Here is a 46056-nt window from a genome sequence, read left to right on the forward strand (position 1 = left end):
TCCGGTGTGTGGCCGACGGGGGCGCAGTACGTCGACGCCGGCGCTTCGTAGGAGCGGTGCCGGCCACGCACCACCACCCCGCCTCGGCATCGAGCCCCGTTACTCTGCCCATGTGAACGGTACGGATGAGGCACGGGGCCTTCCCGACTGGCGGGTGCTCATCGTCGGGGGCGCGTCGGGGATGGGGAAGACCGGTGTCGGCCGGGCCTTGGCACGACGGTACGGCGTCCCTGTCGTGGAGGTCGACGACATCGTGGAGGCCCTCCTCGCGGTGACACTGCCCGAACACCTGCCGGAGGTCCACTTCTGGCGCACTCACCCGGAGGCTGCACGTCACGCGCCCGAGTCGGTGGTCGAGCGGCAGATCGCGATCGCCGAGGCGCTGGCTCCGGCGATCGAGGCGGTGGTGGCCAACCATGTCGACACCGACACCCCGGTGATCCTGGAAGGGGACTACGTCCTGCCAGGATCGGCGACGCCCGGAGGTGCGATCCGTGCCGTCTTCCTCCACGAGGACGACGAGGCGCAGGTGACGGCCAACTACCTGCACCGGGAGCCGGAGGCCGGACCGCAGCGCCATCGCGCACGCGTCAGCGTGCTGTACGGCCGATGGCTCGCCGCGCAGGCGCGGGCGGCCGGCGTACCGGTCGTCGCTCCGCGTCCGTGGGAGGACCTGGCGGGCCGTGTCGCCGAAGCGGTGGGAGAGCTGCCGTCTTTCGCTGCGTGACTGAGGCGGGGGCCGGGGCTTCCGTGGTCGCCCGCGTACAAGGTCGACCAGCTCAGCGTAGGTACGGCCGGTCGCTTCAGCTCGACCCGGCGAGATGCCGCAGGACACGCAAAGGGGCCGGGCCCGCTGTCCTTCGGGCTCCTGCGGCAGTGATCGACCGATGGCGCCCTACCAGCAGCAGAAATCGGGCGGTCTGCTCCTGCCGCCCGCGTCCCAGTACGACGGAGGCCCCAAGTACCTCGATCCGGACTCACCCGAATCAGACTCCGCAGGTTGGTGGTTCGAATCCACGCATCGATGTGGGCGAAGCAAGTCACCAAGCTCGTCGGCGATGACGTCGACGGCATCGAGCTGAACGGATACGAGCCGGTGCGCGAGGTGATGGGCGTTGCAGACACCTGGTGGAGAGGCCCTGACTCTCTGGTGGCGGTGTACTCCGGGGAGGCAGAGGCGTTCGGCTTCTCCGGAGGCCGCACTGCGTTGATCTACTCGGGGCTCGATGAGTGGGGGCGGCGAGGAGGCGACGAGGCAGGCGAGAGCTGAGATCGCGGGGGAACGACCAAGTTCCCCCGGTGCACGGAGGAGTACAGGGTCGGCGCCCTTGGGCAGCAACGACACCCAATTTGTCGCCCCGCCGGCCCCGGTGCGAGATGGCGAGCCCGGTGTAGGTCTGCTGAGGGGGGTCTACGAGCCCGCGGGAGTCCCTGGTTCGGCCGAGACGACATCGTGCTGGGGACAGATGCAGCGGTGGAGGAGCACGACCCCCTCGCGGCGCTCACCCACCTTCGGGAGGCGGCGACGCGGAGGCGGTCGTCCAGGGGTCCGTGCATGCATCGCCGCTACCTCTTGCCGGCACGGCCAGGTCCAGCACGCGCGGAATCGCCATCTCCCGCGCGGGCCTCGCTGTCAAAGCCGGCTTGCACCTGCGTTGGCGGGCTGCTCAGGTAGCAGGCAGACAGGCAGGGTCAGAAGTCGAAGACGGGCCCGGTCGCGAGGGCGAGTTCGCAGTCGTTCGCATACGTACGCTCCCAGTGGACTTCGCGACCCCCGTACGTTCCGCGCGCGGTTACGGTGACCGTGGCGGAGTCGTTCGAGCAGAGTGCGGTGCTCTGGCCCGGCAAGCGGTCGAAGTCTCCGCCTGCCGTGTGAAGGTCCCGGCAGGCCTCGCGTGCGAGCGGGTGGTTGTGGCCCTCGGCGCCGGGACAGTCGAGCCAGGCGAACCCGATGACCTCAGTCTCACCCTGCAGACGAGCGACGGTGAGCTGAACGTGCGCGTCCCGGGCCGGCTCGACGGGTCCTGTGGCCGTCGCGTCGGGAGCAAGCCCGGCGGCGAGGAGGCCGGCACCAAGCAGGGTCGTGATGATTTTGTTCATGATCGAGCCAACGGGTACATAGAGATTTCGGTTACTTCGCCCAATGGAGCTACGCGGCCGCTGCCGCAGATATCGACGTTGCCGCGCGGCCCGGCCGACGCCTACCTCCACCCGGCCGTCAGGAAGGGGCAGCGAGGTGTTTCCCCGCTCTCTCCACCAAGGTCACCCACAGTGTCGCCAGGCTGCCAAGGCTGCCAAGGCGTCCGGGGCGGCCGTGATCCGCTGAGCCCACGCCGAACGGGGTGTACCGCAGTGGACTCCACCCTGACGGGGAGCTGAGGTGCACGAGCACGCATGAGGCCCGGATCCACAGGATCCGGGCCTCATGTCTCTTCAGTAGCGGGGACAGGATTTGAACCTGCGACCTCTGGGTTATGAGCCCAGCGAGCTACCGAGCTGCTCCACCCCGCGTCGGTAGGTCCAACAGTACGCTACTCACGGCACCCCCAAGACCAAGCTCGCCCCCGGGGGCGTTCCTGGCCAGGCTCGTGCTTCCGGTACGCCAGGCGGAGGCGCCTGCGGACTGGGCGCGGAGGGTGAAGGAGCGGTAGGCGTGACGGCCGCCCCCTCCGCACGGGTCATGACCGGAAGATCATGCTTTCTCTGAGGGGCCGGCGCTCCTGGGGTGCGTTCCGGTTCGGGCAGTCTCCGCGTGGGAGGGATTCCAGAGCTGGTCGGCCTCGCCGCGTGCGAGGTGATCCTCGTAGATCCGCACCTTGTGGCGCATCACATCCAAGGTCTCGTGCAGTTCCTGGATCTGGGCTTCCACGTGGTTCTCGTGCCGGCGCAGCAACTCGAGTCGCTCGTGCTCGTTGCCCGGGCCTTGGCGGGCCAGGTCGATGTACTGCCGGATCGTCGCCAGTGACATGCCGGAGGAGCGCAGCTTCGTGCAGATCGCCAGCCACTCCAGATCTTCCTCGTGATAGATCCGACGGCCGTTGGACAGGCGGCGAACAGGGTTGGCGAACAGACCCTCCCGCTCGTAGAACCGCAGTGCGTGAACGCTGAGCCCGCTGCGTTTCGCTACTTCACCGATGCTCAGGTCCATGACCGCCCCGTAACGCCGCTCTTGATCTAGACCCGACTCTAGCTTCTAGTGTCGAGCCGTCAGCAAGTCGGCCGGTCAGGCGACCGGAACAAGGGGAGAACATGAGCGTTTGGTTTGTCACCGGAGCCTCGCGTGGGCTCGGCGCGGAGATCACCCGCGAGGCGCTGGATCGCGGGCACAGCGTGATCGCGACGGCGCGGGACGGGGCGGCGGTGCGCCAGGCGTACCAGGGGAAGACGAACGGCTTGCTGGTGGTGGACGCGGACGTGACCCAACCCGGGCAGTTGACGGCCGCGGTGGAGGCCGGCCTGGCGGAGTTCGGACGGATCGACGTCGTGGTCAACAACGCCGGCTATGGGCTCGTGGGCGCGATCGAGGAAACGTCCGACAGAGCCGCCCGCGCTCTCTTCGACGTCAATGTGTTCGGCGTACTCAACACACTGCGGGCAACCCTGCCGACGTTGCGCGCCCAGCGATCCGGACATGTCCTGAACATCGGCTCCGTGGGCGGCTTCGCCACGGCGCCGGCGGCGGGCCTGTACGGGGCGTCGAAGTTCGCCCTGGAGGGCATCTCCGAGGCACTGCACGGCGAGCTGGCCCCGCTGGGCGTACACGTCACGATCGTGGAGCCGGGCGGCTTTCGCACGGACTTCCTCAGCAGCTCGAGCATGCAGGTCGAACCGGCCTCCATCGCGGACTACGTCGCCGGCGCGGGGCCGGTGCGAGAGGCACTGGCCAACAACGACGGCCGTCAGCCAGGAGATCCGGCGAAGGCGGCGAAGGCCATAGTCGACATCGCTGAGGTTGCCGAGCCGCCGCTGCGCCTGCAGTTGGGCGCGGATGCGATCGAGCGTGTGGAGGCGAAGCTGGACCGGGTGCGGCGTGAACTGGACGAATGGCGCCACGTGGCACTCTCTACGGGCATCTGAGGAGCCACGCGTTCACGGGGCTGTCGGTTCGAAGCCACGGCGCTCGACCGGCTGGTTGCGCTCGTGTGGTGAAGTGCTCTGTCCGTCATGGTGGCTCTCGCGGTGTAGCTGCTGGTGGGACGCTGGATAGGGGTCCGCCTCCGGGTCTAGGACCTGCGCCCCATGCGCACCGTGAACCTGCTGGCTAAGGTCAGCGTCCATGCAAGATAGGAAGATCATTCGCCGTAACGCGGCGGAGCGCAGGCGGGACACCCTGGAACGGCTCGGTTCAGAGCGCGACATGTGGGTGTCGACGGCCCACCCCGACCACGGCCCGCATCAGGTGCCGCTCTGGTTTCTGTGGGACTGGCAAGCGGTGTGGATGTGTACCGGCGCGGACTCCGCGACCGCGCGCAATGCTCGCGAGGAACCGCGCGTACGGCTCGCACTGCCGGATACCGTCGATGTGGTGCTGCTACAGGGGGAGGCGGTGTGCTACTCCGCGCAGGATGTGCCGAAGGATGCCGCCGATGCGTTCACGGGCAAGTTCGGCTGGGATCCGCGTAAGGAAGAGACCCCCTACCTGTACCTGCGCGTGGCGCCGCGGACAGTGCGCGCCTGGCGCGGAGAACCGGAACTCCGTGGCAGGGTGGTCATGCGCGATGGCGAGTGGATGGGGTAGCACCGGGCCCTGAGAATACTTCGAACGCGCTGGTCACTGCCACTTGTTGATGGCTGCCAAGAGGACCGTCGCCTCGTGGCGGAGCGCGAGTCTGTTGGAGCGGGCAGCCACCGCGCGGTGCTCTTTGAGGCGAACAGGGCCGCACTCGACAGCATGTCGAGCCCGGTGGCCCTCGGCATCGACTCTGGTCGGTCGACGGCCGCGAGAGATCAGTTTCTCGCGGGAGACGTACGCCTTGTCGCCGTGGACCCGGTCGGACCGGTCGGACCGATCGCGCCGGGTCCCCGTTACGGTTCCGATGAAGGGACCGGCCTGGGCGCCGCCTGACGCCTGGGCGATCGGTCATCCCTGTGATCGGCCTCGACCGCGGAGGCTGCACGAGCTCGACTTATCCACGCCAGAGGTTGGCGAAGGCCGCGTTCTCGATGGTCCGCCTCTGACGTACGGCCTCCAGTTCCATCACCGCGTCGTGGACCGTGGCCACGACGTTCGTCACTGCCTCGTCAGCGAGGTCGGGCTCGTCGTCGGACCGGCCGTCGCCGATGCCCACGACCGAGGCGAGGGCGGCCAGGACGGGTTCCTCTTCGTCCCAACGGTCGGCTGCTCGGCGGCTGCTGGGCGTATCGACCGTTTCCATGCTTCCTGATCCGAAGGACAGACGGCTGCTTCGCTTCCGCGTCAGGTCACCGGCCTCCTCCAGCGTGGTCTGGTACACGGTCGAAAGGTCTCGGCCCCGGCGCCAAAGCCAGTCCTCGATCCGCTCGTAGGGCGCCTGCCGAGTGAGTTGTGCCGCGGCCTCGCCGAGGAGCGGATCGTCGAGCGTCGGCGGCCCGCCCGGCACGATGTGATCGCCGTCCAGGGTGATGGCACCCGCGCTGATGAGATCGATCAACTCGGCTCCCGCGAGTGCGAGCGACAGGTCACCCTGTCCCACGACATGATCCGGCCTCGGGCGGCCGATGGCGATGATGAACAGGTCTTTCGCCGTGGTCATGAACGGCTCCCCTCGGAGACAGTGACAGAGGTGCATCCCCAGCGGCCCGGTCCGCCGCGGCGCGCATCCGGAGCTGGTTCGGCGACGGGGCGACTACCAGAGCAGTATCGCCCCCGCCGGGCGGCCGAAGCCCTGCCGAACCTGGAGTGCGCCCGAAGCGGGGCGGAAGCCTGGGAATGCGAGGGAAGCGTGGCGCACTGCGTCCGGTGACGGACTACGAGGACGCGGACCGGGTCTGCTGCCTCAGGTGCATCCGCGATCCGGCCGACTCACGGCTGACGCACCGCGCGCAGCAGCTCGGGGCCCGTCCAGGAACGGCGGTCGCTCGCATGTTCGGCCTCGTGAACCAGAGCCATGAGCCGGGCGTTCGCCGGTGCGGTCAGGCCGTGGCGTTCCGCCATGGCGACGACCTCGCCCTGGAGGCTGCCGATCTCCGTCGCCCGCCCGTGCTCCAGGTCGTCCCACATCGAGGACCGCGCGTGCGCGTCCACCTGGAGGCCGGCCGCGGCGATGCGGCGGAACAGGGCGTCGGGCAGGCGCAGAATCCGTGGCATGAGCCGGGCCGGGGCGGGACCGAGCCGGGCCGGTCGGACTCCTGCCGCGGCGAACGCCGCCAGTGCCTCCTCCTGGCACAGCGCGAGGCACGTCCGGTACGGGCGCGCGCCCAGTTCTTCCCGCAGCGGCAGGCCGGACAACGCGTTCACCGCGTTGTTGAGGTTCATCAGCAGCTTGGCGTGCTGCACCTGCACCATGTCGTCGCGCGGCTCGACCGGCAGCCCAGCGGCCGTCAGCGCCGCCACGAGCGGTGCCGAGGCTCTGCCGCCGTCGAGCATCAGCGCCCCGCCCGTGCCCTGGTGGAAGGTGTCAGGTGCGGTGCGCGCGACGTTGTACGGCACCATCCCCGCGAGCACGGTGATGCCGGGGAGTTCGTTCCGCAGCAGGCGGGCGTTGTGCAATCCGTTCTGAAAGCTGACGACGACAGCGCCTGGGCGGAGGCGTCCGGCCAGTTCCCGTCCGGCCGACACCGTGGCGGCGGATTTGACGGTGACGAGTACGCAGTCGGCGTCGGCGACCGCGTCCGGCTCCGTCGTGAGCGTCAGCCGATCCCGGGGGACGTGAACCGCGGGACGGCCTCCGCCGCTGAGCTTCACCCCGTCGCGCAGCCCGTCCAGTACCGAGGGCCGCCCGATCAGGGTGACGTCCGCGTGCTGGGCGAGGTGGCCGCCGAGGTAGCAGCCGATGCTGCCCGCGCCGAACACCGCGATCCGCAGCCGCTGGTCGCCAGTGGGGTGAGGCACGTCGGCATCGCTCCTGGTCCGTAGTGGTTACCCGAGCGTAGGGGGGAGTCGTCCGGGGGATCAAGAGGCGCGGCGCGTCCCTCGGTGGCAACGCGCCGCAGAAGTAGCAGGTGTCACCTGCCGTTCCGGAATCCGGCATCAGGTGGCCGGCGTCAGGTGGCCAGGCTCAGGCGGCCGGGGTCAGGGAGGACTGGAGGCGCGGCATGAGGTCGAGGAGATCCTGGTACCAGCAGCCGGCTTCATGGCCGCCGCCCTTGCAGTACTCGCCCCAGTCGGCGCCGTTGCCGTAGTTCTCGTAGTGGACGGGGATGTTCAGGGAGTCGAGCGCGGCCTTCATATGGACGGAGCCGCTTTCCAGCCACCACTCCCGTACATCGTGGTTCCCGCCATCACCGTTGCCGATGTAGATGTGGATGCCCATACCCCTGAGCTTGGCGGCGTTGGCGACCGGATCGGCTTCGTTCCAGCGCCAGTCGGCGTTGAACACCGGGTAGGGGGTGCCGAAGAGGGCGTCGCTGTCCACGCCGGGGGCGTAGGCGTCACCGTCGCAGCCGACCGTCCCGGAGGTGGAGGCGCACAGCGCACCGGTCGCGTTGGTCAGGGAGGCGACCACCACCAGGCGCATGGCCATCTGGTTGGCGCCCAGCTCCAGGTCGCCGGACAGGGAGCCGACCTGGCTGAAGAGCTCGGGGTGCCGCTGGGCGTAGTGGAACGCGCCGAAGCCGCCCATCGAGATGCCGGCGATGGCGCGGGCCTGCTTGGTGGCGATGGTGCGCAGGTTCGCGTCGATGAACGGAATCACCTGGTTGATGTGGAAGTTCTCCCAGTTCGCGGCTCCGGCGGCGGTGTTCTGATTGAGCCAGTTGGCGTACCAGCCGCGGTTGCCGCCGTCCGGCACGACGGTGATCATGCCGGACGCCCCGGTGAGCGCCGCGTTGCCATAGAAGGGCATGGAAGGGTCGTCCGGCGAACCGTGCAGGAAGTAGAGGACCGGGTACCGCTTGCCGGGGTGGGTCGCGTAGTCCTCGGGCAGGATGATCCGGATGTTCTGCTCGCCTCGGACCTCGGCGGACTTCACCGTGATCACGAAGTTGGTGTCGGTGTTGGTCGGAGCCGAGCCGGCGGCGCTCGTGACCTGAGTCAGTCCGAACCCGTCGGTCAGCGCCGGCCGCGATAAGGCGTGCGCAGCGTCTGCGGCTGGGGTGGCGTGTGCGGCGGGGGCGGTAATCGACAGAAGGACGGCCGCGACCAGCGCGCTCACGACGCGCTTCACAGAAGGCGTCATGGTCAGGCTCCGGGGGTGATGGACTGGGCCGTTTCGAAGGCGGCCTTCTCCTGGTCGCCGAAGTTCGTCCCGGCCATGTAGGGACTGGGTGCACGGCCCTCGGCTTCGGCGATCGCGTCGAGTCCGCCGGTGCTGGACTGGGCGAGGTGAGAGGTGACGCCGACCAGGACGCCCTCCCCTGTGGTCTGGTTGAAGTCCTTGAACCAGGGGCCGCCGCTGGACCCGGGGCTGAGCTGGGTCTTCATCAGGTCGCTGTTGGTGTCCCACCACCACTCACGGTTGATCCAGGACGGGCCCTGGCTGAACAGCAGGGAGCGTCCGTCGTAGATGCGCTGCTGTGCGGCGGGGACGTCGTTGACGTTGGGGGAGCCGTTGATCACGGCCGCGCCGGTGCTGGAGAAGTTGGGGCCGCTGTAGCTCTTGAAGTTCACGGTCGGGTAGCCGAAGTTGGTGCGCGGCGTCTGGCGGGCCGGGTTGAAGCCGATCGACTGACCGCCGCCCACGACGTCCTCGATCGGACGTTCGTCGGCCGGGTTGTCGACGACCATCGCGACCATGTCGTTGTTGTTGAGGTGGTTGGCCTGGGCCGCCCAGCCTTCGGTCCACCAGGCCCGCGTCACCGCCCACACTCCGTACGGTGCGACGTCGGGGCCGATCGCGGGGCCCTGCTCCAGGTCGGTGCCCGGAGCGACGCGCGGCAGGTTCTCGCCCCGGAAGTCGGGGATGAACAGTACGTTCGTGGCGACCTGGTTCAGGTCCAGCGGAGCGTTCAGGCCCCAGTTGATGCGCAGACAGTGCGCCGCGGTGACCACGACACTCTTGTTCCGGCTCTGGACCACCGTGGCGGTGCAGGCCGAGAGGGCGTCGGTCGTGCTCGCTCCGTCGGCGTTGCGCATCACCAGCTTGCCGACCGTCTTGGTGATCTTCCCGCCGCCGGCCCAGGGCCGGGCGGTGTCGTCCCATCCGGCTGCCGGAGCGACGGCCTCGGACCCGTCGCCGTTGAGCGATGCGGCGGACAGCCGGTTCAGATTCCAGTACCCGACCTGCTGCTGGAGCCCGGCCTCGTAGCCGGAACCGAGCGGTACGAGGCGAAGCTCGACGGGTCCGGCGGCATGCGCAGCCGGGGCGGTGCCCACGGTGGTCGCGGTGACCGCGGCCAACGCAACGGCCAGCACGGACATCCGGAGGTGGCCTAACTGACGTGTCTTCATGCCGTACTCCTCGGGTAGAAAGAGTGTCCGAACGAAGCTACCCGCCGGTATGACTCTTGATCCCAGTTCTCAGATCCCAGAGTCGTTCAACCGGTTCGCCCGATGGATCGGCTTCGGCAACCGCGGGGTCCTCGCCGACGCCGTCCCGGCAGACCACCGAGCAGCATCGTGCGGACGGCGACCAACGGTCGGGGGAGTTGTCCGCAGGGTGCAAAGGGTGGGACGTATGAGACATCCGCTGCGGACTCTCCTTCTACGAGACGGAACAGGGCGGCACTTTGGCTGCGAACTGAACCGCTGTCTTCGCGGAGCGCGGGCCCCTGCCGACTCGGCAGGGGCCCGCGGTGGAGAAGCTGAGGAGAGCCGGGCCCTGTCCTCGAAGAGCAGCATCCCGACCGGTACTGCTCCTACCTACCGCCTGTTGCCGGCCGGGCGGCCCGGCCTCACTTCAAGTGCCGGCCGAAGAACCGGTTCCCGTCCTCCACCTCGAACCACGGCGTGCCGGTGTGTCCGCCCAGATTGGCGTGGAGCGTCTTCTCCTTGGTGCCGAAGGCGTCGAACAGGTCCAGGGCCCGCTGCCGGGGGTTCCCGTCGTCGTCCCACTGCAGCAGGAACAGCAGCGGAATGGTGACCTGCCGGGCCTCCTCGCGCTGGGCGCGGGGCACGTAACCCCCGGCGAAGAAGCCGGCGGCCGCGATGCGCGGCTCGACCGCCGCGAGACGGATGCCGACGGCGGTCCACCCCGAGTACCCGACCGGGCCGCCGATCTCGGGCAGTGCAAGGAGGGCGTCCAGAGTGGTCCGCCATTCCGGGACGGCCTTCTCGACCAGCGGGCCGACGAGGGACTCGAAGATCTCGTCGACAGGCTCGCCTGCCTGCATCGCCCGGCGGAGGTCGGCGCGAACTTGCTCGTCGGCGGCGGAACGGGGCCGGTCACCGCACCCGGCGGTGTCGATGGTGGCCACCGCGTACCCGCACGCCGCGGAGTGACGGGCCCGGGCCACCAGCCGGGCTGCCGCCTTGGGCAGGCCGTTGTTGTGGGCCATCAGAATCAGCGGAACGGGTGCCGCGGATTCAGGCGTCCACAGCGTGCCGGGGATGTCACCGAGGGTGAACTCACGCTCGAGGACACCGTCGTCGAGGCGCTGTTCGGAAGTGAAATGCATGGTCATGCCTTTCGGGAGTGCTCTCAAACGGCGCTCCCGGACGACCTGCCTACCGTCCGACCGTGACCCCGGAGGGGAGCACCCATGTCGATACTGCGTTCACGGGTACCACCTCCTCGTTCTCTTGCACGGCCTCCGGAAACGTAACAGCGGTCGCCGTGATCCGCCAAGCAGGTTTTACAGAGGCGCTGCGCCGGGCCGTCGTGGGAAGCACTACGCAGGGCTACTCGGGCCCTCACCGAGGCTTCCCGAGGTGAGGCCCTGCGACGGCTGCGCGCACTGGGGGCGCCGTCGCTTCTCACGAGCATCGACCGGTGCGTCGATCCCCGCGTGCGGCTCCGCGGGTGACAGCGGCCGCCCCGCCGGGTCATCGGGGCCGATGGCGGTCCGGTACGGGCGAATGAGGTCTGACACGGGCGGCGCTCGGAAGGTGGTTCGAAGCCCTCAAGGTCAGAGGAGTGGCATCAGATCGCTCTCGCTGATGGTGTACGTCAGCAGGGGGTAAGTGAAGTCCTGTTCATCGTTCTCGCGGCGACGCAATTGGTAGAACTCGCGCCTCTGCTCATCGTCGGCCAACGTGAGGCGCGCACCCTGCGGGAGGTAGGCATGTCCGTCGCGAAAATGAACGATTGTCTTGGAGGTTCGAAAGGTCACGCCCAGCCATTGGTTGTCCGCCGTGGGAGCCGGCGCGTCCAAGATGATTTTATGCCTGAGTCGCCGATTCGAGTCGACCGGAAACGCGACGACACTGTTGTGGTTGAGGGGGACTTCGAACCTCTCGCCACCAGACCCCTTTGATTCAAAGGCCAGCTTCCTCGGTGGGCTCGCTTCGGGGTATTGGTAGCAGGAGAAGACGGCGATAAGCGACTCGTCGGCCAAATCGAGAGCTTGGTCGGAATGGCTGCCCATAGTTCTGTAAGCGTTCGTGTAGCTCTCGACGAGAGCGTTGTTGAATCCGACCGTAAGCGCCGCACGTTCTTGAATCTGTTGCGCCAGCCATTCGTGAACCGCCTGGAAGCGCTGCGCCGGGCTGTCATATCGAGTGGTAGTACGTACGAGAGGCACACCACCCGCCTCGTCGATCCTGGCGAGCACCGCGCCTCGCCGGCCTTTCCCTACGTCTTCGAAGCGAGCCGACGCGGAAAGTTCCGCAAAGAGATTCCCCTCGGTTGGCAAAACGGACGAGAGGATCTGATCCGAGATCCTAGGCTCGGGGGGCAAGGTAGTCTCCCGTGTTCATACTGAAGAGAAATTTGTCGCCGTAATCAATGAAGGACGAGGTTCTGTTCTCCTCGGCGTACAGCCTGCGCAGCTCGTCCAAACCGGCCGGCGTGGGTGGCCCAAGCTTCACCAATTCTCCGGCCACATTGAGGAATGTGTGACCGTTCTTGTGAACGGCTTCGGCACTCGCACAGCGCACCACGTATCCCAGGCGGGTCGGGAGCAACTCGGCGCCTAATGTTGAGGGCCGGATTTCGTGCGTATACAGACGGTTGGTGGAAAGTGGCATGAAGAACACCGATCCGGGATAGAGGGTCACGGTGAACTGCGGCGGGAGCACGACCCCGTCGTGTTCTTCGGTCTTCTTCTTGAGGCGGAAGTGGAGTGTGGTGAGCCCGCTGACCCCCTTCACGCCGTAGTCGAAGGGGTCTTCGGCAAGGGGCCGCAGCTCGTCGAGCCGGTCATAGAAGGTGCAGAAAGCCATGACGCCATTGCCGGGCATGTCCTTGGTCTTGTCGGCATGGGACGAAATCTTGGCCTTGGACTGCTTGCGCTCGGCTGTGGCAGGGGTGTTGTGGTAAATCTGAGCGAGAACGTGATTGAGCGGTGCGTGGTTCCGGAAGACGGCGGTAGCCTCGTGGTTCAGAGCCTCGACGATGCTCGTGTCGGTCGGGCGAAAGTTCTCAGTCGGCCCCGAGAGATTCGTGGAGCACCGGAGAAGGCGGAAATGCACTTCGTCACCGTGTCGTGTGACGGGCGTCAGGTAGATCCCGCTGCGATGGGCTGTTCCAGGCTTGGTGGACTCCGTCAGGGACTGGAACGCGTGCTCCGCGCGGATCCGTCCGAAGTGATCGGCGCCGAGTCCGAAGAAGCGGCGGTAGTGCACGCCGACGCCGTGGACGCGGACGGGAACTCGGCCGAGGTCGACGAGGGGCCAAGGCCGGTCGACGTCCTCGTGGTAGCCGTGCGATAGCTCCCGAACAACGAACACCCGTGCAGCCGCTTCCACGTGGCGGCCGTTGATCCCGGATACATCGCCGCACAGGTACACGGTCTTCTGCGCGAGGTCGGGCGAACCGGAAGCAAGGTCCTCTGGCGTGATGATGGACCCGAAGAAGTCCTTGATCACGTCATGGTCGTGCAACATCGACGGCGCAACCAAGATGTTGCTCGCATCGTCGATGCGGGCTTCTGCGAGATCTGTTGCGTACATCAAGCGGTACCTGTCATTAGCAGATCTTGGCGGCTTGCTCACAGCCGTGGACATGGCGATGGCCCGCACTCTTTCGTCCGTGTTGCGAAGGGAAGCGAAAGGAGACGGACCGTTGAATCTTGATGCTCTCACGGGGCTCGACAGCGGGCAACGGGCTCTGCTGTAAGGGCGGTTGCAGGGCTGCTCGGCGATGTCGCGAGGGGCAGGGTGGACGGCCTGCGGAGCGGCCCCGGCGACGGTCGGTCTACGCGTCGGGCTGATAGCCCCCGCTACCTCACAACGGGAGCATGGCTCCACCTTCCGTCGACCCGCGCCCGTTGAGCACCAGCGAGCGCGCAGTGTTTCAACATGTCCTGTCAGCGGGCCACGCTCTCAGCCCTGGAGTTCGCCTGGGTCACCGACGAGATGCCTACGTCTCTACCGGCCATCGTGGACGGCCGCCTCAACTGGCCAGCCTGACAGGTTGGCCGTCCTCACCCCGAGCGTCTACGGCCGTGCGATCGGACGGCAGGTGTTGCCCGGCCTTGGTTCCGGAGGGAGAGGCCGGGTAACAGAAGGTCTCAGACTGCGACGGAGATCAGGTCCACCACGAAGACGAGCGTCGAGCCCGCCGGGATCAACGGCGAGGGGGACTGCTTGCCGTAGCCGAGGCGCGGGGGAACGATGATCTCTCGTCGGCCGCCGACCTTCATGCCTCTGACTCCGCGGTCCCAGCCCTTGATGACCTTGCCGCCGCCCACGGCGAACTTGAACGTCTGGCCCCGGTCCCAGGAGGCGTCGAATTCCTTTCCGGACTCGAAGGTGACCCCGACGTAGTGAACCTGGACAACCCTGCCCGGCTTCGCCTCAAGCCCGTCCCCGACGACGAGGTCGCGGATGGTCAGCTCGGTAGGAGCGTCACCCTCCGGAAGGTCGATCTCGGGCTTGGTCAGTTCACTCATTGCAGCCTCATTCGCTCTCCGCCGGAAGCCCTCGTACGGACCAGCCAGGCGCATGGTCACTCTATGCAGTAGATCATCGTGCTGCCGCGAACGCCGATCTCATGGAGTGCACCGAACCCCCAACGGAGCGCGATGCGCAGCGTGGCTGGGCGTGCTGCGTCCTCGGTATGCCGCGCCCGTACTCGGTGACGGGTGGTCCGACCACACCGGCGTGGAGATGCCGGAACGAGCCGTGGGTCAGGTGGCCGCCGGGCCGGCACTCCCTATACGTGGCGTGGCGCGGCTCGGCGGGTCTAGGTCTGTCTCTTCGATCACGAGCGGAGCCAGATGGTGATGGCTGCGAACGTCACGGTGCCGAGGAAGACATGGCCGCGCTTGTCGTATCGCGTTGCCACACCTCGAAAGCCCTTGAGCTTGTTGATCGCTCGCTCCACGACGTTGCGCTTCTTGTACCGCTCCTTGTCGAAGCCGGGAGGCCGACCGCCGTGCGAGCCGCGCTTGACGCGGTTCGTCGCCTGGTCGGCCTTCTCCGGGATCACGTGCCGGATACCCCGCTTGCGCAGGTAGGCCCGGGTCCGGCGGTTGCTGTACGCCTTATCGGCACTGACGCTGTCCGGCCGCCTGCGGGGCCGCCCGGAGCCGGTCCTCGGAACGCGGATCTTCTCCATGACCGGCTCGAACTGCGTGCAGTCCGCCCGCTGCCCGGACGTGACCAGTAGGGACAGCGGCCGACACCGGCCATCGGCACTCAGGTGGACTTTGGTGGTGAACCCGCCCCGCGAGCGGCCCAGGCCCTCACCTGCCGCACCACCTCCGCCAGGTGGCCAGCCAGGCCCTTCCACGCCGGATCGATCTGGTGTTCCACCACCGCTGCCCCCCTTTAAGGACACGGCCGGAGGCGCTGTGCGAGCCCCGGCGGCGTGCTGGTGGGGGCGCATCACCGTGGAATCGACCGAGATGTCCCAGTCGATGGCGCCCTCGGCGTCCGCGACGGCCTGAACCTGCTGGAGAAGCCGCTCCCGGGTCCGTCGGCCGACCACTGCACATGCCTCTTGTGCACGGTCTTCCACGGACCGAACCGCTCAGGCAGATCACGCCACTGCACGCCGGTCCGCACCCGATGCAGGACCCCGTTGATCACCTGCCGGTGGTCCCGCCATCTGCCACAGCGCCCGTTGCTCACCGGCAGGAGCGGCGCCAGCCGCTCCCACTCACTGTCGGTCAGATCCCCGCGGCCAGTCATATCGAGCCAACGAGTCAGATGATCGGAGAGGCATGGTTCGGGGCAGGGCCAGTGGCACCCCAAAACGACAGGGGCTGCGCAGAAAAGGAGTTCTTGATAAACAATCTGCGACCGCGGCGACCACGCCGTGCGCGACCTGCCCGCACCCGGATGCGTCAGTGGCGTTCGCCGGTCTGGGATGCCCGGTTGCGTAGGGTGACCGCAGCGCCGGGCAGGCAAGTGAGCCAGACCCTGGCCCCGGACGTGGGAAGGGTCGTGTGGTGGGCGAGGCTGAGCACGGGGACGTTCCGAACGGCCGGAAGCCGGACGCGGCAGCGGCTCCGGCCAAGCAGTCGGGCGCCCATCGGTGGCTGCACATTCTCGGCGCTGTCGTAGTGGGGATCGTGCTGCCGGTCGCGGTGGCCGGGATCGTCGCCGGGCAGCTGGGTGCCCGGGCCGTGTTCCTCGGCCTGCTCCTCGGCGTCGTCGGGGCGAAGCTCGGCGGAACCCGCCGCATGCTGTACCTCGCCCCCGCGGCGGGGGTTGCGGTCGGCCTGGGCGCCCTCACCGCCTACGACTGGTGGTGGGTGGCGCTCCTCGCGGTGACCGGCGCCGTGGTGGGGGCCGGGATCGGCTTCGGCTGGCTCCCGCCGCTGCTGACGCTCGCCTTCGCCGCCACGTTCGCGGCACCGACACCGTCCGGCACCGACGCGCTGATCTCCGGGATCATGGCGGCCCTCGGTGTGGGCTACGGCATCGTGATCGCCCACCGCTTCGGCACCGCCCCTGTCATCGAAGGCGACCGCCTGCCCGTCAAGGTGGCCGCCGTGGTGGCGCTCGTGTCCGGCGCCGCCCTCGGTGCCGCGGCCGCACTCGGGGTGGCGCTCGGGTGGACCGAGCCCTACTGGGTGCCGGAGCCGATCATCATCCTCGCGCTGTACATCGTCACTGGAAAACGCGAGCGGATCCGGGGCAAGGCCATCGGCACTGCCGCCGGCGCCGCTGCCGCCCTGCCCGTGGCGATCCTCGCCCCGTCCGTCTGGGTCACCCAGGCCATCGCCACCGTCGCGTTCATCGCCGCTCTCACCCAGGCCAACAGGTACTGGCTCATGTACGGCCTCTACACCTTCGCCATCGTCCTCGCCCTCGCCTCCCCCGGCCAGGTCGCCGTCGAAGCCGAACACCGCGGCTTCGAAATCCTCGCAGGCATCGCCATCCTCGTCATCGGCCTCGCCGTCGTCCACGCCATCGGCGACCGCCTCCTGCGGCACAGCCCACAACCCGAACTCGCCACCAGCAATCACAGCAACTAACGGCTGCCCACACCTCGCTCGCCCCTCCTGGGCAGCAGTCACCCTCGCAGTCGGCACCATCTGGAGCAGCTCATGATCGGGGAGACACGGCCTAGGGGACCTGGGACCGCAGCCGCAGCCGCAGCCGCAGCATCCAGCGGATCTGGTCAACGGCGGTGGCGACGGAATTCTCAGCGAGGGTTCGGCACTCGGACCCGGCGGCGTCATGTCGCTAGATTCGCGTTGCCTCGTGAAGCGTCGTCCTTGGAGGACGGCTCCGGGACACTCTGCCCACCCGTGCGCTCCATCTCCTGCCATTCCCGCCGCAGTCCAGCCAGATTCGTGGTGAGGAAGTACGCGATGCCGCAGGCCAGCAGCACCGGCGCGAGTCCGACAGCGGTCACCGCTGCCCCGGCGATCAGCCCGCCGAGAGGGATACCCGCCCAGGACAGTGAGTCGCCGAGCGCGTTGACCCGGCCCAGCATCGGGCGGGGGATCCGCTCGACGAAGACGGCCCCCAGCACTGGGTTGACGAATCCGGCGCCGAACCCGCTGACCGCGAAGACCGCCAGTACCACCCCCAGCGGGGCGTCGAAGGAGAGGATCAGGAACCTGGGTGCCCCGGCCAGCAGGAACCCGGTGAGAACCACCAACCGACGCCGCAGCCGCTGCGCAACCACTGCGGCGATCAGGCTCCCGCCGACGCCTGCGGCCCCCATCACACTGCCCATCAGGCCGATCGCGGTCGCCCCGTTGCCGGACTGCCTGGCCCAGACGGGTACGAGCACCGAGGTGATCGCCGCGTCCAGCAGGTTGGTGATGCCGACCATGACGATGACAGTGAGCAGCAGCGGCTCGCCGCGCAGGAAGGTGAAGCCCTCGCCGAATTGCCGCCAGTAGCCCGGTTCCGTCTTCCTGGCCGGCGAGGAGGCTTCCTCGGCCGTGTGTCCCATGCTGCGAGGCAGAGCGAGTTTGATGATCACCGATCCGAGGGCGAAGCAGCCCGCGTTGACGGCGAGGGCGGTCAGGGGGCCGAGCAGCGCCACCAGGGAACCGCCGATCGCCAGGCCGATGGTGGAGGCGAGCCGCTCGATCACGCCGGACAGACCCATGGCGCGCTCCAGCGGCACTCGGCCGCGCTCAGCTGCTTCCGGGACGATCACCTCCTTGGCCAGGTCGCCGGGTCCCCGGGCCGCGCCGATCAGCGCGACCAGAACCAGAAGAAGGGGGAGGGAGAGCAAGTCCAGGGCGTGGAGCAGGGGAACCGCGGCGGCGGCGGTCGCGCTGGCCAGGTCGGTGGTCCAGGAAACGGCCCGCGGGCCGATCCGGTCCACCAGCGGTCCGGTGAACGCCTTGACCACCACGTAGGGAGCCATCTCGCAGAAGGCGACCAGTCCGGTCTGGGTGGCGCTGCCGGTGGTGACGAGGACGAACCAGGGCAGAGCCACAACGGAGATCCGTGTGCCGGTCAGCGACACGGCCATGGCCGCCAGCACCCCGCCCAACGGCCGTAAGGACCTCTTGCCGGGTATGTCGCCGACCTTCGAGTCGTCGTTGGTCATGCCGTCGGACTTCCTTCCTCTTCCCGCGGGACGGAAGGGAGCGACGGCGCGGCAGGCGCATCCAGTTCGGGCAGGATCTGCGTGATCACGGCGACCCGCTCGGCCCCCTCGGGGGCACTTGCCATCGTCTCCGGCGCGTCTCGCCGGTAGCGCCCGATGACTTCCGCCAACTCCCGGTACAGGGCGGTTGCCTCCTCGGGCGTCAGCCGCAGGGCCCAGTCACTCATGTCGAAGGTGTTCCGCCACACGCTGGGCATCGTCTGAAGCTCGTTCAGGGTCTGCTGCGTGCGCAGGGTGTAGATGGAGGCGACGGACTGCTGGTAGGCCAGTGCGGCCTCGGGCTCTTGCTCGGCAAGCTCCGGATCGTTGAACCAGGTCGTCCGGTGCACCGAACGCCACCAGCGCTCGCGCGCGTTGCCGCGTTCGGTGTCCTCCTCGACGAAACCGGCCGCGCCGAGCTGCCGGAGGTGGTAGCTGGCCGTTCCGGAATTCACACCCAGCCGCTCCGCGAGGCGGGTGGCCGTCGATGGGCCGTACTTCCGCAGCAGCCCGACCAACTGCACGCGCAAGCCGAGGCCGGGTGGTGGTGGCTACGGGTGCTCGGTGCCGGGTTCGGCAGGGAGGAAGCCGGCGGCCTTCTCCTGTAGCAGGCGGGCGAAGAAGGTATCGGCGTCGGGGCGCATCCGGGCCAGAGCGACCAGACAGGCGATCGCCGCATCCGCGATCTCGTTGTGCACGTCCTGCCACGTGTGGGTCGGCAGCTTCCTCGGGTTGGTGACACGGGCGCCGATGACGGCCTGGGCCGCTTCTCCTACTTCCTCGGTCATCTTGAGGACCTGGAGGGTCCACTGCTCCTCATCCGGGATGTCGTGTTCGGCGTCGAACTCGTTGAAAAGGCGTGCGAGGTCGTTGATCGTGTCCCACGGGTCTGTGTCCATCAGGTGGTCCCTCCGATGAGTTGGTGCAGGTCAGATGGCGGGCGGGCGCCCGTCGGCGGTCGGTGGACGGATGAGATTCGCCCAGTGCACGTCAGCGCGGCCGGTGGTGTAGTCGCTGATCTGGACGGGGTCGACACCGAGGTAGCGAAGGAAGTTGCCGTCGATACCGGCAAGCAGGCGCCGTCGGGGGATGGGCTTGGCGTCATGACGATGTCTCGGGAAAGGCGAGGACGATGCGCGAGTGCGCCTTGTCGACGAAGCATCGGGCGGGATCCTGCTCATCGCGCATCGTGGCCGGTAGGACGGTCAGCAGGGGTGTCGCGTGGCGGCGGACTTCATGGTCCCAGGCGTGAACGGCGCCTGCCACGGTGTCGGCGACGGCTTTGGCGTCAGGGCCGAAGCCCTGCGCTCCGAACTCCCACCGCGACACCCCGGTGGTCTCGTCGTGCTCCATGCGGCGGACGGCCATGCAGCCCAGCGACCGGCCCGACACCATGGCCGCGGCGTCCTGGTACTTCGGCATCCGGACAGGGCCCTGCTCAGGGCCGCCCGTCAGCCGGCAGAAGCCCGGGAGAGCGACGGTCATCCAGAGCTGAAGCGTCTCGTACGACTCGTCCCCTGCCACCGATACTCCCGTCCACAGCTCCACCGGATCGCCCGCGAGCGCGCGCTCGAGTCCGTCGACCGGGGCGGGCGGCGTGTCCTCCCAACGGATCCCGTAACCGGACTTCCCGATGGGGACCGGGGTGTCGTCCCAGCGGCCGATGCCCTGCATCGACACGAACCCGCACGGGCTCACGTGCGTCGAGCGCAGGAGCGGGCCCTTCTTCTCGAAGGCGACGCAGCGGGTATAGCCGCCGAGCCGCAGCGGAACCACGAGACTGCCGCCGTCGGCCAGCTGCGCCGTCCAGGCCGGGGGGATGTCCATTGAGGCGACCGTGACCAGGATCGCGTCGAACCCGCCCGGCGGGACCAGACGCTCAGGAGCACCGTGCACGCCATCACCGAGAACCACGCGCACACGGTCCGCGTAGCCGGTCTCCTGCAGGAACCGGACCGTGCGCCGGTACACGTACGGATCGAACTCGACACAGGTCAACGTGCCGGTGAGGCCGACGAGCTCGGCCATGAGGGCCGCGTTGTAGCCGCCGCCCCCGATCTCCAGACCGTGCCCGCCTTCACGCAGACGGCTGCGGTCGAGCATGACGGCCTGCATCTCGGGCTGGGACACGGAACTCAACGACGTGCCGTCGTCGGTGGTCACGGTTGCGACGGCCTCGTTGGCGTACGCGCGGTCCAGGGACTGCTCGGGCATGAAGGCGTGTCGCGGCACGACCTGGAACGCGGCACGCAGAGCAGGTGAGGTCGTCCAGCCGGCCTCGGTCAGATCCTCGGCGAGCCGAAGACGCTGCCGCACTGCCGCCGCGGGTTCCCCGAACCGCAACCGCAACCGCGACCGCGACCGCTCACCGCCGGCCGCGGCAGGCCGCGGAGTGAAGTGCGCGGGCGGGAGACCGGGCAGCAGACCGGGCCATGCCGTGTTCAGCGCCTGCGCGGACGCGGTGAACAGCGGTTGAGGCAGGGCGCCGAGGAGGCTGGGTGTGTGCCACTCCCATCGGGCGATCAACTCGGGCTCAAGGCACTGCGGTTCGCCTGCGCATTCGGTGAGTCGGGCGACCTCCGTGACCCGAGTCATTCCATGGGTGTCGTCGCACAGGGTTCCCAGCAGCACCACACTTTCCGCGTCGGCGCGCAGGCTCGTCTCCTCAGCCAGTTCGCGGACAGCGGTCGCTTCGAAGGCCTCCCCGGGCTCGACCCTCCCGGCCGGCAGCTCCCACACTCTCCGAGACGGGTTCCAGCCCAGCAGCACCTGCCCGTACGAGTTCGTCACGACGACCGCGACGCCGGCCATCGCCACCGCATTCGGTCGCCCCTTCTCCTGATACGCGGCCGATGCCCGCACACCGGACCCACGCAGGAGGACGACCGTGCAGTCCTCCGCCTCGACGCGCTCGACGTGCTCCCAGCCGTCGGTGAGCAGAGTGATCTCGGAGTCGTCCAAAGCGATGCCGCGGAGGCTCTGCGGGAACCGGTCGGCATGCGGGGTGATCACGCACAGAGTTCCACCGGGACGCAGCAGGCCGGCGAGCTCGGCAACGATCCTCGTACGGTCGCCCAGATGTGCCAGCGACCGCCGGATGGTGATCAGATCGAATCCGTCAGCGGGCGCGATCACCCCGACGTCGCCCGAGGTCACGTCGACGCAGTGGTACGTGACCTCCGGCCCGGCCTCGTCGGATGCGCGGTCGATAGCGCCCTGGGCGTAGTCGACCGCGTCGACGCTGTAGCCGAGGCCGGCGAGCAGTCGGGCGAGCTCGCCCGTCCCACAGCACACATCCAGCGCCCGCGGCGCCTCCAGGCCGATGCCCGGAACGAGCCGCTCGCGCACCATGGCCTTCTCGACGACGGACAGCGGCATGATGCTGCGGCCCGACGCGTAGTGCTCGCTCCAGTCCTTCGCCGATGATGTTGCGTTCACCGTGCTGTCTCCCCAGTGCTCGTACTCGTACTCGTATCCGTGTCCCAGTCCCAGTCGCCGACGTAGGCCGCCACCCCGGTTCGGCGGGCCTCCAGGAAGGCACCGAGCCGCGCGAAGTTCCGCACCGGCATCAGCGCTCGCCACTCCTCCAACGGGAGGACCCGATTCCTCCTCGGTCTCCCGCCACGCGGTCTCCCACGGCCGCTCACCGGCCTCCGCCGTCCACCCCGGGCAGCTGCCAGGGATGCTCGGCGCTGTAGACGGCGTGCAGCTGCACGGGCCAGTCGTTCATGTCGGTGAAGAAGAGCGCGCCGAACACGGTCGCTTTCGGCAATGAGGCTGCGTACACCTCGGGCGGGAGCCACCCCTCGGTCATCGCGCGTTACCATTCCGGCTCTGCGGGAACCTGATCATCCGCATGAGCGCGGGATCGCCGGCGAAGCCGAACTCCTCGTACAGCGGCGCCGCCTCCGCGCTGGCGTGCAGTTCGTAGAGCGTGACCCCATCCCGCTCCAGGTGCTCCAGCAGAGCTGCCAGCACCGCCCGGGCGTGGCCGCGGCGTCGGTGGGCAGGAACGGTGGCCGCGTGGATCCGACCTGCCAGCCCCTTGGGGTACTTCGGCGCCGGCAGAACGGGGTGGATCAGTCCGAGCGCGCACGAGACCAGCCGGCCGGACGGCCCGCCGACAACGTAGGCGCGGGCATCGCCCCCAGGCTCCAGCCGCGACGCGAGGTGATCGCGGCAACGACCGACCCACTCCTCGTCGAGAGGCTCCGACAGGACGAAGTCCGAACGCAGCCGGACGATCTCGCCGGCATCGTCCGGGGTGGCCAACCGAGGGGTGGGCACCGCTGCGGCGGGGGCATCTTCGCTGCGAGTCATGAATCTCCCAAGGTCTGTCTCATGAGGTTCCGCCGTCCATCGAGTCCTCCCGTGATCTCGTGGTGGGTGCCGGTCCCGGGCCAGGTACTGCCGACGGGGAGGTGGCAAGCGTTCGGGGGACGACGCCGCCTGGGCCGTCCGGCACGGGGGCCGGGCCGGGCATCTGCCGCAGAGTGCGCAGCGGGGAACGGGAGAGGACCGTGAGTGGTACGACGAGGAGACAGGCCCCGACGGCCAGGGCGGGTCGCACTCCGGCCCAGGTCCCGATCCCGCCGGCCAGCAGTGCGCCCACCGGCCGGGCGCCGGAGGTCAGCCATGTGCTCACGGCCTGCATCCGGGCCTGCATGCGGGGCTCCGTGATGATCTGACGGATCGACCGCTGGGTGGTGCCCGCCGCGCCGGCGCAGGCCAATTGCAGGAACAGTGCGCTGCCGATTCCGATCTCCCAGCCGAGGCCGGGGGAGGCCAGCAGCAGGGGGATCTGGGTGAGCGGCGTGAGGGCGAGCGCACCCGTCATCATCGGCCCGGGCCCGTACCGCCCGGCGACGGCCGGGGCGGACCACGCGCCGACGGCCGCGCCCAGGGCGCCGAGCCCGAGCACCACGCCGAAGGCCGTCGCACTCATCTCCAGGACCCGCAGCAGGTACAGCGCCCACAGTGTGTTGAGCATGGCCAGGGCCAGCGAGGTGGTCGCGTTGACCCAGGTGAGCACGCTCAGCCGGTGGTCGCCGTGTACGTACCTCAGACCTTCGGCGATCTCCGTGCGCAGTCTTCGTCTCCCTGCCGGTGCCGGCGGGGTCTCGCGGACCTGGATGCGGGTGGTGCACCAGGCGCTGAGGAGGTACGAGGCGACGTCCCCGAGCAGGGCGCGGGCCGGGCCGAGCAGCGCGGTCAGCGCGGCGCCGAGGCTACTGCCCTCGGTCGCGACGAGCGCGAACAGCGCACCCACGCGGCTGTTGCTCCGCTGGATCAACGACCGGTCGACCAGCTGCGGCAGCAGGCTGATCCCCGCCGCGTCGTGCAGCACCCCGGCGGCACCCTGAACCGCGGCGACGACCATGAGCTGAGTCAGGGTCAGCATTCCCAGGGCCGCGACCACCGGCACGGTCGCCAGGGCCACAGCGCTGACCAGATCGCCGGCGATCATCTGCCTCCGCTTGGAGTACCGGTCGGCGAGCGCCCCGGCGTGCAGAGCGAGCAGCGCGGGCGGGAGCTGCCCCATGCACGCCAGCCAGGCAACCTGACCGGCGGTGGCGTCGAGCGTGAGCACGGCCAGCACGGGGATCGCTGTCGAGCTGATCGAACTCCCGGCCACGCCGGCTGTCTGCCCGGTCAAGTACCTCCGGAAGTCGCGGTGTCGCCACAACGAGATCGGCCCGGTGGCCGAGTCATTGCCGGCAGCAGCCATGAAGCACCTCCTTGACTTCGTCCCGGTTCACAGTTCGCTGTCCGACTGGTGCGGGGGCGCGGTGGAGGCGGCTTGGCGGGGGAGAGCTGCCAGCGGTGGCAGCGCCCATTCCAGCGCGGAGGGACCGTCGCCGGAGGTGACGTGCTGAGGCCCTCCGCCGCCGGGAATGTCGACCCGATAGGTGTCCGGGCGGCCGGCCCGCTCCCAGCGGTCGTGGAGGGCTTCCAATTCGGCCCACACATCCCGCGGCCCGTGCACACGGACCGTTCCTTCCTCGGGGCCGGGCACGGCCCAGGAGTCGTCGTCGGGGGCGACGATCCGCATCGTCTCGTCGGGGATGTCCCACATCAGGCCGGGCGCGAGGTGCGAGGCCGCGAGCCAGAAACCGTGCGACGTCCGATCCGGCGGCGCCAGCCGAGTGGCGCGCGGTCGGCCGGGATCGGCGTCGATGCGGGAGCGGTGGTGGACGGCGGTGAGCCACTGGTAGCCGAGCAGGGGCCGGGTGCCGCGCACGCCGCCCCTCAGAACGGCCTCGATCCGGTCTTGCGGTGTGAGGGTGATGAGCAGTTGCCCGGGCCAGCTGGGCGTCGCGGTGGTGAGCGTCGTCAACAGACGTCCACCAGGGGCGAGCTGCTCGACCCACGCCGGCGGGACGCAGGGGACCCCGAAGCCGGAGTGAACGCGGTCGTACGGAGCCGAGGCCGGGTGCCCGTCGAGCGCGTCACCGGTCACGACCTGGACGCCGAACGCGAGCCGATCCAGGTTCCGCTGGGTGAAGGCGGCCATGTGCGGGTCCCGTTCGACGCCGGTGGCGCAGCCGGGTCCGGTGATCGTCGCGGCGAGCGCGAGCGAGATCCCCGACCCGGTGCCGAGGTCCAGGAAACTTTGCGCGGCTGCGAGTTGCAGTGTCTGCAGCCCTTCGACGGTAAGCGGGAGCCCGCTCGACATCGACGTCATGTGGCCACCGGTCACCGGCCCGCGCCCGAGGGCGTCGAGGGGTTCTCCGTCACGCTGCAGGAGGACGGAGTCGCCTTCGTGGACGAGGTCGAGCCACTCCTCCCGGTCGTCGGGGTGGGAGCCATCGAGAAGCCGCCAGTCGATCGGATCCGCCGCCGGGCCGCTGACCCGGAGATACGCGTGCGGCAGGAGAACCTCCCTGCGGACCCGCAGCAGGGCTTCACGCACGCGCGGGTCGGTGAGCACCCCTTCGGTTTCGAGGCGTTCAACCAGGGCGGCACGCCGGCTGCTGGACTCGGCGGTGAGGCTGGACAGATCAGCGGTCATGACGATCGTCCTCCTTGGAACAAGGTGGGATGGCGCGCGGACGGAACTCCGTGGGCCCTTCCGAGTCCGACGCGTCCTCCTCGACGGCCGGCTGGGGGCGCGCTGTGCCGGTCATGGCTCCCACGTCGTATCCGACGCACTGTGACTGTGCGATCCGGCCAACGGCGCCCCCGACGACTGCAACGTGAAGGGCCTCGACTGCTCGGGCCTGGTCCGGTACGTGTACCAGCTGGCCGTGGGCGCCGACGTCCTCAACGGCACCTCGCGCACCCAGTGGACCAGCAGCCGCGCGGTGGCCCGCTTCTACCGGGCCGACGGCACGGCCCCCCTGCTCCCCGGTGACGTGGTGTTCTTCGGCGGGACGGCTTCCACGATCCACCACGTCGCCCTCTACCTCGGCCAGGGCTACATCGTGGAAGCGCCCTACTCCGGGGGCTACGTGCGCGTGGTCGCCCTCTCCTCGCACAGCGACTACTACGGTGCGATCCGGCTGTACGCGGGCGGCGGCTCGACCACTCCGCCGGCGCCCGAGCCCGATCCCGAGCCGACCCCCGACCCGACCCCGGGACTGCCCTGGGTCGACACCTTCGCCAACGCGTCGGTGTACGCCTCGCCCTCCAGCGCCGCGGCGACGGGGACCCTGTATCAGGGGACGAATTACGTGTACTGCAAGACCTGGGGTCGTGAGGTGCGCAGTGGTGACTCCTTCAATCACTGGTGGCTGAAGACCGACCCCGATGTCGGGCCGGGTGGTCAGTGGGTGTCCGCGTTCTATCTCTCGCGGTGGGGCAACGATCAGGCCAGGGACAACAACGGCACGGTGATCCCCGACTGCTGAGTGTCCGGCACCACCTGGACGGTTCCCTTTGTGTGGCTCGCCCACATGCCCCGTGGGTGAGCGCCCGCCTACCGTGTGCGGACCCGGTGCCGGGACGGCCATCGGGAGGACGCGCCACGAGCGCACGAGCGGGAAAGGCCGGAACATGGCCGACAGACGGAGTCCTGGGAGCCGGTGGCGACTGCGCGCCGCCCGCGTGATCGCTGTGGTGGGAGTCGTCGCGGCGGCCGTGGTGGCACCACCCGCCGCCGCGAGCGGCGCGACGACCGCCACCCCGCCCCCGTACCTCACCCTCGAGGCGAGCTACGGGGCCGGGACCGTCACCAACGGCTGGGAGCGTGTCGAGCGCTACCTCGACACGACCACCGGATTCCGCACCGAGGGCTTCCCCGCGGACGGCCGCGGCGACCAGGACGGCAAGCGCGTCACGTACTTCGGTGGAGTCTCCCGGCCGTCCTCGGGCCGGTTCCTGCTCTACTCGGCCCCCGGCTGGAACACCGGCAGCGTCACCACACCCGTGCTCCTCGTGCACGGCGCCAACGACACCGCGGACCGGGCCTGGGCCAACCCCGGTGAATCGGGCGGGTACGGCTGCGGTGCCGTCTCCTGCCCGTCCACCGGGCTCATGCAGTACCTCTCCCAGCGCGGCCACCGCGTGTTCGCCGTCGGCTTCGCGCACAAGCAGGGCGACAACCTGATGCAGGCGCAGATCGTCGGCGACGCGATCGCCGCGATCAAGGCGAAGCTGGGCGTCGCCACGGTGGACCTCGTCGGCTGGAGCAAGGGCGAGATGTCGACCCGCGCGTACGTGTCGTCGCTCAAGCCGAGCTGGGGACGCGCGTACGCCGGTGACGTGCGCCGGCTCGTCACCATCGGCGGCCCGAACGGTGGCTACGACTACCCGTACGCCCACGGCTGGGCCCACGACTTCTCCATCTGGCCCGAGTGCGGAGGCAAGGTCAACGCGCCCTCGCCGCATTCCCACATGACCTGCTACGGCCTGTACACCGCACACCCCGAGTTCTCGATGACCCCGTCCGGCGGACAGGACAACTACCCCGGCCAGCGCCAGATGCTCGCCCGCTGGGACGGGACGTACGGAGTCGACGGCGCCGCCCAGGACTGGTACACGACCTACTACGGCGGCCAGGGCTTCTACACCGCCGGCACCGGCATCCAGGCCGCCATCGACGCCGGATCCCTGATCGCCCCGCTGCATGCCGCCGGGGTGCCTGCCTCCGTCACCACGTACCTGCTGGCCGGCGGATCCGCCGACATCGTCGGCATCTTCAACGAGAACCGCGGACCCAGCGACGGCGTCGTCTTCATCTCCAGCGCGCTCGACACCACGGGCATCCCCACCGTCGGCGGCAAGGCTACCGTCGCCACCGCCAACCACCTCGAACTCGGCTGGCACAGCTCGGCCGCCGCCCAGGTCGCCACCTGGCTCTCCTGAACGACCGGCGACCAGAACCGGCGACCAGAGCCCGCGACCAGAACCAGCGACCAGCCCCCGCGACCAGAACCCGCGAGAAGGACCCGTACATGACCACGCTCCACACCCGCCGTGTCGCCACCGGCAGACTGACCCAGCAGATCACCGAGACCCGCGCCGAGGGCGAACCGGTCGTCTTCGTCCACGGCAACGTCTCGTCCTCCCCGTTCTGGCACACCGCCCTGGCCGCGCTGCCGGACTCCTACCGCGCCATCGCCGTCGACCTGCGCGGCTTCGGCGGCACCGACCCGCTCCCCGTCGACGCCACGCGCGGCCTGCGGGACTACGCCGACGACCTCGCCGAGCTGCTCACCGCCCTCGACATCGACCGCGCCCACCTGGTCGGCTGGTCCATGGGCGGCGGGGTGGTCACACAGTTCCTGCGCGACCACCCGGCCGCGGTGCGCTCCCTGACCCTGGTCAACCCGGTCTCTCCGTACGGCTTCGGCGGCACGCACGGAGCGGACGGCACCCTCAACTCCGAGGACGGGGCGGGATCGGGCGGCGGCACGGCCAACCCGGACTTCGTCCGGCTGCTCGCCGAGGGCGACCGAGGCGAGGACTCACCGCTCTCGCCGCGCTCCGTCCTGGCGGCCTGCTACGTCAGGCCGCCGCTCCGCTTCGAGCCCGAGCACGAGGACGCCTACGTCGAGTCCATGCTCACCACCCGCCTCGGCGACGACCACTACCCGGGCGACAGCACGACGTCCACCGCCTGGCCCGGGATCGCCCCTGGCACCCGAGGCGTGCTCAACTGCCTCGCCCCGACCCACTTCCGTGTCGACGACCTGCACCTGATCGACCCGAAGCCGCCGGTCCTGTGGATCCGGGGCGAGGACGACGTCATCGTCTCGGACACCTCGATGTTCGACCTGGCGCACCTGGGCGCGGTCGGCGCCGTGCCCGGCTGGGACGGCACCCCGGCCCAGCCGATGGTGGCGCAGACGCGTCACCTCCTCGACCGCTACGCGGCGGCGGGCGGCGCGGTGCGGGAGGTCGCCGTGGCCGACGCCGGACACGCCGTCCACCTCGAACGCCCCGAGGAGTTCGGCAAGGCACTCGTCGAGGTCCTGTCGGCATGACGGTCTGCCGCACGCGGCAGGGGGAGGTCCGCGGCCGGACCTCCCCCGACGGGGTGACCTCCTTCCTCGGCATCCCGTACGCCGCTCCGCCTTTCGGCGCCCTGCGCTTCCGGGCGCCGGCCCCGCCCGACCCCTGGACCGGCGTACGCGACGCCACGACCCACGGGCCGACGGCGCCGCACGCCCCCTACGCCCCGCCCTTCGACGCCCTCATCCCGGAGAACCACATCCCGGGCGAGGACTGTCTGAACCTCGACATCCGGACCCCCGCCCCGGAGCCGGGAGCCGCCCTCCCCGTGATGGTCTGGCTGCACGGAGGCGCGTTCACCAACGGCTCGGGCTCGGCGTCCGGGTACGACGGGAGCGCCTTCGCACGCGACGGCGTCGTCTGCGTCAACGTCAACTACCGCCTGGGATCGGACGGTTTCCTGCACCTGCCCGACCGCCCCGACAACCGGGGCCTGCTCGACCAGATCGCCGCACTCCGGTGGATCCGCGAGAACATCGCCTCCTTCGGCGGCGACCCGGACAGGGTGACCGTCTTCGGCGAGTCGGCGGGTGCGATGAGCATCGGCACGCTGCTGACCACGGAAGCCGCCCGAGGCCTGTTCCGGCGGGCCGTCCTCCAGAGCGGAGCCTGCCACCACTACCTGCGCCCGGCATCGGCCCGGCTGATCGCGGCCCGCCTGGCGGAGCGACTGGGCATCGAGCCGACCCCGGCGGCTTTCGAGGCCGTTCCGCTGCCGGAACTCCTCGCCGCCCAAGGGGAGTTGCGTACCGCGGTGAGTGCCGACCCCGACCCGGCGCGGTGGGGCGAGGCGGTGCTCAACATGATGCCCTTCGAGCCGGTCCGGCCAGGCCTCACCCTCCCCGGCCCGGACTGCGACGTCGACCTCCTCATCGGCAGCAACCGCGAGGAGTACCGCCTCTTCCTCGTCCCGACGCGGCGCCTCCAGGCCTTCCCGGAATCCTCGCTCCGCGCCATGACCGCGGCCTACGGCCTCGACCCCGGCGAGGCCCTCCCCGTCTACCGGGACGCCCGCCCCGACGCCACCCCGGGCGAACTCCTCGACGCGGTCGCGACCGACTGGTTCTACCGGATCCCCGCCATCCGCCTGGCCGAGGCCGTACCCGGGTCCCACCTCTACGAATTCGCCTGGCGCTCCCCCCGGTTCGACGGCACCCTCGGCGCCTGCCACGCCCTCGAACTGCCCTTCGTCTTCGACCGCCTCCACGACCCGTCGTACGCGCCGCTGCTCGGCGACCGCCCACCCCAGGCCCTCGCGGACGCCATGCACGGCGCCTGGATCTCCTTCGCCAAGACGGGCGACCCCGGCTGGGAGGCGTACGACAAGACGACCCGCACGACGATGACCTTCACCACGACCCCCACCGCCGTCCCCGACCCGCGCGCACGGGAACGGCTCCTCTGGGAGGGCGTCCGCTGAGGGATGCTCCGGGCGGAGGGGCCACGGGGCCGTGTGAGGAGAAGACCGCCGGCCGCCAAGCGGAGTCGGCGCGTGTGCTTCCGGGCGAGCGTGCCGATGGGCGATCGCAGTGAAACCCGCTCGCCCTGGGCTCCTCCTTGGAGGGACCCTATGCGCATGGAATTCCTCTGTTACCACCGAGACCGGCCCGGATCCTTGTCGCTGCGCTACGAGCTGGTGGAAGAGCACTGGTCCTACATGGACCGGTACGCGAAGGAGATGATCGCCCGAGGCCCGACCTTCGGCGACGACGGCGACACGCTCACCGGCAGCGTGCACATCCTCGACCTGCCCGATCCCGCCGCCGCCCGTGCGTTCGCCTTCGACGAGCCCGGCTATCAGGCCGGCATCTACCGGGACGTGCTGATACGGCGGTGGCGCAACCTGCTGGGGCGCACCATGTGGGACTTCCCTGGTGGCCGGACCGGCGGCAACCGCTACCTGGTGATCGGTCTCGGTCTCGATGCGGAGCAGGCCGCCGACCTCACGGTGCCGTCAGACCGGGACGAGCTGATCGCCTACGGGCCGCTGCTGTCCGACAGCGGCGCCACCTGGCTGGGCACGGCGGCACTGGTCCGGGCGCCGGACCCGCACGCGGCACGCGCGATCCTGACGCCGGACCGGTACGCCGACATCGAGGTGCACAACTGGCAGTTCGGGGGGCGGCCGTCATGACCTGAGGACGCTTGGCTCCGTACTCAGGGGTACGCGCCGGACGAGGTCCGCGGGTCCCGGGCATGGCGGACACCGCTGTTCGTGTGACTGTCGGCCAGTGATCCTCGTTGGTCCACCGACCACCCATGCGAGTTCGGAGGGCACACATGACGCTGGGGCAGGGCATCTTCGCGGCGGTCGTCACAGCTGTGGTGGGCGTGCCCTTCGCGGGCCTGATCGCCGGCTGGGGGGTCGGGGACACGAGACCGGAAGCGAGCCCGCCCCGGGGCGGCGGATCCGCCACGGACGTCAAGCGCGTCACTCTGGACAAGGACACGGCGGACACGCGCGACGGCTGGGACGGCGAGGCGACCCTGGGCTGCTGCGTCGCCCTCGCCGTCGTCGTGGCCATGGTGCTGGTGGAACTGGCGGTGGCCGACCCGGGGCCGAACGATGGCCATGTCCGGGCGGTCGCCACCCTTCCGGTGCTGATGGCGGCGGCGGTACCGGTTTTGCGGTACCGCAAGGGCGCACGCGGTCTGCTGCTGGCGGTGCACGCGTCGGGCGCGCTGACGCTGGCAGCGGCGTGTCTGAGCGTCGCCGCCTTCGTCACCGGACCGCCGCCGTACGCGACGGGGTGGATCCTGCTCGCCGTCGCCGCGGCAGGTGTGGCCACCACGTCCGTCCTGGCCCTGGTCCGGGCACAGGTGACGCTCACGGTGGTGCCGGTCGCCGTCGCCGTACTGGTCGCCGTGTTCGGCGCGATCGCACACTCCGTGTACGACTCGCCGGGCTACGCCATGCGCTTCGGGCAACCCGTGCGCATGCCGTTGCCCTCCCACTGCGTGGCGGGCGAGGGGATGGGGTGCGTCATCACGTGGAACGAGGCGCAGCACGGGTCGTCCCCCGCCTTCGCCCAGGATCAGGTCGTCACCGTCCACTTCAGCCCGGAGGGCAGGGACCGTTACGGGCATTACTACCGGCTCGGCGGTTTCTACAAGCCCGGAGACGACAACGACCCGACTCTGGCCTTCCTGGACACCCAGGCCGTCGGGGACGACGCGTACGTGACCCTCGGCTATCGGGCCGACTCTTTCACGCCGTTGGGGCGGTTGCGTCTGCCGGGGCTGATGTGGGCGGCGCTTCCTCTCCTCCTGTGCCCGCTGGCGCTGCATCTGTTCCTCGTCAGGGACAGGGCGGCGCAGCCGCTGCGGCGGCGCCGGACGGCTGGTGCCGGAGGGGCGCCGGCGGTGACTCGGCACGGCGAGCGGGTGTGAGTGGTGAGCCCGGAACAGGCCGCCGTCATGAGGACACGTGGCTCCGGCCCCCGCGCCCGGGCACTCCTGTCCGGTGCCGCCCTGCTGACAGCGGGCGTCCTGGCCGCCGGCCTGCTGACGCCCTCCGCGCAGGCGTCGAGTTCGGCGGCCACGAGGCTGCCCGCCGCCGCGTCGTCGGCCGACCCGGGACGCGAACACGCGGAGATCGCCCGGAAGGTCATGGCGGACCCACTCGGCCGGGCGGGCATGGAGGCCCACGAGGCGCTCCACGTGGAGGACGGCGGCCGCAACCTCGCGATCATCTGGTTCGACGTGACCGACTTCCCCCGCCACGTCTACCGGAGGATCACCAAGCAGTTCGACAACCTCGACTTCGGTATCGGTCTTCCTGGCAGCAGCGGGAAGACCGACCGGCGCCGCTACGAAGGGCGCGGAAGAGTGCTGCGTCACGCGGGCAAGGAAGCGCTGTTCGAGCGCCTGGGGATGTCGCCGGACCGAACCGTCCTGGAACTCATCGCGGTCAACGTTCCGGTGAGCCGTACGGAGGGGGCGTACGACGCGGCCGGAGTGCATTCGGAGGCCCTGATCTACGAGAAGATCCTGCGGCCGTTCCTGCGGCAACTCGGTCTGTCCGCCGAAGAGGCCGACACGCTCCTGGGCAAGGCCGTCGGGGGATTCTCCGACCGTGCGCGCTGTCCCGCGTGTCACTGCGGCGAGGATCACCGGCGCCGTTCGGCCGGGTCCAGGGTTGCCCAGGGACCCGGCCGCGTGCTGGTCGGCTCGGACGGTCGTGGAGTCGACCGACACCAGCCCCTCGATGTCACCGGTCGCGTCGGCCTCGGCCTGGGCGGCTCTGAGCATGCCCTCGAAGGTGTCGTCCTTGGCCCACCGGCGGAAGCGGGTGTGGAGCGTGGCCCAGGAGCCGAACCGATCGGCACGTCCCGCCAGACCACCCCGGTCCGGAACTGCCACACGATCCCGTGGCGACGTATCACCCGGCCGTGATCCCCAACCGAAGACCCGACCGGCGTCACTGCCGGCTTGTCGCGTGAGGCGCGGAAGCGGTGTTGGCTCACTGCTCCTCGTCGGTGAGCCGATGCATAAGGCTGAGTCGGCAGGCAGGTCAGTGGTGTGGTGTGTCGTCGGAGGCGGAGCGGCGGCCTCCGATGGAGGTGATCAAGGCGTCTGCCACGATCGCGGCGTCTGCCTCGGCGATTTCTGCCGGGTATTCCGGGAGGAGGTCGTCCCAGACGGGCATCCACGATCCGTAGAGCTGGGTCTGTCCTTCGGGCCGGGCGAAGAACCAGATGTGCAGGTGCGCGCCTCCGTCTCCGATGCGGTAGACGTGGGCCCGCGAGATGTGTGGCAGGGCCTGTACGTGGCGGACGATGTGGGTGGACAGGACCCCGAGCTCGGCCGCGAGCTCATCGGGGAGGTCGGCCATGTCGTAGTGCTCGATCGGGTGCAGCATGAGCACCAGGGGCACACCGACTCCCGTGATCCGGGTGAGGCGCCAATTGTCGTTGAACCAGATCCCGTCGCCGCGTGCGCGGCATGACTCGCAGTTCGACGGGTCCTCGCCGTGTCGCGGAGGCTCGGGCAGGACCGGAGGGCGCAGTGGTGCGACGCGCAGTCCGTCGGGTTCGAACGGGCTGATGTCCCAGCCTGTCATGCGGGCGAGAGGGAGCCGGCGCTCGCCATCCGCGGCGGTGCGTGCGTGGTCGTAGAACTCGTCAGGTCGCAAAGCCATGGTGCGAAGGTTAGTTCGGCATCGGTATGCGGTGAGGGCCGGGGTGCTGTGGCCGTCAGGAGAAACGCATCGGGGGGCGACGGCGATGAGGGGCATGGCGCAGAATGGTCGGCCGATGCCACAGCCTGCGGAGATGAGGGCCCGACGTGCGTGTGTCGTTGTCGACGTATCGGGGACTCGGTGACGTCGAATCAGTGGTGGGACCGGCGGTGCGGTTCGCGGGTGCCCGGTGCGGAGGTGCGGGGTGCGCGCCGCACGACTGGGGACGAGCGGGCAGGCGACTCGTCGGAGGGAAGACGACCAGGGATGGTGCGATGGAGTGGGAGACGTCGGTGAACCGATCGGCCACTGCAGTACGACGGAGCACGGCTGCCTCGGAGGGATCACGATGACCGATCAGTACGTGTGGGATCTCCAGGAGGTCGACGAGACGCAGGTCGCGCTCGTCGGCGGCAAGGGCGCGCACCTGGGCGAGCTGTCGAAGATCGACGGCATCCGCGTGCCGGGTGGGTTCTGCGTGACGACGGACGCCTTCCGGCGGATCATGGCGGAAGCGCCGTCGATCGACGAATTGCTCGATCGGTTGTCGCGCGAGAACCCGGAGGACCGGGAGGCGATCCGCGCGCTCAGCGCGCAGATTCGTCTGACCATCGAGGGGACTGTCATCCCGGGCGATCTCGTGTCGGCGATCACCCGCGAGCTCGCCCGGCTCGGCGAGCAGGCCGCCTGCGCCGTCCGATCCAGCGCGACGGCGGAGGACCTGCCGACGGCCTCCTTCGCCGGCCAGCAGGACACGTACCTGAACATCGTGGGGCCGACGGCGATCCTCCAGCACGTCAGCCGCTGCTGGGCATCGCTGTTCACCGAGCGGGCCGTGACCTACCGCCGGCGGAACGGCATCGATCACCGTACGGTCCACATGGCCGTGGTCGTGCAGCGGATGGTCTTCCCGCACGCGGCCGGCGTCCTGTTCACAGCCGACCCCGTCACGGGCAACCGCAAGGTCGCCACCGTGGACGCGGGCTTCGGCCTCGGCGAGGCCCTGGTCTCCGGCCTGGTGAACCCGGACCACTTCAAGGTGCGGGACGGCCAGGTCGTCGCCAAGGCGATCTCCGTCAAACAGCGTGCCGTTCACGCCCTGCCGACCGGCGGTACGCGGGAAGTGGCGATCGACTCGCAGCGGCAGGAGGAGCCGGCCCTCACGGACTCCCAGGCCGTGCGGCTCGTGCAGCTCGGGCGACGGATCGAGGCGCACTTCGGACGCCCGCAGGACATCGAATGGTGCCTGGTCGACGACGACTTCCAGATCGTTCAGAGTCGGCCGATCACCACGCTGTTCCCCGTCCCCGCACCCGCCCCCGAGACCGGCGGGCAGGAGAATCACGTCTACGTCTCCGTCGGCCATCAGCAGATGATGACCGACCCCATGAGGCCCCTGGGGTTCTCCATGTGGCAGCTGACGGCCATGGTGCCGATGCACGAGGCGGGCGGGAGGCTGTTCGTGGATGTCACCCGGCGCCTGGCCTCGCCCGCGAGCCGTGCCGGCCTCCTGGACGTCATAGGGAGGGGAGATCCGCTGGTCAGGGATGCTCTGGAGACCGTCCTCGACCGCGACGACTTCGTCCCGTCCCTCCCGGACGCGGGTCCCGGCGGGCCACCGGCCGGCGGTGCGCCCGCCCCGATCGAGACCGATCCGGCCGTCGTCACCGCGCTGATCGAGCGCAGCCGGGTGTCCATCGCCACCTTGGAGCGGGACATCCGGACGAAGAGCGGACCGGCGCTGTTCGACTTCCTGCTGGAGGCCTTCGAGGAGCACAAGCGGGTCCTCGGCGATCCGCTGAGCTTTCAGGCGATCATGGCGGGGATGGAGGCCACGTGGTGGCTCAACGACAAGCTGCGGGAGTGGCTCGGCGAGAAGAACGCGGCTGACACCCTGACGCTGTCCGCCCCCGACAACATCACGTCGGAGATGGGACTGGCGCTGCTCGACGTAGCCGACGTGATCCGTCCGCGGCCGGAGGTGGTGGCGTTCCTGCAGGGCGGCGTCGAGGACGAAGGCTTCCTGGACGAGCTGGCGAAGCTCGACGGCGGGACCGAAGCGCGCGACGCCATTGAGGCCTACCTCGATCGGTACGGCATGCGCTGTGTCGGCGAGATCGACATCACGAGGCCCCGTTGGCGCGAGCACCCCGCCACGATCGTGCCCGTCATCCTCGACAACGTCAGGAACTTCGAGCCGGGTGCCGCCGGGCGGCGCTTCGAGCAAGGCCGGCAGAAGGCGCGGAAGAAGGAACAGGACGTGCTGTCCCGCTTGCGGGCCCTGCCGGACGGTGACCGGAAGGCCGACGAGGCCAAGCGGATGATCGACCGGGTGAGAACCTTCATCGGGTACCGGGAGTACCCGAAGTACGGCATCGTCAGCCGCTACTTCGTCTACAAGCAGGCCCTGCTGGAGGAGGCCGAGCGCCTTGTGCAGGCCGACGTGATTCCTGAGAAGGAGGACATCTTCTACCTCACGTTCCAGGAGCTCCACGACGTCGTGCGCTCGCACCAGGTGGACGGCCGGCTCATCCAGCAGCGCAAGGACGCGTTCCGGTCGTACCACGCGCTCACACCTCCGCGGGTGCTCACATCGGATGGCGAGGCCGTCACCGGGGCGTACCGGCGCGACGACGTGCCGGCCGGCGCTCTGGCCGGCCTACCGGTCTCCGCCGGGACCGTCGAGGGAAGGGCCCGCGTCGTCCTTGACATGGCCGATGCCGATCTCGAAGCGGGCGACATCCTGGTCACGACCTTCACGGACCCCAGCTGGTCGCCGCTGTTCGTCGGCATCGCGGGCCTGGTGACGGAAGTGGGCGGCCTGATGACGCATGGCGCGGTGATCGCCCGGGAGTACGGCCTGCCGGCCGTCGTGGGCGTGGAACAGGCCACCCGGCTGATCCGGGACGGGCAGCGGATCCGCGTGCACGGAACCGACGGGTACGTCGAGATCCTGCCCTGACGAGAGCAGAAAGACTGTGGGCCATGGCGGTCAACGTCCCCGGCCGTTCGGGGGAACCACGTTCCGGCCGGGCCGTCCTCCCACCCGGCGCGGGCATCGTCGACGAAACGAAAGAGAGACACGATGCCGCTCTATCTGTCGAGGTTCAGCTACACGCCGGAGACGTGGGCGAGGCTGATCGGCCACCCTGAGGACCGAGCACAGGCCGCTGAGGCGTACATCGAGTCCGTCGGCGGGAAGCTGCACGGCTTCTGGTACGCCTTCGGCACGCACGACGGCTACAACCTCTGGGAAGCGCCGGACAACGTGTCGATGGCCGCGGTCGCGCTGGCGATCAGCGGAGGCGGCGCGCTCAGCTCGTTCGAGACGACCGTTCTCCTGAGCGTCGATGAAACGCTGGATGCTCTGCGCAGAGCAGAGCACATCCGGTATCGGGCTCCGGGCGCGTAACAGCCCGCGAGCCGGCCTGCCGACGCGGGCGGCCAACAGCGGAAGCGCACTCTGATCAGCAGGCAGTCGCCGGGCAGACCGAGCAGATAGGCGTCGGCGAACCCGAAGTACCCCTTGCCGTGGTTCTCGGACTGCTCCTGCCAGACATCCGTGGACACGTCCAGCCACCGCCCGTCCACGGTGAGAAGCGCATCAGTCGTGTTCACCTGCGTGCTCGCCCGCCGGACATGGCCGTCCTCGGACCCTGAGAAACGCGCGACCGGGTCGTACATGTCCGTGGTCAGGGCCAGGACGCGAGGGTCCCCGGGAACGGCCCGGATGACGTCCTGTTCCTCGAAGAGTCCGCGGAAGCGGGCATCGGGGCCCGTTCCGTGGAGCTCGTTGAACTCCTGCCGGAAGTCGTCCATGGTGCGGGCGGGAGGGAAGGCGCTCGCGTACTCGTGCCAGGTCCGCCATTCCTCACGCGCCCGCGCCGCCACGGCGTCGCGTGCCGTGTCGAGGTCCAGGAGCCCCCGCGGCCCCCCGTCGCAGAGCGACGGGGGGAGCGGCGGGGTCGCGGACGGTCCGGGGAGGTGTTCCCCCCGGATCAGCCGCGGGTCGTACTCGGCCCCGGGCCGAACCGCGAAAGGAGACCGGCCGCCGATGCCCCAGCTGTCCCACTCGCCCTGCCGGGAGCCGGCGGCACCGTTCATGTCGAACGGGGCCATGGCGCGGTCGACCGCGGCATGGACTGCCGGTACGTCCGTGGGCGGGAGGCAGACCGTGAGCATCTCGATGGCCATGGGAACTCTTCTCTCGGGCGGGCGGGGCCTGTGTCAGGCAGGGCCCGTCAGGCAGGCCCTGCCTGACAGGACTGTCAGGCGGGTCCGGGGTCGGGCGCGAACGGATAGGAGTCGAAGCGGAACCCGAACGGATCCACCGTGTCCAGAGCCATCTCGATCGCCCCATTCTTCCAGCCGTAGCTACGGACGTAGAGCGGGCTCTGCAGCGCTGTGAGGAACACGAACGGGCCACCTCGTACGCGGGGACCGCTGAGCGACCGGCTGACGACCTTTCCGCCCTGTGACTTGCCGGTGCCGGTGACGGGAGCGGGTTCGACCGGCGCCTTGTACACGCGCTGGTTGTCGAAGCCGCTCGACGGATGGATCACGCGCACTCTGGGGTCGTTCTTGAACATCTCCGCCATCTCGGCGGCCCGTTCCGCCGAGGGGGCGACGTAGACGACCTTCTCCGTCTGGACCTTCTTGCTGTGCATCTTGTTCTGGATGCTGTCGGCGGTCTGCAGCGCCGTCGAGTTGAGGTTGGTCGAGAGGGCGTCGTGCGACTCCAGGGAGACGATCTTCCCGTTGACGAAGGTCGCCTTCACGTAGTCCGAGGTCGATCCCACGACCACGTGCTTGCCGGTGGCGGCGTCGTCGGTGTATCCCTTCGGCGATCCGCTGCCGTCGTCCAGTTGGTGGAAGTAGACCTCGCCGTTCTGGAAGTTGGCGTCGACGTGCTTCCCGGCGGCCTTGAGGTCGTCGTTGAGGGCCTTCCAGGCGACGTCTCCGGACCCGTCGCCTCCCTTCGCCTCCGGCCTGTACCCCAGCGTGTGCGTCATGCCGCGCTGGTCGGTGATCGTTCCGGTGGTCACTCCGTCGGCGTGGAGCACCAGGTTTCTGGAACACCTTCCTCACCATCGGCTAGCGCCGCGACACACCCAGGCATCCGTGCAGCGAGACCGCAGCTCCAGAACCGCGGACTCGCTGCACGGGCGCCCGCGCCGTGCATCCGGCTCCTGCTTTCGGCCAGCGGGAGCACGCATGAGGCCCGGATCCACAGGATCCGGGCCTCATGTCACTTCAGTAGCGGGGACAGGATTTGAACCTGCGACCTCTGGGTTATGAGCCCAGCGAGCTACCGAGCTGCTCCACCCCGCGTCGGTAGGCTCAACACTACGCCACCCACGGCGCCCCCAGGACCAGTCCTCGTCGTCACCCTCGCTACATGCCCCCGGCGACGCGCAGAACCGCGCCGGTCGTGTAGGCGGCGTCAGTGGACAGGAGCCAGGAGACGGCGCCGGCGACCTCCTCGGGCTGCCCGGCCCGGCCCATGGGGATGTTGGCGGCGACCTTGGCGGGCCGTTCGGGGTCCGCGTGGAAGTCCGTGACCATTTGATCGATGATCGATCATGCTACTCATCGGTCCGGGAAGACCTCCCGCCCATCCTCGGCGACACGGGCACCGGGCCTTGCCATCGGGACCGTTCATCTCGCTACTGGTGGGATGACGAGAAGAAGACGACCAGCCCGTACGGTGCCCCTGTTGAGAGCCGCAGCCGCTGCCCTGGCGTCGGCGCTGCTGATCACCGCGACGACGACCGCCGCGACGGCCGACAGCGGCAGCCCGGAGGCACAGAGGTGGAAGCCGACGTTACGGCCGCACGCCACGATCGCCCCAGGACAGATGCGGTCCGACAGCGACCGGTTGCCCAAGGGGTTCAGCAAGGCGCAGGCCGACAAGGCGGAGACGATGGAGGCCCGCGCCACGGACGGGTGCCAGGTGTACTGGCCTGCCCCCTACGAAGTCTGTGGCGCGATCCGCGACAAGTACAACGAGCTCGGCGGCCCGAGCAGCTTCCTGTCGTTCCCGAACTCCAACGAGCTGACGAACCCCGACGGGGTCGGCAAACGCACCGAGTTCATCAACGGGCCGATCTACTGGTCCCCGCAGGGCGGCGCGCACCCGGTCGTCAACCACTTCTTCGCGGCGTGGGCCCGTAACGGCTGGGAGGCCGGACCGATCGGCTACCCCACATCGGACGAGATCGTGAACCCCGACGGTGTCGGACGCCGGCAGCACTTCGCATCCGGTGACATCTACTGGAAGCTGAACGAGGCGTACGCCGTGCGCGGCGCGATCCGCGACAAGTGGGCCGAAGCCGGATGGGAGGCCGGCTACCTTGGCTACCCCACATCCGACGAGTTCGCCACGCCGGACGGGATCGGCAGCGGCGCCAGGTTCGAGCGCGGAATGATCTACTGGACTGCCGCGTACGGAGCGCACCCGGTCAGCGGCGGGCTGCTGACCAAGTGGGAGCTGTCCGGCTACGAGAAGGGCCCGTACGGGTATCCGGTCGCGGACCAGCAGCCGCGTGGATCATCGTGGGATCAGGACTTCCAGTTCGGGACGATGGGGTTTCCGACCGATCCGGTCGCGGCCGTCGACCCCGACGACGGGGACGCGGACCCGATCGTGGGCGACGAGGTCCCGGTGACGTGGGGGGACTTCGCCGTCGACGCCAACACCGAAGGTGTCGGCGGGCCGGTGATCCAGGAGGGGCCCGGCTCGCTGGAGCCCTGCGTCGCGGGCGAGTCCTGCATGCACACGACGCCGGTCTCCGACGAGGACCCGCCGGACGATCCGATCATCGACGGCCCCGATACGCAGGGGACGTTCATCTCCCCGCTGTGCCTCGACAAGCCGTGGGACGGGCAGTGGCGTATGGAGCGTAAGCACGCGTGCATGATCTGGAAGGACCTGGCCGTCGATGTCATGACCAGGGGCACCGAGACCGGGTCGATCCCCTTCACCGTGAAGACCGGTGTCCTGACGTCACACAAGTCGGGCGAGTTCCAGCAGGAGTTCCGCGTCGACTTCCACGGCCTGACGGGGAAGACGGGCAAGCCCACGTTCCGGTACAAGCTCACGTACAACAACACGCCTGCCGGGTCGTACAGCGTCGACGGAGCCGACGACGGGTCGCTGATCAAATCGGGCCAGTCGAAAGTCATCGTCGTGAAGTGGAAGCAACAGGCGATGGCCGACCAGGCGCTGAAGTACCCGGTCGTCAACATCGAGTGGAACTTCGGGAACCTGGACCCCGACATCATCCCCGGCACGCGGTGGGGCAACATCCGAGTCGCCACCGTTCGGTGCGATTCCACGATGAAGCTGTCCAACGGGAAGTTCCGTCAGGGGTGCGTGTTCTACGGGGCGAAGCCCGAGTTCAAGCTGACGTCCGTCACCCCCGAACAGACCTGGCACGTCGCCGAGGCGATCGCATCCGGTCTTCCCGGTTCGGCCGGCAGGCCTCTTCACCGGCAGGCCGACAAGTCCAAGCGGGACATCAACCGTCAGCAGTCCTGCCCCCGCAAGGGCCCGGTCGCTGACGCCCGACGCCTGGCGGGCCGGTCCTGCGACGAATACCCGTTCGCGTCCAGCAACGAAGGCGCAGCGGCCCATCCCGATCTGGGCCGCACCGTTCACGCCAACTGCAACGTCAAGGATCTGACGATCACCACCGGCCCGGACGGATACAGCGTCTGCATGATCGACGCGAAGCAGAACTCGCACAGCGGCAGTCTGCTGGGCAAGTTCTACGGCGAGGAACGCGTCATCGACCAGGACGCGTTCAGCCTGGCGACATCAGGCGGCACACAGCCCGGCATCCCGTAGCGCTCGGGTACAGCCGCCGCGCGCGACAGGAGGGGCCCCGCGGACCACGACGTCCGCGGGGCCCCTCTGTGTCGTGCGCGGCGGGTGGGTCTGGCGGGTGGGTCTGTTCGACGAGGAGGGCGGTCCGAGTCCGCCGGCCCCGGGATAAACTGCTCCGACGCCACCCCGACCGGAGGTCGTCTCAGTGTTCCCCGCCGCACGGGTACTTGCCGGTGCCCCGTTGGCTCTGGTGATTCTCGCTCTGACCGGCTGCTCTTCCCTCTTGTGCACCGACACGACGGCGGCTCGCGGTGAGGCCGGTGTCAGGGTGCAGGTCGAGGACACGTCCGGGCGGCCTCTCGGCGTCACCGCCGAGGTCGTCGACTGGCGCCTTGAGCCCCACCCGCAGGTGCCCTCCCAAGGTGACCGGGTCCACTTCCACTACCGCTTCGACGGCGCCGACGAGAGATCCGGCCCTGCGGTGGACGCCTGCGCGGTCGACAAGGACCGCGTGGCGCTGGGATGCCAGACGGTCTACTCGTCTCAGGCGTTCGGGCCGGACGGTGCCCTCACGGGCGACGACTGGCTCTCCGTCGAGCACCCTGAGCAGGTTGCCGGCGTGCTGTTGATCCCCAATGACCAGTCCTACGTCGGACGATCCTGCGAGCAGGACATCAAGGACGGTGGCGGGCCGCATCCTCCGGAACCAGCCGGCAGGGGTGACCAGCTGTAGGGGGGCAAGGCGGTTGAGCGCGGGGCTCGGGTCTGCCGGTGCCTTGAGTCGCATGATCCGCCGGACAGCACCTAGTGGTGTGGGTGGCTGTTGAGTCGGGCGGCCTGTTGGGTGAGGTGGTTGCGTTCGGGCAGGTTGGGTGCGTGGTGGGCGGCTTCCGCGTACAGGCGCGCGGCGGTGGCGTGGTCGCCGGCTCGTTCGTGGAGGTAGGCGGTTGCGGCGGTGTGGCGGGGGAGTGCGGGGTCCAGGGCTGCGAGCGCGGTGAGGCCGGCGTGGGGTCCGTCGGCTTCGCCGATGGCGATGGCGCGGTTGAGACGGGCGATGGGGTTGTCCGTGAGGCGGATGAGTTCGTCGTACCACTCGACGATCTGGACCCAGTCGGTTTCCTCGGTGGTCGGGGCGTCGGCGTGGAGTGCGGCGATCGCCGCTTGGGCCTGGTACTCGCCGAGCCGGTCGCGGGCGAGGGCGGCTTGCAGGATGGAGATGCCTTCGGCGATGGCGGTGGTGTCCCATCGGCTGCGGTCCTGCTCGGCGAGGGGGATGAGGCTGCCGTCGGGTGTGGTGCGGGCCGTGTGCCGGGCGTGGTGAAGGAGCATGAGGGCGAGGAGTCCCGCGACCTCGGGGTGGTCGATGGTGGTCGCGAGTTGGCGGGTGAGGCGGATGGCCTCGGCGGCGAGGTCGATGTCGCCGGAGTAGCCCTCGTTGAAGACGAGGTAGAGGACGCGCAGCACGGTGGCGACGTCGCCGGGCCGGTCGAGACGGACGCCGGAGACGGTGCGTTTGGCGCGGCTGATGCGCTGCGCCATGGTCGTTTCTGGGACGAGGTAGGCCTGGGCGATCTGCCGGGTCGTCAGTCCGCCGACGGCGCGCAGGGTGAGCGCGACGGCGGACGAGGGGGTGAGGGCGGGGTGGGCGCACAGGAAGTAGAGCTGGAGCGTGTCGTCGGCGTCGGCCGCGGGCCCGGCCGGGGGTTGCTGGTCGAGGCGCTCCTCGCGCCTGCGGCGGGCGGTGTCCGCGCGGGTGGCGTCGAGGAATTTGCGCCAGGCGACGGTGACGAGCCAACCCTTGGGGTCGTGTGGTGGTTGGTCGGGCCAGAGGCGGACGGCTTCGATGAGGGCGTCCTGTACGGCGTCCTCGGCCGCCGCGAAGTCGGCTCCGCGGCGGACGAGGACGGTGAGGACGCTCGGCGTGAGGGTGCGCAGCAGGGCGTCGTTCATGGAGGACGTCACTCGGTGATGGTGGGGGGCGAGGTGAGGAACGGGCGCACTTCGAGCCATTCGTGGATGGGCTTGCCGCCGGCACCGGGGGCGGCGGAGAGTTCTCCGGCGAGTTCGAGGGCGCGTTCGTACGTGTCGACGTCGATGACCATCCAGCCGGCGATGAGGTCCTTGGTCTCGGCGAACGGTCCGTCGGTGACCGGCGGGCGGCCTTCGCCGTCGTAGCGGACGAAGGTTCCTTCGGGGGCGAGGGCCTGGCCGTCGATGAACTCGCCGGTCTTCTCGAGCCGGGCGGCGAAGTCTTGCATGTACTGGATGTGGTCGGTGATCTCCTGCGGAGTCCACTGGTCCATGGGGACGTCGTTGGCGGAGGCCGGGGCGCCGCGGTAGTGCTTGAGAAGCAGGTACTTGGCCATGGTGGTTCTCCTCGGTGTGGTGCGGCCCATTGTGGCCGTGTTCACTACGGGGACGGAGCGGGCCACGGCTTCTCGACATCGCCGCCCGATCTTTTTCCGGCCCCGGCTCCGGCGCTCTCCGGCCCAGGCGTGTCGTCGTGCGGGGGCGGTTCCTCCGAGGTGCCTGGGTGACTTCAAAGTGCGTTCTTCCCCGGTTCCCCGGGGCGTCGCATGATTCCTGTGGTGACGAAAGGTAACCGGGTCGGTTCGGGTCTTCACGACCTCCCTCGCCCTTTCTCGCCTGTGTCTCAAGAGGATTCCGCTCGTCCGCGTCAGGGGTGCGGGCGGTCGTCTTCGTTGGTTCCTCTGTGTGCAAGGAGAGATTTCTGTGTCCAGTGTGGATTCGTTCTCGGGCGGCGGTACGGGCCGTATGAGCGGGCGCGCGTGGGGTGTGCTGTTCGTGTTGTGCGGCGCGATCTTCCTCGAAGGCATCGACGTGGCCATGCTGAATGTGGCGCTGCCGTCGATCCGTGAGGATCTGGGGATGTCGACGGGCATGCTTCAGTGGGTGATGAGCGCCTATGTGCTGGGTTACGGCGGGTTCATGCTGCTGGGCGGCCGGGCGGCGGATCTGTTCGGGCGCCGCCGGATGTTCATCGGGTGGCTTGTGGTGTTCCTGCTGTTCTCCGGCTTGGGCGGGTTCGCCACGGAGGGCTGGATGCTGATCGTCGCCCGGTTCGTGACGGGCGTCGCCGCCGCGTTCATGACTCCGGCGGGCCTGTCCATCATCACCACCGGTTTCGAGGAGGGCCCGCAGCGCAACAAGGCCCTGCTGGTGTATTCCGGGACCGCGGCCGGCGGTTTCTCCGTCGGTCTGGTCGTGGGTGGTCTGCTCGCCGCCGTCGACTGGCGCTGGGTCTTCTTCGCCCCGGTGATCCTCACGCTCCTCATCCTTGTCGCGGCCCTCGTCCTCATCCCGAAGTCGCCGCGCCCGGACCGTGCAGGGCAGGGTGTGGACCTGGCCGGCGCGCTCACCGTCACCGGCGCGATCCTGCTCCTCGTCTTCGGTGTCGAGCGCGCGGCGCACGCCTCCGCGGCCTGGACGGCGGCCACGATCGCCGGAGGCCTGGCCCTCCTGGCCGTGTTCGTCGCCATCGAGCGCAGGTCGGCCTCGCCGCTGGTACGCCTGGGGATCTTCCGCAGCGGTTCGCTGGTCCGCGCGAACCTGGCGGGCATGCTGTTCGCGGCGGGCTTCTTCGGATTCCAGTTCATCGCGGTGCTCTACCTGCAGGAGCTGCGCGGCTGGTCGGCGCTGCAGACCAGTTTCGCCCTGATCGTCATCGGTGTGGACGCCGTGTTGTCCCCGACGCTGACCCCCCGGCTCGTGGCCCGGTTCGGCAACGCCCGGGTGATCTTCGCCGGCCTGCTCCTGGCGGCCCTGGCCTACGCCCTGTTCCTGCCGGTCAGCGCGGACTGGACGTACCTGGCGATGTTCCCGAGCCTGATCATCCTGGGCCTGGCCTTCTCCCTGGCCTATGGGCCGCTCACCATCCTGGCGACCGACGGCGTCGCGGAGGAGGAACAGGGGGTGGCCGGCGGCCTGCTGTACACGTCGTTCCAGTTCGGCGCCGCGCTCGGCCTGTCCTTCGTCGCCGCCGTCGACATCGCCGCGACGGACGGTACGTCCCCGGCGGCGCTCCTGGAGGGCTACCGGGCGGCCCTGGTCGTGCCGCTGGTCGCCGCGCTCGCCGCCACCGTCATCAGCGCCTTCGGCCTGCGCACCCGGGCCCGGCCCCACTCCCTGTCGCAGGCAGGGGACGGCGGCGCCGGCACCGGCCCCGTACCCGACACGGCCCCGGCCCGGGGCCCGGTGTCCGACCAGGGCGTGCCGGCCGAGGTGGCGAGGTAGCCGCCGCCCGCGTACACGGAACGGCAGAACGGCAGAACAACCGAATCGACGACGACGGGGTGGGTGGGGGGGGGGGCGCCGCCGCCGGGGGCTTATGAAAAAATAAGAGCACACCAGACACAAAACAAACAAAGAATATCAAGTGGGGGTGAGTAAGT

Annotated in this window: 41 protein-coding genes, 2 tRNA genes and 1 pseudogene; 17 read left to right on the forward strand and 27 right to left on the reverse strand. The window is 69.4% G+C overall.

Annotated features, from left to right (window positions below; all coding sequences use genetic code 11):
• Positions 1-112: 112 nt before the first annotated feature.
• Positions 113-727 carry a hypothetical protein gene (locus ACFC0G_RS35165; RefSeq protein WP_376411647.1) on the forward strand — a complete coding sequence of 205 codons (615 nt, stop codon included), beginning with the start codon at positions 113-115 and terminating at the stop codon, positions 725-727.
• A 273-nt stretch (positions 728-1000) separates the two neighbouring features.
• Positions 1001-1270, forward strand: a complete 270-nt coding sequence (locus tag ACFC0G_RS35170; RefSeq protein ID WP_376411650.1) for a hypothetical protein — start codon at positions 1001-1003, stop codon at positions 1268-1270.
• Between the two features lie 422 nt (positions 1271-1692).
• Here ACFC0G_RS35170 and ACFC0G_RS35175 read toward each other — a convergent pair whose 3' ends face one another.
• From ACFC0G_RS35175 to ACFC0G_RS35185, 3 genes are all read right to left on the reverse strand, one after another.
• A complete protein-coding gene (locus tag ACFC0G_RS35175) occupies positions 1693-2100 on the reverse strand; it encodes an SSI family serine proteinase inhibitor (protein ID WP_376411653.1) in 408 nt (135 codons plus the stop codon).
• Positions 2101-2437: 337 nt separating this feature from the next.
• Positions 2438-2511 (reverse strand) — tRNA-Met (locus tag ACFC0G_RS35180).
• 181 nt (positions 2512-2692) lie between these two features.
• Positions 2693-3148: a MerR family transcriptional regulator gene (locus ACFC0G_RS35185; RefSeq protein ID WP_376411657.1), complete on the reverse strand. Its 456-nt coding sequence runs from the start codon at positions 3146-3148 to the stop codon at positions 2693-2695.
• A 101-nt stretch (positions 3149-3249) separates the two neighbouring features.
• On the opposite strand from ACFC0G_RS35185, the gene ACFC0G_RS35190 reads away from it, so the two are divergent.
• Both ACFC0G_RS35190 and ACFC0G_RS35195 read left to right on the forward strand, forming a co-directional pair.
• Positions 3250-4077: an oxidoreductase gene (locus tag ACFC0G_RS35190; protein WP_376411660.1), complete on the forward strand. Its 828-nt coding sequence runs from the start codon at positions 3250-3252 to the stop codon at positions 4075-4077.
• A gap of 199 nt (positions 4078-4276) precedes the next feature.
• Positions 4277-4738 (forward strand): pyridoxamine 5'-phosphate oxidase family protein, encoded by a 462-nt coding sequence (locus ACFC0G_RS35195; protein WP_376411663.1) that lies wholly within the window; start codon positions 4277-4279, stop codon positions 4736-4738.
• A gap of 388 nt (positions 4739-5126) precedes the next feature.
• Here the strand turns inward: ACFC0G_RS35195 and ACFC0G_RS35200 are convergent, their stop codons facing one another.
• The 9 genes from ACFC0G_RS35200 to ACFC0G_RS35240 form a co-directional block, all read right to left on the reverse strand.
• The gene (locus ACFC0G_RS35200; RefSeq protein WP_376411666.1) at positions 5127-5732 is read right to left on the reverse strand and encodes a GPP34 family phosphoprotein; all 606 of its coding nucleotides are present in this window, start codon (positions 5730-5732) and stop codon (positions 5127-5129) included.
• 269 nt (positions 5733-6001) lie between these two features.
• Positions 6002-7030 carry a 2-dehydropantoate 2-reductase gene (locus ACFC0G_RS35205; protein WP_376411669.1) on the reverse strand — a complete coding sequence of 343 codons (1029 nt, stop codon included), beginning with the start codon at positions 7028-7030 and terminating at the stop codon, positions 6002-6004.
• Between the two features lie 166 nt (positions 7031-7196).
• Positions 7197-8315: an alpha/beta hydrolase gene (locus ACFC0G_RS35210; protein ID WP_376411672.1), complete on the reverse strand. Its 1119-nt coding sequence runs from the start codon at positions 8313-8315 to the stop codon at positions 7197-7199.
• Between the two features lie 2 nt (positions 8316-8317).
• Positions 8318-9526, reverse strand: coding sequence for a trypsin-like serine peptidase (locus ACFC0G_RS35215; protein WP_376411675.1), 1209 nt, complete (start codon positions 9524-9526; stop codon positions 8318-8320).
• A gap of 443 nt (positions 9527-9969) precedes the next feature.
• Positions 9970-10692: an alpha/beta hydrolase gene (locus ACFC0G_RS35220; RefSeq protein ID WP_376411678.1), complete on the reverse strand. Its 723-nt coding sequence runs from the start codon at positions 10690-10692 to the stop codon at positions 9970-9972.
• Between the two features lie 450 nt (positions 10693-11142).
• Positions 11143-11913 (reverse strand): hypothetical protein, encoded by a 771-nt coding sequence (locus ACFC0G_RS35225; RefSeq protein WP_376411681.1) that lies wholly within the window; start codon positions 11911-11913, stop codon positions 11143-11145.
• Positions 11897-13126 (reverse strand): hypothetical protein, encoded by a 1230-nt coding sequence (locus ACFC0G_RS35230; protein WP_376411684.1) that lies wholly within the window; start codon positions 13124-13126, stop codon positions 11897-11899. Before ACFC0G_RS35230 ends, ACFC0G_RS35225 begins: the two co-directional genes overlap by 17 nt.
• Before the next feature lie 560 nt (positions 13127-13686).
• Positions 13687-14067, reverse strand: coding sequence for an FKBP-type peptidyl-prolyl cis-trans isomerase (locus tag ACFC0G_RS35235; RefSeq protein WP_376411687.1), 381 nt, complete (start codon positions 14065-14067; stop codon positions 13687-13689).
• A 311-nt stretch (positions 14068-14378) separates the two neighbouring features.
• Positions 14379-15310, reverse strand: a protein-coding gene (locus tag ACFC0G_RS35240; protein WP_376411690.1) for an IS5 family transposase whose coding sequence is annotated in 2 segments (ribosomal slippage) — positions 14379-15088 and positions 15088-15310 — 933 coding nt in all. Because the reading frame shifts where the segments join, the coding sequence is not laid out codon by codon here.
• A gap of 260 nt (positions 15311-15570) precedes the next feature.
• On the opposite strand from ACFC0G_RS35240, the gene ACFC0G_RS35245 reads away from it, so the two are divergent.
• On the forward strand, positions 15571-16602 hold the full coding sequence (locus tag ACFC0G_RS35245) for an FUSC family protein (RefSeq protein ID WP_376411693.1): 1032 nt from the start codon (positions 15571-15573) through the stop codon (positions 16600-16602).
• A 203-nt stretch (positions 16603-16805) separates the two neighbouring features.
• Here the strand turns inward: ACFC0G_RS35245 and ACFC0G_RS35250 are convergent, their stop codons facing one another.
• From ACFC0G_RS35250 to ACFC0G_RS35290, 9 genes are all read right to left on the reverse strand, one after another.
• A complete protein-coding gene (locus ACFC0G_RS35250) occupies positions 16806-18143 on the reverse strand; it encodes an MFS transporter (RefSeq protein WP_376411696.1) in 1338 nt (445 codons plus the stop codon).
• Entirely contained in the window at positions 18140-18712 is a 573-nt protein-coding gene (locus ACFC0G_RS35255; RefSeq protein ID WP_376411699.1) for a helix-turn-helix domain-containing protein, read from the reverse strand. The genes ACFC0G_RS35250 and ACFC0G_RS35255 overlap by 4 nt, the downstream gene beginning before the upstream one ends.
• A gap of 21 nt (positions 18713-18733) precedes the next feature.
• Positions 18734-19081 (reverse strand): MazG-like family protein, encoded by a 348-nt coding sequence (locus ACFC0G_RS35260; protein WP_376411702.1) that lies wholly within the window; start codon positions 19079-19081, stop codon positions 18734-18736.
• Positions 19082-19283: 202 nt separating this feature from the next.
• Positions 19284-21560: a methyltransferase, FxLD system gene (fxlM, locus tag ACFC0G_RS35265; protein WP_376411705.1), complete on the reverse strand. Its 2277-nt coding sequence runs from the start codon at positions 21558-21560 to the stop codon at positions 19284-19286.
• 56 nt (positions 21561-21616) lie between these two features.
• Positions 21617-21751 (reverse strand): hypothetical protein, encoded by a 135-nt coding sequence (locus ACFC0G_RS35270; protein ID WP_376411708.1) that lies wholly within the window; start codon positions 21749-21751, stop codon positions 21617-21619.
• Between the two features lie 74 nt (positions 21752-21825).
• Entirely contained in the window at positions 21826-21954 is a 129-nt protein-coding gene (locus ACFC0G_RS35275) for a hypothetical protein (protein ID WP_376411711.1), read from the reverse strand.
• Between the two features lie 38 nt (positions 21955-21992).
• Positions 21993-22502, reverse strand: coding sequence for a GNAT family N-acetyltransferase (locus ACFC0G_RS35280; protein ID WP_376411714.1), 510 nt, complete (start codon positions 22500-22502; stop codon positions 21993-21995).
• Positions 22503-22521: 19 nt separating this feature from the next.
• A complete protein-coding gene (locus ACFC0G_RS35285; protein WP_376411717.1) occupies positions 22522-23910 on the reverse strand; it encodes an MFS transporter in 1389 nt (462 codons plus the stop codon).
• A gap of 27 nt (positions 23911-23937) precedes the next feature.
• Positions 23938-25194: a methyltransferase domain-containing protein gene (locus ACFC0G_RS35290; RefSeq protein ID WP_376411721.1), complete on the reverse strand. Its 1257-nt coding sequence runs from the start codon at positions 25192-25194 to the stop codon at positions 23938-23940.
• Positions 25195-25378: 184 nt separating this feature from the next.
• Between ACFC0G_RS35290 and ACFC0G_RS35295 the strand changes: the two genes are divergently transcribed.
• From ACFC0G_RS35295 to ACFC0G_RS35325, 7 genes are all read left to right on the forward strand, one after another.
• Complete coding sequence (locus tag ACFC0G_RS35295; protein ID WP_376411724.1) at positions 25379-26032, forward strand: C40 family peptidase; 654 nt, start codon at positions 25379-25381, stop codon at positions 26030-26032.
• 145 nt (positions 26033-26177) lie between these two features.
• Positions 26178-27488 carry an esterase/lipase family protein gene (locus ACFC0G_RS35300; protein WP_376411727.1) on the forward strand — a complete coding sequence of 437 codons (1311 nt, stop codon included), beginning with the start codon at positions 26178-26180 and terminating at the stop codon, positions 27486-27488.
• Positions 27489-27577: 89 nt separating this feature from the next.
• Positions 27578-28609, forward strand: a complete 1032-nt coding sequence (locus ACFC0G_RS35305; protein WP_376411729.1) for an alpha/beta hydrolase — start codon at positions 27578-27580, stop codon at positions 28607-28609.
• The gene (locus tag ACFC0G_RS35310) at positions 28606-30057 is read left to right on the forward strand and encodes a carboxylesterase/lipase family protein (RefSeq protein ID WP_376411731.1); all 1452 of its coding nucleotides are present in this window, start codon (positions 28606-28608) and stop codon (positions 30055-30057) included. Before ACFC0G_RS35305 ends, ACFC0G_RS35310 begins: the two co-directional genes overlap by 4 nt.
• Positions 30058-30213: 156 nt before the next feature.
• Positions 30214-30771: a YciI family protein gene (locus ACFC0G_RS35315; protein ID WP_376411734.1), complete on the forward strand. Its 558-nt coding sequence runs from the start codon at positions 30214-30216 to the stop codon at positions 30769-30771.
• A gap of 146 nt (positions 30772-30917) precedes the next feature.
• Complete coding sequence (locus tag ACFC0G_RS35320; RefSeq protein ID WP_376411737.1) at positions 30918-32027, forward strand: hypothetical protein; 1110 nt, start codon at positions 30918-30920, stop codon at positions 32025-32027.
• A 27-nt stretch (positions 32028-32054) separates the two neighbouring features.
• Positions 32055-33032 carry a hypothetical protein gene (locus ACFC0G_RS35325; protein WP_376411740.1) on the forward strand — a complete coding sequence of 326 codons (978 nt, stop codon included), beginning with the start codon at positions 32055-32057 and terminating at the stop codon, positions 33030-33032.
• Between the two features lie 118 nt (positions 33033-33150).
• Here ACFC0G_RS35325 and ACFC0G_RS35330 read toward each other — a convergent pair whose 3' ends face one another.
• Entirely contained in the window at positions 33151-33777 is a 627-nt protein-coding gene (locus ACFC0G_RS35330) for a hypothetical protein (protein ID WP_376411743.1), read from the reverse strand.
• Positions 33778-34165: 388 nt separating this feature from the next.
• Between ACFC0G_RS35330 and rph the strand changes: the two genes are divergently transcribed.
• Positions 34166-36778 carry a rifamycin-inactivating phosphotransferase gene (rph, locus tag ACFC0G_RS35335; protein ID WP_376411746.1) on the forward strand — a complete coding sequence of 871 codons (2613 nt, stop codon included), beginning with the start codon at positions 34166-34168 and terminating at the stop codon, positions 36776-36778.
• A 123-nt stretch (positions 36779-36901) separates the two neighbouring features.
• Positions 36902-37228, forward strand: coding sequence for a GYD domain-containing protein (locus ACFC0G_RS35340; RefSeq protein WP_376411749.1), 327 nt, complete (start codon positions 36902-36904; stop codon positions 37226-37228).
• Positions 37229-38084: 856 nt separating this feature from the next.
• Here the strand turns inward: ACFC0G_RS35340 and ACFC0G_RS35345 are convergent.
• The 3 genes and pseudogenes from ACFC0G_RS35345 to ACFC0G_RS35355 form a co-directional block, all read right to left on the reverse strand.
• Positions 38085-38879: a hypothetical protein gene (locus ACFC0G_RS35345; RefSeq protein ID WP_376411752.1), complete on the reverse strand. Its 795-nt coding sequence runs from the start codon at positions 38877-38879 to the stop codon at positions 38085-38087.
• 194 nt (positions 38880-39073) lie between these two features.
• A tRNA-Met gene (locus tag ACFC0G_RS35350) sits at positions 39074-39147 on the reverse strand.
• Positions 39148-39210: 63 nt separating this feature from the next.
• Positions 39211-39375 (reverse strand): annotated as a pseudogene (locus ACFC0G_RS35355) (SDR family oxidoreductase); the annotation flags it as partial.
• Between the two features lie 157 nt (positions 39376-39532).
• On the opposite strand from ACFC0G_RS35355, the gene ACFC0G_RS35360 reads away from it, so the two are divergent.
• Positions 39533-41665 carry a hypothetical protein gene (locus tag ACFC0G_RS35360; protein ID WP_376411755.1) on the forward strand — a complete coding sequence of 711 codons (2133 nt, stop codon included), beginning with the start codon at positions 39533-39535 and terminating at the stop codon, positions 41663-41665.
• Between the two features lie 229 nt (positions 41666-41894).
• A complete protein-coding gene (locus tag ACFC0G_RS35365) occupies positions 41895-42377 on the forward strand; it encodes a hypothetical protein (RefSeq protein WP_376411770.1) in 483 nt (160 codons plus the stop codon).
• A 71-nt stretch (positions 42378-42448) separates the two neighbouring features.
• Here the strand turns inward: ACFC0G_RS35365 and ACFC0G_RS35370 are convergent, their stop codons facing one another.
• The gene (locus ACFC0G_RS35370) at positions 42449-43594 is read right to left on the reverse strand and encodes an RNA polymerase sigma factor (protein ID WP_376411773.1); all 1146 of its coding nucleotides are present in this window, start codon (positions 43592-43594) and stop codon (positions 42449-42451) included.
• Between the two features lie 8 nt (positions 43595-43602).
• Entirely contained in the window at positions 43603-44010 is a 408-nt protein-coding gene (locus ACFC0G_RS35375; protein ID WP_376411758.1) for a YciI family protein, read from the reverse strand.
• Positions 44011-44419: 409 nt separating this feature from the next.
• Between ACFC0G_RS35375 and ACFC0G_RS35380 the strand changes: the two genes are divergently transcribed.
• A complete protein-coding gene (locus tag ACFC0G_RS35380; protein ID WP_376411776.1) occupies positions 44420-45898 on the forward strand; it encodes an MFS transporter in 1479 nt (492 codons plus the stop codon).
• The last annotated feature ends 158 nt before the right edge of the window (positions 45899-46056 follow it).

This window comes from Streptomyces sp. NPDC056169 (genome assembly GCF_042268445.1).
Taxonomy (GTDB): Bacteria; Actinomycetota; Actinomycetes; order Streptomycetales; family Streptomycetaceae; genus Streptomyces.

What these genes read in the sequence shown, in the direction of transcription:
- ACFC0G_RS35175 (WP_376411653.1), bottom strand. Translation starts at nt 2,100, where the DNA reads ATGAACAAAATCATCACGACCCTGCTTGGTGCCGGCCTCCTCGCCGCC.
- ACFC0G_RS35185 (WP_376411657.1), bottom strand. Translation starts at nt 3,148, where the DNA reads ATGGACCTGAGCATCGGTGAAGTAGCGAAACGCAGCGGGCTCAGCGTT.
- ACFC0G_RS35190 (WP_376411660.1), top strand. Translation starts at nt 3,250, where the DNA reads ATGAGCGTTTGGTTTGTCACCGGAGCCTCGCGTGGGCTCGGCGCGGAG.
- ACFC0G_RS35195 (WP_376411663.1), top strand. Translation starts at nt 4,277, where the DNA reads ATGCAAGATAGGAAGATCATTCGCCGTAACGCGGCGGAGCGCAGGCGG.
- ACFC0G_RS35200 (WP_376411666.1), bottom strand. Translation starts at nt 5,732, where the DNA reads ATGACCACGGCGAAAGACCTGTTCATCATCGCCATCGGCCGCCCGAGG.
- ACFC0G_RS35210 (WP_376411672.1), bottom strand. Translation starts at nt 8,315, where the DNA reads ATGACGCCTTCTGTGAAGCGCGTCGTGAGCGCGCTGGTCGCGGCCGTC.
- ACFC0G_RS35215 (WP_376411675.1), bottom strand. Translation starts at nt 9,526, where the DNA reads ATGAAGACACGTCAGTTAGGCCACCTCCGGATGTCCGTGCTGGCCGTT.
- ACFC0G_RS35220 (WP_376411678.1), bottom strand. Translation starts at nt 10,692, where the DNA reads ATGCATTTCACTTCCGAACAGCGCCTCGACGACGGTGTCCTCGAGCGT.
- ACFC0G_RS35230 (WP_376411684.1), bottom strand. Translation starts at nt 13,126, where the DNA reads ATGTACGCAACAGATCTCGCAGAAGCCCGCATCGACGATGCGAGCAAC.
- ACFC0G_RS35235 (WP_376411687.1), bottom strand. Translation starts at nt 14,067, where the DNA reads ATGAGTGAACTGACCAAGCCCGAGATCGACCTTCCGGAGGGTGACGCT.
- ACFC0G_RS35250 (WP_376411696.1), bottom strand. Translation starts at nt 18,143, where the DNA reads ATGACCAACGACGACTCGAAGGTCGGCGACATACCCGGCAAGAGGTCC.
- ACFC0G_RS35260 (WP_376411702.1), bottom strand. Translation starts at nt 19,081, where the DNA reads ATGGACACAGACCCGTGGGACACGATCAACGACCTCGCACGCCTTTTC.
- fxlM (WP_376411705.1), bottom strand. Translation starts at nt 21,560, where the DNA reads ATGCCGCTGTCCGTCGTCGAGAAGGCCATGGTGCGCGAGCGGCTCGTT.
- ACFC0G_RS35270 (WP_376411708.1), bottom strand. Translation starts at nt 21,751, where the DNA reads ATGCCGGTGCGGAACTTCGCGCGGCTCGGTGCCTTCCTGGAGGCCCGC.
- ACFC0G_RS35280 (WP_376411714.1), bottom strand. Translation starts at nt 22,502, where the DNA reads ATGACTCGCAGCGAAGATGCCCCCGCCGCAGCGGTGCCCACCCCTCGG.
- ACFC0G_RS35285 (WP_376411717.1), bottom strand. Translation starts at nt 23,910, where the DNA reads ATGGCTGCTGCCGGCAATGACTCGGCCACCGGGCCGATCTCGTTGTGG.
- ACFC0G_RS35290 (WP_376411721.1), bottom strand. Translation starts at nt 25,194, where the DNA reads ATGACCGCTGATCTGTCCAGCCTCACCGCCGAGTCCAGCAGCCGGCGT.
- ACFC0G_RS35300 (WP_376411727.1), top strand. Translation starts at nt 26,178, where the DNA reads ATGGCCGACAGACGGAGTCCTGGGAGCCGGTGGCGACTGCGCGCCGCC.
- ACFC0G_RS35305 (WP_376411729.1), top strand. Translation starts at nt 27,578, where the DNA reads ATGACCACGCTCCACACCCGCCGTGTCGCCACCGGCAGACTGACCCAG.
- ACFC0G_RS35310 (WP_376411731.1), top strand. Translation starts at nt 28,606, where the DNA reads ATGACGGTCTGCCGCACGCGGCAGGGGGAGGTCCGCGGCCGGACCTCC.
- ACFC0G_RS35315 (WP_376411734.1), top strand. Translation starts at nt 30,214, where the DNA reads ATGGAATTCCTCTGTTACCACCGAGACCGGCCCGGATCCTTGTCGCTG.
- ACFC0G_RS35320 (WP_376411737.1), top strand. Translation starts at nt 30,918, where the DNA reads ATGACGCTGGGGCAGGGCATCTTCGCGGCGGTCGTCACAGCTGTGGTG.
- ACFC0G_RS35325 (WP_376411740.1), top strand. Translation starts at nt 32,055, where the DNA reads ATGAGGACACGTGGCTCCGGCCCCCGCGCCCGGGCACTCCTGTCCGGT.
- ACFC0G_RS35330 (WP_376411743.1), bottom strand. Translation starts at nt 33,777, where the DNA reads ATGGCTTTGCGACCTGACGAGTTCTACGACCACGCACGCACCGCCGCG.
- rph (WP_376411746.1), top strand. Translation starts at nt 34,166, where the DNA reads ATGACCGATCAGTACGTGTGGGATCTCCAGGAGGTCGACGAGACGCAG.
- ACFC0G_RS35340 (WP_376411749.1), top strand. Translation starts at nt 36,902, where the DNA reads ATGCCGCTCTATCTGTCGAGGTTCAGCTACACGCCGGAGACGTGGGCG.
- ACFC0G_RS35370 (WP_376411773.1), bottom strand. Translation starts at nt 43,594, where the DNA reads ATGAACGACGCCCTGCTGCGCACCCTCACGCCGAGCGTCCTCACCGTC.
- ACFC0G_RS35375 (WP_376411758.1), bottom strand. Translation starts at nt 44,010, where the DNA reads ATGGCCAAGTACCTGCTTCTCAAGCACTACCGCGGCGCCCCGGCCTCC.
- ACFC0G_RS35380 (WP_376411776.1), top strand. Translation starts at nt 44,420, where the DNA reads ATGAGCGGGCGCGCGTGGGGTGTGCTGTTCGTGTTGTGCGGCGCGATC.